This window comes from Flammeovirga sp. MY04 (assembly GCF_001682195.2).
GTDB lineage: Bacteria > Bacteroidota > Bacteroidia > Cytophagales > Flammeovirgaceae > Flammeovirga > Flammeovirga yaeyamensis.
On sequence record NZ_CP003560.2, the window covers coordinates 4,993,530 to 5,051,200 of the forward strand.

Genomic DNA, 57,671 nt, shown 5'->3' on the forward strand with positions numbered 1-57,671 from the left:
TAAAACAATAATTAAGTTGAATAAAAAATATAGAATATAAGATGAATTTATCTCCTTTTTTTGTCCGATATAGTACACTTGTAATATTTTTCCGATTAAAATAAATTAAAGGAATTTTGTTTTAAATGTTTTGTATTTATCTGATAATCAGTTTAAATATTGTACTTTTTGGGTGAAAATGAATTTTTATTCAATATTAATGAATGTAAATTTTTGAATCATAAATATTATACTTACTTTTATGTAAACAATTGTAAATATAAATTCATTTTCACGATATTTTTCATCGCTCATGGTTCATCAAATTAAAAAATTTATCAACGCAAACAGTTCATTTGGATTAGGCCTTTTAGTAGGGGTTTTATTCGGATACTTTTTGGCATTTTTAATTGTAAGTTACTTTCTAGTGTAGTTCTAAAATAATTCTAGTTGTTGAAAATCATCACTCGAATCATTATCATCATTACTATCGAAATCTTGAAGATTACTTATACTTATACCCAAAAGTCTGACATTAAAAGTTTGCGGTTCTAATTCATCTAAAAGAAGTAAAGCTTCTGATACTAATTTACTCTTTTGCGTAACAAGCTGTTCAAAAGTTTTACTTTTTGTATGACTCTCAAAATTGTGAAGTTTAATTTTTACAGTTAGCGTTTTTCCTCGTTTATTTCCTTTGATTATTCTTTCCCAAAGAATATCACCTATTCTAATGAGGTGTTCTTTCATCTTCTCTACGTTGGCAATGTCCTTAGAAAAAGTACGTTCTGCACCAATAGATTTTCTTTCTCGGTGAGGTTTTACTTTCCTGTTGTCTATTCCTCTTACGATGTAATAATAGAATTTTCCCGTTTTTCCGAAATTATCATTCAAATGGGATAATGGCCATTCTTTAAGATCTTTGCCTTTGTAGATACCTAGCTTTTTCATTTTTTCTGCCGTAACAGATCCAATACCATAGAATTTCTCTATAGAAAGTTGTTCTAAAAATTCCTCAGCTTGTTCGGGCAAGATGACTGACAGTCCATCGGGTTTATCAAGGTCTGATGCTGTTTTGGCTAAAAATTTATTATAAGAAACACCCGCACTAGCCGTTAGGTTTAATGTATTATTAATTTTTTCACGAATCTCTTTCGCAATTTGTATTGCTGATCGAATTCCTTTTTTATTTTCTGTGACATCCAAATACGCCTCATCAAGTGATAAAGGTTCTACAAGATCAGTATATTCAAAGAAGATTTTACGAATTTGGTAAGAGACATCTCTATAAACATTAAATCTCGACTTTGTAAAAATAATCTGAGGGCATTTTCTATAAGCCAAAGCTGAGGGCATAGCCGATCGAACCCCAAATTTACGAGCTTCATAACTTGCAGCAGCAACAACACCTCTTTCGCGGCTACCACCAACAGCTACAGGCTTACCTCGTAAATGTGGGAAATCTCTTTGTTCAATGGAAGCAAAAAAAGCATCCATATCTATATGTATTATTTTTCTATGACTCTCCAATAATTAAACTAAAGTGTAATTTATGAGATAGATGTGTTAATCAAAGAAACGAACATCATAGCTTTTAGAAACAAACTCAATGGTTTCTATGTTTTCCATTTTGTTTGCCCAAACAGACATCACAAAGAAAATGTCGGCCATAGTGTTTAATAAATCGGTGACTAATTTATCGACTTTAACATCCTCGAACTTTGCTATTTTATAAGCCCAGCGAGTGGAATTTTTACTTTTTGATCGACATAAATTTAAAATTCCAGCTAATTCACAGCCAATAGGTAGACTAAACATTTTTGTTTCTTCCTTAACAAGTAGCTGATATTTATCGTGAATATCAATAGCTTTTGAGATATCCTCTTCAGTTACGGCCACTTTACCACGAATTGAACCATTCACGTGATAGGCCATTTCACAAAGCCAAGTTAATTCTTCCTGCATTTCTTTATAGGCAGTCGCTTTAGAATAAGCATAGCCAATATGACTTGCCAGTGAATCGGTTTCTACTTCGTAGTCGCATTTAAAACTGGTTTCCTTTAAATAAGGATAACACATTCTAACTTTCTTCATGATTTGATATAATGGTTTTTTCAAATGTAACACCTAGAAAGAAAAGTTAAAACAATATGATCAGCAGAAATAAATGATTTTCATAATTGGTAACAGTGTATTTATTTTGTTAACATGTTTAATGTTAAACTATATTTTTTAGCTAAAGATTAAAAAAAAGTATTCTTTTGCAGAAACTAATTTAGACCATGAAAAAAATAGCCTTATTGTTATTGCCATTATCATTACTATTCTCATGCAATGATACACCTGTAGCTCCAGGTAAAAACTTTGATACAGTATTACAAACCACTACAGGTGATACTTTGGTAAAATATCATAGTGGAGGTTTCTTTGAAGCCTACATCATTTCATCGAATTCTTATTTGAATTCTAAATGGACTTTATCCAACGAAACGGATAAAGTGATACCTCAAGTAGCTAGAGGAAGAATTTGGGAAGATTGTTCTAGAATAACCAATGGTTTTGATCAGTTTCCTGCTTTTGAAATTGAAGAGATGAAAACTTCTCCTTTAGAAATTTATGATTGTGATTTTTAAATTATCTCACAATCGCAAATTTACCAACATATTTCTCCGCTCCTTCTTGATCTGTGCTAAACACAAAATAGACTCCCGTTGAGGGTTTAGAACCGTTATTTAATCGAAGATTCCAAGAGGTGCTACCGCCATAAGACGCTCCATTCCATACAATTTGTCCTGCAGTGTCGGTAATTCGAACATCAGCATTAACGGCTAAACCAGAGATAGTAAGTACTCCTTGGTATTCCGGTCGAACAGGGCTTGGGAAGATTTTAACGTTCTCAAATTTTGTGCTGCCTTGTGTAGCATCACTACGATAGGAAACAATTCCATCCGAAGTGTTGATAAAGACCTCTCCACTTGTCGGTTGAATAGCAATATCCCTAATATCATTAGAGAGTAAAGAAGAGTTCTCAGTAGTAAATTGTTGGAACAAACGGCCACCGTCGCTACTAAATAACCAGAGTCCTCTAACCGTACCTAACCACTTTCGATTTCCTCCATCGACAGCAATTGATTGTACTCTTTCACCCTTTAAAAGAGGGAAACCATCGTACCTTGGTAAAGAGACACTAAATTCTCCAGCTTCTGTTGGTGCGGTTCCAAAATATTCTGCAGTGCCGTCGTCTGTTCCCATCCACATGCTCCCTGCATTATCAATTTGTAAGCTTAACACCGTATTACTTGGCAAGCCACCGTTAGTTTGATCTGTAGATAAATATCTAGAGTTACCATCTTTAAATACCAAAAGTCTATCACCGCTCACCAAAAGCCAAGCATCTCCTTGAAAGGAATTTTGAGTTTCTGTAGCTGCTCCCGTTATTTTTCTGTCTAAGAAATGTTGCCATTCGCCTGCAGGATTTCTAAAGTGAAGGTAACTATCAGTAGTCGTCCAAAGATTTCCGAATTGATCGAAACTTAAACTTTCTATACTCGCCTCTGTTCTACCATTTACTAAGAAAGGGTCTTTGATGATTTCAAATGTTTTCTCATAAATGTGGAATGCGAATAAACCTTCTCCTTCAGTACCAAAATACACTTTCTGTTCTTGAGGCATAAATGCCATTCCTTTAAACCTTGGTAAATTAGGAATTGTAGTGACATCAGATCTTACAAGCGAACTATAATTTTCCCATATTCCATTATTGAAAACAGCAAACGAACCCACATTAATGCCTGATTCATCGGATGGCGTCATAAAAATGAAATTCTCAGCATTGATCATGTCATGTGCAGTAGAAAATAATGGTCCTGAAGGAGCAAATGTTTCAATACTACTACTCACCTTCACCATTCCATTGGTAGCATCGGCAATCCAAGCATTTCCATCGGTATCATCAATTACTTGTTTAGGAGTAGGGACTTTTTCGTTTTGATATTCGGATAATTGATCATTGGTATCAATCAAATAGATTTTATTGGTGGCAGGTAAACTGATATCATCACCCCAAAAATCAAGTAAAAAGCTTTCTTCATCTGTATAATTACCAATTGATGATATCCCGTTAGGACGATATGCATTAATCTCTTTTGGTGATGCCACAGTGTAATACACTTTATCATCAGAGAATAAAACAGTATTGATTTCATTAGCTGTTGAAGCCACTACATTTTTCCAGTTATTGTAATCTTGTTTGTTGGTGTTTGCATCATCACCCACACTTTTTATCCCTTCGGCACAGGCAATATATAGGGAATCATTAGAGAAGGTAATATCGTACACATTCATTTCTGAACCACCTTGACCAATAAAATCATAGGTCTCTTCGATGATATAATTTGTAGTATTGACCTTCACTACACCAAAGCTTGCACAGATATACATAAACTGTTTATCCATTCTAAAACCAAAAAATGATTTATTGGGGTAGTCACTGTTTAAAACAGTTCTCATATTAACGATATCAGTATCGCTAATAAAATCAATATTACCATTGGCGTATAGTACAATAACCTGATCACTAATGTCTGAGTAACCAATACTTAAGATATTGGCATCACTTAATCCATCTTCTTTTGTGATGGTAGTGATTATCCCATCAGTTCTATCTAATGAAAATAAAGCATTTTGAGAACCGCATATCGCTTCATTATCAGTTAAAGTTATAGAGTTGGTTTGTGTATAGTTAAGGTGGGATCGCCAAGTATTCACAGGGATATCTTGTGCAATTAGGTTTACAGTACTTCCTAAAGTCAGAATGCAGAGTAGTTTAATTAAAAAGTGGCGGTTCATATTATCATCGATGTTTAAAATACCAAGATACTCAACGAGTACTATTTATCGAAAAAAGTCAGAAAAAAAGAAAAAAAATACAACTGCAAACGGTTGAAATTTTAAATGATTTTCAAATAAAGATTAATAACAGTATGTTTGTTTGTAATGAAAAAAGTATAATACTAATAAAATATGAAATCTTTTAGAAACTACGTCATTACTCTTATGACGGTTTTTTTAGCATCGTTCTCGGTTCTTGCCTCGGATGCTACAACAACTAACTCAGCAAACAACAAAAGTAAGGCACCAGTAATCAATCAAGTCGAACCAGCTTTTTGGTGGGCAGGCATGAAAACTCCATCAGTGATGTTGATGGTTCATGGTGTGGATTTAGCTTCTACGGAAGTGACTATTGATGCAAAAGACATTAAAATCAATGAGGTAAAATCATTGGATAATGCTAACTATGTATTTATCGATCTTGATATTTCTAAAGCAAAAGCGGGTACTTACCCTATCACTTTTACTAGAGGAAAAAAGAAAACAGTAATTAACTACGAGCTTAAAGAAAGAAACAAAGAAACAAAGGCTCAGGGTCTTGATCAGTCGGACGTGATGTATTTAATTATGCCTGACCGTTTTGTAAACGGTAACCCTGATAACGACTCAAGCGACAAATTAGTGCAAAAAGCAGATCGTTCTGATAGAGGTGGACGTCACGGTGGTGATATCGCAGGTGTTACTTCAAAATTAGATTACATCAACGATTTGGGTGCCACTACAGTTTGGTTAACTCCATTCTTAGAAAACAATCAACCGGGTTGGTCTTACCACGGTTATGCTATCACAGATTTTTATCAAGCAGATGCACGTCATGGTGATAATGCTGAGTATAAAAACATGGTATCAGAAGCACATAAAAGAGATATGAAAGTGGTGATGGACTTGGTATTCAACCACATTGGTAATGGTCACTTATGGATGAAAGATCTTCCATCTCAAGATTGGATTCACCAATGGAAAGAGTTTACTAAAACAAACTACAAAGGAGAAACAATCTCAGATCCTAATGCTTCTGAGTATGACAGAAAAATTATGCAAGAAGGTTGGTTTGATGGTCATATGCCTGACTTAAACCAGGATAATCCTTACTTAGCAAAATATTTAATGCAAGCTTCTTTATGGTGGATTGAGTATGCTGGTATCGATGGTATTAGAATGGATACTTATCCTTACAACAAAAAAGAAATGATGTCAGAGTGGGTATCTTATGTAATAAACGAGTATCCTGATTTCTACATTGTAGGCGAAACTTGGTTGCCAGGTGCTACTTGGGAATCGTATTGGAAAACTGGCGGTAAGAACAGAGACGGTTTCAATACCACTTTAAAATCAATTTCTGATTTCCCTGTATGGGACGCATTAAACAAAACTTGGAGAGATCACTGGAGTATTACTGAAGTTTATAAAACACTTACAGAAGACTTCTTATATGACAATGCAGGTCAGAATAAAATCTTTATGGATAACCACGATGTGGACAGAGCATTTGGTTCATTCAAAAAAGATCTTCCAAATATGAAATTGGCGACTACTTTCTTATTAACAACAAGAGGTATTCCTCAAATTTTCTATGGTACTGAAATCTTGATGGCTAAAGGTGGTGATCATGGTGATTTAAGAGAAGACTTCCCTGGTGGATGGGCAGGCGACAAGCGCGATGCTTTCACTAAAGAAGGAAGAACTGATGATGAAAACGAATACTTTGATTATATCAGAACAATTCTTCAATGGAGAAAAAATTCTGAAGCAATCACTGGTAAATTAAAGCATTGGGTACCTTTTAACGAGGTATATGCTTACCAAAGATATACGGATAACTCATTTGTTTTTGTAGTGATCAATAACAATTTAGATGAGCAAACTTTCGATACTGCTCGTTTCGAAGAAGCATTAAAAGGAAAAACTTCCGGTAAAGATATTCTTACTGGTAAAACAATCTCTTTTGATGGTAAGATGACGATTCCTGCAAAGACAGCTTACATCATTGAGTTGAAATAATAAAAATTAGATAGAAACAATAAAGGCTGTCCTCTTTCGGGGACAGCCTTTTGTTTTTATTAGTTTTTGATTTCGGTAACATTACTTGGTACCCACTTTCTATCGTGCCACTCTTGTAATGGACCATATAATCTTAAAATCACAAACATACTCTTACCTGGGATGGTTTGTAACCAATTGCTCTCATATCCTTTTGGAGCTTTTGGTCCGAAATAGATATCGTAAGAACCATCTTCATTTTTTCTCAAACCTTCCGTTTGCGAACCTACCGTTGGATACGCTTGATCTGTTTGTAACATCGATCTTGTTTGAGGATCATATACTGTTACTGCCCAGAAGTTTTTCGCAGGAGGGTTAGGAGGAATATGAAGCTTATAGTTTTTACTGCCATCGAATGGGACTTTTTTATCGTCAACATAAGCCATAGCATAATCCGACCCAATGCCTAATCTAGGTACTGCCATTGCTGGAGTAACCGCTGTGTAAGGATAATGGAACATTACTCGAGCATCCGAGTTCATAGTATGCCCATCTTTACCATTAAAGAACACATTACGATCTACCCATGCCATTATCCAATGACTATCTTTTTTAGTTGGGAAGACCTTAATTCCTTTCATATTGCTTACACTACCTTCACTTCTTGGGTACCATACAATAGATCTAGCAGTGGCATTACCTATCGCTACAGCATCTGTTAGTATTCTTTTCATACGAGCATCTGGAGCAAACTCTTTTCCTTTTTCAATACCAATAGAAGCAATTAGACCACGTGTTTCCGCATCTAACATTTCATACGGTTCCTCTTGAATCACTTCATTTAAGTGTTCATAGAAATGGAAATCGTTGGTGTGGATGGTATTGAATTCTTTCCCTGTACCACTAATAAATTCCATTGGTTTAGGATTATTCTTTTCTGATAAAGGATAGATTTTCAAGTTGTTTTTGATGTTGGCTACAGCAGCATCAATACCATTTTCAATAAATGCTCTCATGAAAATCCAAACTCTATACGTTTTCGATTTTACCACATAATATCCACTTGGAATCTCTCCTTCGTAGTCAGGAGGAATCACCAAATATTTACCACCTTGTGCTTTGTCTGGACCGAAAGGACCAATGTCTTCCATGTATCTAAACCAAGCATCGTTAAATGCACCTAACATACCTTTTGGTACTTCAATCACCATAGGACCTGTATTTTTCATATTCAAACTAGGAATACTGTACAGCGTAGAAGTATTCGCAGTTAAATACAAAGGTTTTGAATCCATCAGTTTATCAAATAATAAGACTTTATTGTAATCGTCGACCCCAATTTCCGCTGGGCCAACCATCAATTGTCTTACTGAAACGGCAGGCATACATTTTAAGAAAACATCTACACCACGCATACGATCTAAGTTTTCGTATACTTTTTCTGCTGTTTCTGGAAGAGGTGCCCCATCAATAAATTCCAAATCTCCAATGGATGTGCTTACTTTATCCGGAGTAAGAATTCCTTCAGGTATATTCGTTGTTTGATGATATTTCTCTATTGTTTTTGAGTGATTATCTTCTTGAGTTTGACAGGAAAAACCGACCATCATTAAGGCCAGTGCTATTGAAGAGTTTTTTATAAATCTGAGTTTCATAGTGATTAAAAGTTTTGTTATATCTAATCAAACGGCCATTATTTGATGTAAATTGATAAATTTTAATCGCTGTCTGTTAGATTCTAATTGTTGTCGTCCTGACTGTTTTTAAAGTCTTTAGGGCTGATGCCATACGATTTTTTAAAGACCATAGAAAAATGACTGGCATTGGAGAATCCTAGATCCATGGCGATCATAGACATAGATTTTTTATTTTCTTTGAGTAAGCGTTTGGCTTCCTCCAAACGTACTTGTTGCTGAAATTTATAGATAGGTTGTTTAAAGAAAGTCTTGAATAATAAACGCAGACGACTTACACTCATACCACATTCCATCGCCAATTTATTAATGTCGATATTGGCTCCGTTCTGATCAATTATTAATTGACGTGCAGTAAACAGGTTCTTCATGTTAAGGTTCATGTCCTCTTTCTCTTCTGCATGAAGCGAAAAGCGTTGTAGAGAAAGTGTGATCAGGTAATCTAAGCAGTTTTTGATGAGTTCCTGACGGAAGAAGTCCTTTTTGTCAATATCAAATGCTCTAACCAAGGTACCAAGCATCATATTGTTTAGTCGATCATAAATTAAAAAGTTTCCTAGTTCATCGAGTTTCTCTTTCAAAGGAGGTGACAAACTGATCATTCTTTCAAATTCATCATCCGCTATTTTTACAATAACGGCTTTAATAGGCACTTTTGCTGGCTGAAACCATGCGATATTCTTTTTGGAATCGTTGGTTAAAATCACCCCTTCCAATTCGATATTTTTATCGGTATTTAAAGCAACAAATTTATCTTGATGGGAGTGAGGTAAACCAAATAAGAAGTTGACAAATCCATCATCATCTTTGAGATCATCGCCTTCTAAAGGAGCATGCAAAAGGTAATCGAACTGTAAAGCAAAATGTTCATCACTGAAAAGAAAGCTGTTCAAAACCCCTTTTCCGATATGATTATCAAAGGATAATTGATTTTTTGTTCTTTTGGCTTTTAGTTTTTCTTGCCAATACTCTAAAAGAATATCAAGTTGTTTTTCTGCTTTCGACATGCTCAATAAAGGTGTTAGTAATGTCTATTTTTCATTGATGAACTTACCAACAATTTTGTTTTATTGCAAACATTTATCCCTCAACATCATTTATTATAATAGGTAGATGTGCAAACATATTTGATATTGCGTTTACTTTTTTCTCATTTTATCGTAAATTAAATATGTGCTTTGTGTGAAGTAGGCATTTTATGTGCACTATCACTTTTTACTATATCCATTACAATTACATCATATATGAAATATACTCAAGGAATCATTCACGATTGGGAAAATAAACTAAAAGACTTACTGGATTCTGAATTACCTGGAAGATTCGCACACGATTTAATGTCGTCTCAACATCGTCAAGATGTAACGCCAATAAAAATACCTACTACTGCTAGAAAGGCAGCTGTTCTTATTTTATTGAAAGAATCGGGGGATACATGGATGTTTCCTTTAATTAAACGTCCATCTTATGATGGAGTACATAGCGGTCAGATGGCTTTTCCTGGAGGAAAAATGGATGATACTGACGAAGATATTATATACACAGCCTTAAGAGAATGTGAGGAAGAGGTAGGAATAAAAGTCGATCGATCTCAAGTGATTGGGAGATTATCTGATTTATATATTCCACCATCGAATATGCACGTGGTTCCTGTAGTGGCGACTTATCACGAAAAATTTGATTATACAATAGATGAGTATGAAGTAGATCAAGTAGTTGAGGCAACCATAGATCAGCTACAAGATCCAGACAATCATACGGAGTATAAGTTCAAAACACCTAAAGGGCAGATTTACAAAACCCCTTCTTTTGAAGTGGATGGTCATACCGTTTGGGGTGCTACAGCAATGATGTTAAGCGAGTTATTGATGATTATCGAGAAGCTCGATTAAACTAGAATCATTTCAAAAAAAATAAATTAGAAAGTCCAAATTCGCCATTTGGACTTTTTTTACAACTCTTTGATCTTTTTCACCAATTAAACCCAATGACTATCCGCCACCTTTGTAATGTTCATTAAGTAAAACAAAAACAAAACTCTTATACTACTATGAAAACATTACAATCACAATCGGTATTCATCACAGGTGCAAATGGAGGAATGGGTAAGAAAACAACTAAGATCCTTACAAAACGAGGCTATAAGCGAATAGCAATGGCTTGTAGAACTGTTGAGAAAGCAGACATCGCAAAAATTGAAATCTCAAACGAACTAGGAAATATAAAATTTGATGCTTTAGAAACCTATGGCGGTTTTGATATGAACAATCCTAAAGCTATTGAAGAGGCGGTGAATCATTTACCCTCAGACCAACCTTTTGATGTGGTATTCTTACAATCGGGAGGAGTGGTGTTTACCAAAGATTTCCAATTTATAGAACATCAAGGTAGAAAGTTTGAAAAGACGATTTTCCAGAATACCATTGGAGGTTATATCACATTGTATCATTTAAAGAGAAGAGGATTATTGAAACCAAATGCCAAAGTGATCTTTGCAGGAGGAGAAGGAGCAAGAGGTATTCCTGGCATGATAGAAAAGCCAACATTTTCATCGCCTAAACAACTATCTGATTATGTTTACGGACAGTCTGATATAAAATACAAAGACATGAACGCTATGGGAGTTTCTAAATATTCTAGTGCTATCCTCACTCAAAAATTAGCAGAGTTATATAAAGATGAATTAGAGGTAATTTGGTTTACTCCTGGCTTGACGTATGGTACAAATGGGTTAGCTGCCAAACCTGCTATAGAACGTTTCTTCTTAGAGAAAATCGGTTTTGGAATGATGGCATTGTTTGGCATCGCTCAAAGTCCAAAAGCTGCAGCACAAAAATATGTGGATGCCATTGAAGGAAGGTACGGAAAGAATGGAGATGTTCTAGGTGCTCCTGATAAAAAGATGTTGGGTAAAATTACCGATCAAAAACCGATGAACGAAGCATTAACAGATGCCGCTTTAATTGATGAGTTCTGGCACATTATCAAAGAGAATTTTGGAGAGTTACCCAAGTCTACATTGGCGAATGTGGGGTAATTATCAATCATAAAGAGTAAGTAACGATTAGATAGTTAAGAGTAGAGAGTGATGAAGTTTTTTGACTTCTCACTCTTTTTTTATCTCATTTTATTAAATCATACAAAATAAAGTTTGTTTATCACTTTTTATGAAATAGATTTGTGGTACTTAACAAACTAATTTTTTTATCATGCAAACTCTTATTAAAAAGCTAAGCTTACTAATTGTGACTAATTTTTTACTCTTCGGATGTGCTTCTTCTTATCATCCGATTGCCCCTCAAAGTCTAAGTTATAATTCCACATATAAGCTGGATGACTTCAAACTAAGGTATGAGTATAATGTACTTAGAAATAATAAGTACAAGAAAAAAGAATCGAAAAGAGGAATTCACTTAGTAGCAGTTGAATTTACTAATAACTCTGATCATGACGTGGTTTTTGGTAAAGATGTACTTTTGGTATCAACAAGTGGTGCTTACTTGGATCCTATAAGCACTCAAGATGCGTTCGTTGGATTGAAACAATCTGTAGAATCCTATTTGTTGTACCTTCTATTAAGTTTTACCACTTTTGATCGTACTACTACAGATTCTAATGGAAGAACTGAATCAAGTTCATTTCCTATTGGATTGATCATCGGTCCAGGTATCGCAGGTGGTAATATGATTACAGCTGGTAATGCCAATGCTAAGTTTAAAAGTGAATTGGAAATGTATGATATCATGAATAAGACTATCCATGCAGGAGAGACTAAGCATGGTATTGTTGCTCTACGAACTAATTCATATCCATCTTTGACTTTAAAACTAGCTGGAGATCAATAGTAATAATAAAAAGGAGTTAGATGCAGCTTTAGATGCTCCTAACTCCTTTTTTATTTTCTGAAAAGGCGTTTAATTAAACGTCTTTTTTTATTTCTATTATATCGTCGACGAGAAAATTCTAGCTTGCGGCTTAGCGACCAACATTCTAGCATCCAATGTCATACAAATATTTCTAACGAAAGGTCTACCTTTTTCTGTTACTTCTAATGATCTATCGTTCACGATCACTAAGCCGTCTTTTTGCATTTCTTCTAGCTTTTCGTCTAGATTAGCAAATAGAGGTAGTTGCGCCGTCTCATCGTCCCATTCTGTTTCGAAATGACACATCACATTTAAGATATGCTTACGCACCAATAAATCTTCTTCTGATAGGACATGACCTCTGAAAACAGGAAGTTTACCTTCGGCAACTGCTGCTTTGTAATCCTCTACTTTCTTTAAGTTTTGAGCAAATGATGTCCAAGAATCAGAAATTGATGAGCAACCTAAACCTACCATCAATTGAGTGTAAGTTGGAGCATAACCCATAAAGTTTCTATGTAATGACTTATTATCTGCCGCAATAGCTAAAGCATCTGTTGGAAGTGCAAAGTGGTCCATGCCAATTTCTACATAACCTGCTTCTTCGAACATTTCTTTACCTACCTCATACAAAGCTCTTTTTTCTTCGTTAGATGGAAGGTCTTCATCAGAGAATCCACGTTGACCTGGAGCAGTCCAAGGCACGTGTGCATAAGAATAGTAAGCAATACGATCTGGTCTAAGTGCATTTGATTTTGCAATCGTGTCCTTCACACATTCTAACTTTTGGAATGGTAAACCGAATACTAAATCAAAATTGACAGAGGTGTAACCAATCTCTCTTGCTTTATTGGTAACGAATTCGACTTGCTCATAAGACTGTACTCTATTGATTGCCTTTTGTACAACAGGATCAAAATCCTGAATACCTAAACTCAATCTTCTAAAGCCTACAGCGTAAAGTGCTTCTAGGTGTTCTACAGTTGTATTTACAGGGTTGGCTTCAAAACCCAATTCCATTTCCTCATGAGCAACAGCATCTTCGAAAATACCATTAATTAGTTTCTGAAGATTTTCTGGAGAGAAGAAAGTAGGCGTACCACCACCCAAGTGTATTTCTTTAATTTTAGCTTTTTCTTCACCAAAAATCTGAACATACATTTTCCACTCTTTTAAAAGTGTATCGATGTACGATTCTTCTACACCATGGTTAACAGTAATACGTTTATTACACCCACAGAAAGTACACAACTTCTCGCAATAAGGAAGGTGTATATATACACTAATACCATCTTTGTCGTTACTTGCTTGGAAAGCATCAGCAACATGGTCAGCCCATTGTTGTAAAGTAGGATCATTGTCCCAAAAAGGTACCGTAGGATAACTTGTGTATCTAGGACCCGGAACATTATATTTTCTTATGAGTGTCTTGTTTTCCATGCCGCAAATATAATCATATCGATCATGATATTAAGGAGAAAGTTATCCTTATTGAGTTTTGTTAAAACTTACCTTAACTAAATGAAGATTTCTCCCTTTAAATATGTTTGTGCTTTTCCAGAAATCAACACCCTTTCTCCTTGGTCTTCACATAGTAATATGCCCCCTCTTTTTGATAACTGATGAGCAACAAGTGAGTTTTTACCCAATATTTCCGACCAATGTGGTATCAATACGGTATGTGCAGAACCAGTCACAGGATCTTCGTTGATACCAATGCCAGGGTGAAAAAATCGTGAAACGAAATCTGCTTCATTTGTTCCTTTTGCCGTAACGATTATTCCTAAATCAGGACTTTGATCGTTGATCATATTAAAATTGGGAGTGAGTTCTTTTACTGTTTTCTCATTTTCCACATGTGCTACCAAGAACATTCCAGATTCGAAACATTCATCGACTTTACAACCTAATGCTTTCTCTAAAAAACTAGGAGTATTTACTTTACTTGGTTTTTGACTTGGAAAATTAAGTGTCAATCCGTTTTGATCTTTAGTCACAGATAGTTTTCCACTTAAATGGGAAACAAACTGTATTTTATCACTTTGTATATTTTGATGATGAAACAAATAATGAGCTGCGGCCAATGTCGCATGACCACATAATCTGATCTCAGTTTCTGGCGTAAACCATCGTATTTGATATTCATTTTCAGCAGGAACAAAAAAGACAGTTTCCGCTAAATTATTCTCCATTGCAATGTTTTGCATGCTGTTTTCAGGAATCCATTCTGTAAGAGGAACAACTGCTGCAGGATTCCCTTCAAAAATATTTTCACAAAAAGCATCAATTTGATAAATTGGAAGTGTCATGTTTTATTCTTTTTAGCGACTAACAAAATATGATTAGAATAGTTTATTACTTATTGGATAAATATTCTATGAAATTTTTCAATCTAATAATTATATCAAACTTACAATTTATCTACATTTTACTATGAAAAAATTACTTTATTTTATCTTTCTAGCTTTTACACTTACCATGATTTCTTGTAATGATAACGAGAAACCTGATGCTCTTTCTGAAGATGATGTTTTAGCTTCACAAGAAGAAAGTGATTCAACAGCAGTAGTGGCCGATGAAAATATGGATGGTTTCCTTTCTGGAACTTTTGAAGGGTCAAGTGCTCATCCAAGTACTACAGGTATGGTAACATTAGATGGTAGACAGTTAAGTTTTAATGATGAATTTTATTCAGATTCAGGTCCAGATTTATTTATTTACTTAGCACAAGATTTAGAAGGAAATGGATTTGTCAACCTAGGTACATTAAAAAGTACAAGAGGTGTACAAACCTATGAGGTACCAGAAGATATAGATTTTACAAAAAATAAATATGTGCTTGTTTGGTGTCAGCAGTTTGCGGTACTATTTGGTAGTGCAGAATTGCAATAGATACTCTTATAGGTAACAAAAATGGTCATTTGAGGATATCAAATGACCATTTTTTTATGTATACTGACTAGGTATTTTTCCAAATTGTTTTTTAAAGCATTTTGTAAAATACTTTGGATCATTAAATCCAACGAGATAGGCTACTTCAGAGACTCTATAATTCTTACTTTTTAGAAGTTTACAAGCCTCATCCATCCTAAAATCTTGAATCACATTTTTTGCGGTTTTCCCAGTTAATAGTTTAAGCTTTCTGTAAAAGTTAGCATGACTCATTCCCATTTTTTTCTCTAGAAGTTCCACAGAAAAATCGGGGTCGCTTAAACCTTCTGTAATTAACAAATAGAGTTTTTCAAGAAAGACCTCATCTTCATCCGTCAGAGAAACTTCTTTTTTAATAGTTATGTCCTTGTTGGATTTACTTTTTATTGCTAAAGCTGAATTTCTATTTTTTATTATCACAAAACCTATCAATAACATAGATATAAAGCTGATCAAGATGTTCATAGCACTATATGTGCTTGATGTTTTAATATTCACTTTTACTTCTTGCCACTGACTATCGTCAAAAATACCGTCTAGGTTGGAAATTCTATATTTAAAAGTGTATGTGCCATCATTTAAAGATTGATATTGAATACTTTTTTGGGTAGAGTTGGCAAACTTAATACAACTATCTATATCAACTAATTGATATTGGAAATTACATTTTTTTGTAGCAGTAACTGATTTAGCTCTTAGTTTAAGATGAAGTTCATTTTTGGATATGGTAACTTTATCCCCAACGATCTCTTCACTTTTATCATCTTGAAGTAAACATAGTACAGCTTCTTGCAAGGAAGAGTCTGATTGGATAGTGGATGGAGAAAAACTTATCACTCCATTTACAGTACCAAAAAATAGTTTATTATCAGAGGTTTTATGGACGGTATGTTCAGAAAATTCGTTTGATGCTAATCCCCTTTTGTTATTATACCTTACTAACTGTTTTAAATCTACAGAGGAATATTTTATTAAACCTTTATTGATGCCAATCCATAAGTTCTTATCATCATCTTCTGTGATACTCTGAATAACATGTTTCGATAAGCGTTTATCTTTTTCTGAGATAGTTAACCCCTCATTTTTTCTGTGAATGAGATGCAATCCATTATATGTTCCTATAAAATAAGTACTGTCGTTTTGTTTGTAAATAGATCGAACAAAGTCATTAGAAAGTGCAATAGTATCTTTTGATGTAAACGATGTCACATTCGTAATTTTATCTTCTGCATCTAGTTTTAGTACATTTACTCCTCCTCCTTGCATGCCTAACCATAATTCTCGATAGACCGAATCGAAAACCACTACTCTACAATTGTTATGGTTAATGCTTGGAGATGTATTTTGATTATAAACGGATTGTAACCATTGATTTTCCTTTCTTTCTAGTCGCACCAATCCTTTTCTAGAAGTAATCCAAAAAACGTTTTGACTACTTTTTGCCAATGAGGTAAGATACGAATTCAGGTGTATGCTATTTGATTTTTTCCAAGAAGACTGACTACGTTTAAAAATACTCAGTGTATCAGAACCACATACATACATTTCATCTTTATCTAATTTGATATCATATACTAATTGATGTCCTAGTCCATAATTTTGAATGTTCTTATTCTTCAAATCATACGACCATAAACCTCCATTATGGATGCCAATAAACATCTTATTGGACTTTTCATCGATAGATAATGCACGAATAAAATTCTGTTTGATATCATGATTATCTGTGATTTCTTGAAATGCATAATGAATGAAATTTTGATGGAATTGATCAATATAATTGACACCAGCACCAGAAGTAGCCAACCATAATCCATTGTTTTTATCTTTATATATTTTTTGAATGATATTGGAAGACAGATTCTCTACTTTAGAACAAGATTGGTCAGATAAGGGATTTGTAATTTCTATTACTCCATTGATGCTTGACCCTAAGTAAACTTTTCCTTTGTTATAACTACAGATACTTTGTACACCTTGGTAAGCACCTAATTTGTTGATATTATCGGATCCATATTTAAAATAATAAACACCATATTTTTCCCCATAAACACTGCAAAATAAGCCTTCAGCATCGGAAGAAATGGATTGAATTTTACTATCGGCAAGAAAAGAAGGAATAACTCTTTGATATGTTTTTATTCCGGTTTCTTTTATTGAGAGAGAAATTAATCCATCATTAGAAGCCACCCATACAGATTGATGGTCAGGGTGATTAATTAGTTCATGAACATTATTGATTGGAAAGAAATAGGTGTTCTTAATATTTGAAATTGAAGCCAAGTTTTTTGAAATATTTATGGCATATACACCTTTAATTGAGCCTACCCATAGATAATCATCAATAATAATTAAGGAGTTGATTCTCTCGTGAATATCAAATAGTTCGAATTGGAGAGAAGTGAATTTTTTTTCTAATGGATGATAAATATGGATGCCTTTATCAGTTCCTAACCAAATTCTATGATAACGATCTTCCACCATAGAGCGGATGGTGTTGTTTGGTAATCCATCTTCAGTATTATAAACCGTTATTTGATCACCATCATACTTATTAAGCCCATCGATAGTACCAATCCATAGATTTCCAAAATCATCTTCTAAGAATGAATAGACCTCGCCATGCGATAAACCATTGTTGAAATTGAGTTTATTTACAGGGTATTTAATACCAAAAACATTATTGGATAGGAATAGAAGTATGTTGAAAAATAGTAACGTTTTTAGCGACTGAGTTGGATAGTTAATGTTAATTGTATTCATTCATTTCTAGCATTTATATAATGTAATCATCAAACTTTTTTGATACAATATCTTATATGTATATCAAAGAAATTGATCGGTCGGATGATTTCAAAAATTAGGACAACTAATGCTGCTAGAAATGAACTGAGGCAGTAATAATATGTATTATCAGATACAAAAAGCACCAATCACTTTTACATGATCGGTGCTGAATTATCATTTTCTACGGATGATTAATTTAGTAACCTGGGTTTTGTTTTAGGTTGTATGAAATGACTTCACCTGCTGGTATAGGTAATACTGGAATGCTACCATTAATGCTATGCGATTGCATTCTTGTAGATACTGTTTGAGGATCTGTATTAGGGCGATATCCAATATTTGGTTTGCTTAATGCAGCAGCATAGTTATTTGTTCTAATCAAATCCCATGTTCTTGTACATTCTGCGGCTAATTCTACTCTTCTTTCGTGAAGAATAGCTTGAAGTAATTCATCGCCTGTAGCATTAACGTCTGGCAATACTCCCGAATTATCTCTTGGTGCATATCCATTTGGTTCATCGGCAGTCCAACCCATAGGGTAAGTCATTTTTCTTGCTCTCGCTCTCACTTCATTAAGTTTACTTTGAGCCATACCAACATTGCCAGTATGATATGCGGCTTCTGCATGCATCAAAAGTACATCAGCATAACGCATTTTTCTCTGATTTTGAGGATGGTCGGTATTATTGTTACCTCTTAAGGCAGGGTCCATAATTACCTTTCTCATGAAATAACCGGATTGTGCCTCAAATTCTGGAAGCCCTTGAGGAATACCATAAGCAAGATCGTTTTCTTTACCAACTGTCCATTCTAGACGAGGATCACCCGCTTCAAACTCATCTACTAAATCTTGAGAAGGGCATAGTTGACCCCAACCCCAACCTTTGTTTACACTGTTACCTCTTGGGTTTACTGCTCTTGGACTATTAGTACCTGTATTGGCTCTTGTTGCACCGGTATTCGATGTTTCATGTTGCAATTCAAAAATAGAACCTGGACCATTTTCGCCTTCAGCTTCCCAAATAGTTGCTAAGTTATCAGCCAACCAATATTCACCGGAGTTGATTACTTTGTTTGTGTAAGTCATTACATCGTTCCATTGACCGATACCTGTTTTATAAATTCCAATATCGTACATAATCAAACGAGCAAGGTAAGCGTTGGCTGCTCCAGAAGTTGCTAGTCCCATTTCCATTTCCTTCTTTGTTCCTAGAAGATTTGCAGCAAGCTCGAAATCACTTTTTATCTGGGCAGTCATTTCTTCTAATGTAGCTCTAGGAGTAACTCCAATCTGATCTACACTTACAGGTTTTGTAAATAATGGTACTCCACCGAATAATCTCAATAGGTAGAAGTAAGCATATCCTCTAATAAAATATCCCTCTCCTAAGAGTCTATCTTTTTGCTCTCCATCGTAAGCACTAGATTGTTCAATTCCATTTAATGCTGTATTCGTACGGTGAATTGTTTGGAATAATCCATCGTAAGGATTAAATGAGATTTGACTTGTGTTGATACCGTTCCATTCTTTAAGATCCTGAAGGTCTAGTCCGTCGGAGAAGAACTTATCTCCCTTCCATGCATTATCGCTCATTACTTCTCCGTAGTTCCATTCTTGATAAACTCCGGATTTACCAGGCTTTTCAGCAACCAAGGCATTGTAACAAGCGTTCATCGCCATACGGGCATTCTCATATTCGTTATAATACGATACGGAATCAACGGCTTTACCTAAAGGTTCTCTATCTAAGAAACTACACGCTGATAGTACTAGAGAAAATAGTAAGAAGTATGATATATATCTTATTGATTTCATATTCATCAAATTTAAAGGGGGATGGAATTAGAATTTCATATTTAGACCTGTAGAGAATATTCTCGAAGTAGGGTAGGTACCCATATCAACACCTTGTCCTAGTGGATCTCCTTTTAAATCGCCAATATTGGCAGGGTCATAACCTCTGTATCCTGTAATTGTAAATGCATTATCAACAGATACAAAAAGTCTAAATTTCTTGATCCCTAATTTTTGGTTGACATTGTTAGAAAATGTATAGCCTAATTGAATGTTTTGTAATCTTAAGTAGCTACCATCCTCAACATATTGATCGGAGAATCGCATATTATTATTCGGATCATCAGGAGAAGAACGGTGCATTGTTCCATTCGGATTATTTTCAGGATGGAAACGGTTATCGTAATAATGTTTCGTTTGATTTAAAGCTACTTTTGATGTTTCTATGTAGAACATTTGTGCGTTAACAATGCTTGCACCATAAGTTCCTGTGAAGAAGATATTCAAATCAAAACCTTTGTATTCTGCTCCGATATTTAATGATCCTGTAAACGTTGGAATAAAGCTTCCAAGGTTTGTTCTATCATCGTCGTTTAATTCGCCATCATTATTCAAGTCTAAGAATTTGATATCGCCAATTTTAGCATCAGGTTGTAGTAAGTCTCCATTAGGTCCAACATGATTATCAATTTCTGATTGACTTCTAAAGATTCCATCTGTTCTATAGCCATAGTAATAAGCCATTTCATGTCCAACTTCTGTTCTGGTTAATGTACCTAGACCACCTAGTGCTCCTGCATCGATAAATCCAATTCCACCAAGTTCAACCACTGAGTTTTTGATGGTCGTAAGGTTCATTCCTACATTCCATTTAAAGTCGTGATCAATATTTCTATAATTGGCAGTGAATTCGAAACCTCTATTTCTCATCGATCCAACATTGGCAGCAGGAGGATTAGCACCTACATAAACTGGAACAGGCATTGGGACGATCATATCGATGGTGTTCTTCACAAAATATTCAGCAGAAAGAGTAACTGCATCATCAAATAAACCAACATCTAAACCAATGTTCGTCATTTCAGACGTTTCCCATTTTAGGTTTCTGTTACTCATGCTTGTTGGAATTCTTCCTTCTACAATCTCACCGGCGATCACATATCTTTGATTATTGGTCATTGCTGCCAAGTAATCATTTTCGCCAGCAGACGATTGGTTACCTACTTGTCCCCAACCTGCTCTAAGTTTTAGTTCAGAAATTTTATCAACAGATTGTAAAAGTGCTTCTTCTTTCATGTTCCATCCTGCAGAGAAAGAAGGGAAAACACCCCAACGATTACCTTCGGCAAATCTCGAAGAACCATCGGCTCTTAATGTTGCAGTAAGTAGGTATTTTGAATCGAAGTTGTAGTTTACTCTAGCAAATGCTGAAGCGATTGTACTAATGTTTTGACTAGAACCAGCATTATAATAAGAACCTTGTGCAGCTGAAAGGTATCTTAAGCTTTCACTGTGTGGGATATCAAATCCCATGGCATCTAGATTATTGTATTCCCAATATTGCATCTCACCACCAACCATGGCACCAAAATTATGCTTGTTGATCTGTTTGCTATAGTTGAAATAGTTTGACCATACCCAGTTGGTTCTTTGGTTTCTTACCTCTTCTAATTCTGAAATCGGTCGGTTTTCATCTGGGTCGATAAAAAATGCTGGAGCATATTTCTTTTGGGAGTTAATCTGATAATCCACTCCGAAATTAGAAGTGAAAACTAAGTCCTTTGCCACATTGGCATCCATTTTTAAAGATGCTACAAAACGGTTAATAAGTGATCTTTTGTATTGCTCTTCATCAACGATTCTTCGTGGGTTGTTTTTATTTGACCATTCTGTTCTAGCGTAATTTCCTTCTTCATCGTAAACAGGAGAAATAGGATCCGCCCACAAAGCAACAATAAATGGAGATCCGTTATCAAAAGTTTTATTAAGTAGGGAACGGTCTGTTCTTGTGTAGGCAATGTTTTGCCCAAAAGTCAACCAATCTGTAATCTTACTATTATGATTAAATTTCACAAAGAACCTTTCTAAATCATTATAATCGATGATACCCTCATTTTTTACATAAGAAGTAGAGAAGTTGTATTGATTTTTATCTGATCCTCCAGTTATACCAAAATTGTAATTTTGGAACGATCCATTTTTAAGAATTTCTTCTTGCCAATCTGTGCCTACAACACCATTTTCATACGTTTCTTGTAAGAATTTATATTCGTCAGATCCTTCTAAGAAACCACCACCTTCTGATCTTAGTTGAGCATATTGAGCAGCATTGGCCATCTCAATAGTATTGGTAGGACTAGAAACACCTGCTTGAGCATTAAATGTAAATACAGGCTTTTGTTGTGCCGATCCTTTTTTTGTAGAGATTAAAATTACACCGTTTGCACCTCTTGAACCATAAATTGCAGTAGCTGAAGCATCTTTTAATACTTCCATAGATTCAATATCAGCAGGAGCAATGTGGGTAATGTCGTTCATTGGAAATCCATCGACTACATATAAAGGATCTGAGTTATTAATTGTACCGATACCTCTGACTCTAACTTTGGCAGTTCCTCCTGGATCTGCAGCTGAAGTAACTTGTACACCTGCAACTCTACCTTGTAATGCTTTTTCTACATTTTCTGTAGCTACTACAGTTAATTCTTCTGCATCCACAGAAGCTACTGCGCCTGTTATGTCACTTTTCTTGGCAACACCATAGCCGACAACTACCACTTCTTCTAACTGTTCTACATCTTCTTCAAGAAGGATATTGAAGTTTATTTGTGTACCAATTGCAATTTCTTTGGTATTGTAACCGATAAATGAGATGACTAATGTCTCAGCGTTTTCTGGAACCGATAATTTAAAGTTTCCCTCAAAGTCAGTGATAGTACCTAAGCTTGTTCCTTGAATAGAAATATTTACACCTGGTATAGCGTCGTTGTTGTTCTTGTCAACAACATTTCCAGTGATGATTCTTTCTTGTGCTGCCACTTGAATGCCGTACAGCAAAAGTAGAATAAGAGTGAGTAATTTAGTTCTTTTCATACTTGCACATTTTTAATAATTCTTGAAATGTTTGTTCAAAATGCTTTGTGCAAATGTAGATTAGACACATAAAGTTGATGTGTGATTTTTAGTTCAATAAAGAGGTAGTTTAGTTCATGTGTGATTTATTTATGAATCGAGAAATTGAAATAATTAGTGGGTTTAATCTGTTGATATTTAGTGATGTGACAAAAAATACACCTAAATAATCTACTTTAAATCAGAAGGGGAATTCTATACTTCTTTATCAAAATATCTATTTGATATGGATTTTTAGAAGTTCATTTTACAATAGAGTTCATCAAAAAAATGATCAATAAAAAAAGCATAGAGTTGTTGTTCTCTATGCTCTTTCATTCTTAGAATCGATGATCCTTAGAAAATATGGTAAGTAAATAATGCTCCAAAATAAGCGAGTAAACTCATATATGTAAACTGTATTAATGGCCACTTCCAGCTTTTGGTTTCTCTTTTTACTACTGCTAATGTCGACATACATTGCATGGCAAATACATAAAATACCATTAATGAGAATGCTGTTGCAACTGTAAATTCATGTTTTCCAGTACTTGGATCTACTGCTCCAGTAAGTTTTTCTTTTAAAGGAGCAATATCTTCTCCTGCAGAACCGATGCTATATATGGTAGCCATTGTACCAACAAACACCTCTCTTGCGGCAAATGAAGTCACCAAAGCAATAGAGATTTTCCAATCGTATCCTAAAGGAGCAAAAACAGGTTCAATAGCTTTACCCATAATACCTACATAAGAAGCTTCGAGTTGTTTTGCTGCAATATAATCCTCCGTTTGTGCATCAGTTAACCCTTTTTCTACTGATTCTTGTTTTGCAATAGTTTCTGCATTTTCAATGCTATCACCTGGTCCATAAGATGCCAAAGCCCAAAGTACAATAGAAACCATCATAATCACTTTACCAGCTTCAATGATGAATGTCTTCACTTTTTCGGTTACGGTAAGACCCACGTTTTTCCAATGCGGCATTTTATAAGATGGCAATTCCATCGCAAGGAAAGTAGGAGCATCAGCTTTTAAAATCAATTTAAAAACAATACCTGCTAGAAGTGTTGCGACAATACCAAGTAAGTAGAGTCCCATAAAGGCTACTCCTTGTAGATTTAGTAAACCACCCAAAATAGGAGTATTTGGTACTGCAAAAGCAACTAAAATTGCATAAACAGGAATCCTGGCAGAACAAGAGATGAGTGGAGTAACCATAATAGTAATCATACGCTCTTTCCAATTGCCTATTGTTCTAGCCGCCATAACAGCAGGAATCGCACAAGCACCACCAGAAATAAGGGATACGATACTACGACCGCTCATACCAAATTTAGCCATAATTCTATCGAACATATACACTGCTCTAGCCATGTACCCAGATTCTTCCATTAAAGAAATTAGGAAGAATAAAATGGCAATCTGAGGGACGAATATAATAACACCACCAAGGCCAGAAAGAATACCATCTGTGATAAGGTCGGTGTACCATGCTTCGGGCATAACATTTTTTACTGCTTCGTTAAGCGTTGCCATGCCTTCATCAATTAAATCCATGGGAACGGAAGCCCACGAGAAAATGGATTGGAAAACCAACATTAATAGAGAAATGAAAATGATAGGTCCCCATATTTTGTTGGTGACGATTTTATCAATTTTATCAGAAAGTGAATCTCCTTCTAAAGATTGAATCGTAATAGAATTGTTTACTATTGGACTTAAGGTATTGTATCTAGATAACGTTTCATCAATCTGATACTTCATGTACTTAAAGTCATCTTCGATAGTGGTTTTTTCTATGAAAGTTTTCTGGCTATCATCTAAGAATGGCAATTCATTGTAATGATGTGCCCAAAGTAGCGCTTGATAATTAGATAACTTCTGAGGAGCAAATTCTTTGATTTTATCAATTGTTTTTTTCTCTTCTGAAGTGGCCGTATAAATATGTGAAGTATTATCACCCTTACCGTCGATAAGATCAATAATACTTTTGTTTAAATCGGAAATGCCATCACCTGATCTACCATTAACTTCTATAGCCTTTATTTTTAACTTCTCAGATAGACGATCAATATCTATTGAAATACCCTGTTTTATGGCTAAGTCTGCCATATTAATGGCCAAAACCACAGGAATATGCAAATCTTTAACTTGAGATAATAATAATAGGTGTCTTTCTAAGTTTGTAGCATCTGCAACATATACCACATAATCAGGATAATCTTCTGATGATGGATTAGAGAAACTGTTCAGAACAACTCTTTCATCTGAAGAAGTTGGATATAAGCTATAAGTACCAGGAAAGTCAATAATTTGTGCTTCAATATCTTTTGTAATATGACATGAACCAATTTTCTTATCGACAGTTACGCCAGGAAAGTTACCTACTTTTTGTCTTAATCCGGTTAATTGATTGAATATAGATGATTTACCTACGTTAGGGTTACCAAGTAAGGCTATTTTTATTCGTTTGGAAGTCATAGTGCTTAGTCTGTTGTTGTGAATACACTCTTTGCTTCGGTAAGACCAATAGCAAAAGCATTTTTATCCGATTTTACATAGAGTCCGCCATTAAATGGAGCTTTGCGTATTACTTTGATTCTCTTGCCCGGATATAAACCCAGCTCAATTAATCTACTTCCCACTACTTTATCAGAATATTCTGATATGATTCCTACTACACCAATAGGCAAGGTATCTAAGCTAATCATATTTGAAGTATTATTCACAAATTTAATTTAGACTGATTATAATTAGCAAATGTACAATTATCGACGAATTTTTTATAATTTAAAGGGATCATTTGATTTAAAATTGAATAATTTAAGAGATTATCCAATCTATTATCTGATAATAGATTAAGAAAATAAACAACACATGACTAACGACATCAACACCTCTGAAACTTTTGTAAAAGTAGGGACCGATCAATTATTTGTAAAACATTATGCTCCTTCTGCTGTAAACACTTCAAAAGCCATCTTAATGATACATGGTAGTATTGAAAGTGGAAGAATATTCTACTCTTTAAAAGATAAAGGATTAGGTCCTTGGTTAGCTTCTAAAGGGTATCAGGTATTTATTCCGGATTTTAGAGGAAGAGGGAGAAGTATGCCGAAAGTATCATCAAATAGTAAGAACAACCAATATGATGCTATTGAAGAAGAAATACCAGCGTTAATCAATTATATACATACTAATGTAGAAGATGCAGAATTAAACTTTGTAACACATTCTTGGGGTGGAGTATGGTTGATGGCACATATCGCAAGGCACCCTGAGTTAAAAGTAAACAGGATCATCAATATTGCTGTAAAAAGAAGTATTAGTGTCAGTTCTTTTAAAAAATGGTTTGAAGTGGATATCGTATGGAAGCATGTAGGAAAGCTGATGACTAATCTATTTGGTTATTTTCCTGCTGTAGAAATGAAGATAGGACAGGAGAATGAATCAAGAGGAGTGTATGAGGATTGTAAGCGATGGGTATATGCCAAAGACAAATGGGTAGATACTGAAGACGGGTTTGATTACATCAATGAATTTGACCATAGGAAGAACATTCCACCAACTTTATACATTACTGGGTTAAGGGAATTTTATTTGGGGCATCAAACTGATGTAAAACGTTTGATGAAAGAAGTGAATGGAGATCATGATCAATTCATATTATTATCAAAAGAAACTGGATTTGCTCACGATTATGATCATATCAATATCTGTACTTCAAAAAGTGGAGGTGATGATCATTTTCCTTTAATAGAGGCTTGGTTAAAATCTGAGGATATAGCTCCTTGGGTAAAATAAAATTAATAAAAAAAGGCTTATCATTACTGATAAGCCTTTGTGCTTTTTAGTAGGGCGGATGATGGGATTCGAACCCACGGCCCCCGGAACCACAAACCGGTGCTCTAACCAACTGAGCTACAACCGCCGTGTTTAGCGATGCAAATATAACAGTATAAAAATAAAAAATGCAACAGTTATCTGAGATAAAAGTTGCATTTTTTTATAAATGACTTGAAGTCAGCGGGAAAAATGCCCTCATGATTCCAAAGAACCATGAGGTGTATAAACATCCCACATTATATTATAGCCTTAATTACTTAAGGAATAACATTTCTGAGTATTTAGGTAGAGGCCATTCAGCGTCATCTACGAACAACTCAAGACGATCTACTGCTTCACGGATAGTGTCGAAGTATTTGTGCTTGATGCTGTCACAGAACTCAACAGCTTGAGCATTTGTGTCCTCGATTTCAAGAACTCTATCACGCTCAGTTACCATTGCAGCAACACCTTCTTTAGCTTGTGCCATAAATCCAGTTACTTCCTTAAGCGTAGTAGTGATAGCAGAAGCATCAAGACCAAGAGCAGAAAGTTTAGTAGCTGAATCAGCTAATTTAGATACATAGCTAGCAGAAGCAGGAATTACTTTGTTCAATACGATCTCTTCCATTGCTTTCGATTCGATATCGATCTTAGTAGAGTAGATCTCTGACCATACATCGTGACGAGCTTCGATTTCTCTTTCAGTAAACACGTTGTGCTTAGCGAAGATCTCTTTAGCTTCAGCTGAGATGAAGAAGTCTAAAGCACGTGGAGTATCTTTTACGTTAGATAAACCTCTTGATTCAGCCTCATCAACCCACTCTTGAGAGTAACCATCACCTTCGAAACGGATAGCCTCAGACTCTTTGATGTATTGTACTAAGATTTCTCTGATAGCAGCTTCTTTGTCTTTACCTGCAGCGATAGCAGCGTCAACTGAAGCTTTGAATTGAGTCAATTGCTCAGCAACGATCAAGTTCAACACTGTCATTGGAGTTGCAGTGTTTTGCGTTGAACCTACTGCACGGAATTCAAATTTGTTACCAGTAAATGCAAATGGAGAAGTACGGTTACGGTCAGTGTTGTCTAATTTAAGACCAGGGATCTTTTCAACACCTAATTCAATATACTCGTCACCACCTTCAGCGTAAACTAATTTACCTGATTCAGAAACTTCATTTAAGAAGTTAGTAAGTGTTGAACCTAAGAATACTGACATGATTGCAGGAGGTGCTTCGTTAGCACCTAAACGGTGATCGTTACCTGCAGAAGCGATTGAAGCTCTCATCAAGTCACCATACACGTGAACTGCTTTGATAGTGTTCACTAGAAAAGTAAGGAAGTATAAAGAACCTTCAGGTTGGAATAAGTTACGGCCTTTGTTAGTGATTAATGACCAGTTGTTGTGCTTACCAGAACCGTTCAAGTTAGCGAATGGCTTCTCGTGAAGTAAAACAGCTAAGTTATGCTCACTAGCAACTTTTTCCATAACGTCCATCATCAACAAGTTGTGATCTACAGCTGTGTTGATTTCTTCATATAATGGAGCTGCTTCGAATTGACCTGGAGCTACCTCATTGTGACGAGTAGTTACAGGAATACCTAATTTGTGGCATTGTAATTCGAAATCTTTCATGAATGCAGCAACACGTGGAGCGATAGAACCGAAATAGTGATCGTCTAATTGCTGACCATGTGGAGGCTTAGCACCAAATAAAGTACGACCTGCGATGTATAAGTCAGGACGTGCAGCGTAGAAAGCTTTATCTACTAGGAAGTACTCTTGCTCACAACCTAATGAAGCAGAAATACTAGTAACACCTTCTTCGAAATAGTTACAAACATCGATAGTCGCTTTGTTAATAGCTTCTTGTGCTTTTAACAAAGGAGTTTTGTAATCCAATGTATCTCCAGTGTAAGAAACGAAGATCGTAGGGATACAAAGCGTTTTGTTTGTAATGAAGATAGGTGATGATGGATCCCAACCAGTATAACCACGTGCTTGGTTTGTTGCACGAATACCACCGTTAGGGAATGAAGAAGCATCTGGCTCTTGTTGAGTAAGTGTTGAACCTTTGAAAGTTTCAATACCTTTTGTGTAATCAAAGAAAGAATCGTGCTTCTCTGCAGAAGATCCAGTTAGTGGTTGGAACCAGTGAGTGTGGTGAGTAACACCTTTAGAAACGGCCCAAGTCATTACTGCAGATGCAACAGCGTCAGCAGTAGCCTCGTCGATTTTAGTACCGTACTTCACTGCAGATTCTACTTTTTTGTAGATAGCTGGAGCAAGTGCAGCTTTCATTTGAGTAAGACCGAAACAGTCCTCGCCAAAATAATCTGAGATTTTGTTAGACGGAGCTTCAACTTCTTTTGCTGTTCTAGCTGAAGCTGTCTCAAGGGCGTTAAAACGAAGATTTGTCATTGTAATGTGAGATTAAAAAAACTATAGCCTAGCACACATTCAAAACGATAAACACATTTCTGTTTGTTAGTACTTAGGCGAAGTTGAAATTTTGTTTACGTTTCAAATATGACTCAGATTTTTAAAAAAATCAAGAAAATTTGGTACTTATGGGTGTAATTTTGTCTTAATAGACTTAAAATGATGAAAATTTCATAATCAAGGGTATTTTTTTATACTCTATTCGATTTTTTAGTCTCTTTAAGTGTGTAAATAACACATTTAGAGCTGTTTTTTGAGGGTTTTCTTTGTGATTAAGGGAGGTAGTTGAAAAATTATTTGTCTTTAGTAATGTTCCTGAAGTTTCTTCCTTAATATATAGAGAAGGTAGAGGAGGATTGGTGTGAATGTATAGTTATATTCAATAAAGTTTCAAGCTTTTGGTTTCGTTCTTTTATCACTCATAATTTATAGTGATAGTTCAGAAATTTATTGATCAATAAAAAAGCCAACCTTATTAATAAGGTTGGCTTCATATATATTATAGTATTGTTAGTCTTTCTTAGAAAGCATATACAACTGCTAAAGTAGCTTGAGTAGCTGATTTTGAATCAAAATCAGATGCAGCTTCTTTTTCTTTAGAACCGAAGAAGATTTCAGTGTCAGCAGCGTCATATCTTAATTCAGGAATTACCATTAGAGGTCCTAAAGCAATGTTACCTGATAAAGTGAATGCGTTGATATTAACAGTTGACTCCTCTAGAGTGTTGTCACCCGATGGCTTGTAAGTATCTGCAAAGTTTTCGTAACGTAAACCTAAAGCAAATGACTCAGATAATGCATATTGTCCATAAAGAGCTACACCAGTGTAAACTTGATCAGCAGTAGCTAAATCGACTGTGTATTGGTCTTTTTTATCAGCCCAAGCAGCGTTTAAACCTAAGTAGAAAGCGTCAGTAACTTGGTAACCTGCAGTGATATCAACAACAGTTCTTGTTGAAGATGTGAAACCGTTCAAGTAAACATCGAAACCTTCAGCAGGAGCAACATATAATTGAGCACCTAAACCACTCATACCTAAGTTAGGAGCAGCACTGTATGAATCCCACTCGTTAGTGAAAACACCAACCATTAAAGCAACTCTATCAGAGAATGCGTAATCAAACTTCAAACCAGCATTTTGGAAAGGACCGTTTGAGAATAAGTAAGAAGTAGAGTAGTTGAAGTTACCTGTTGGAGAGATAATTTCGTAACCAACAAATGTACCCATGAAACCAGCAGTTGCTGATAATTTCTCAGTTAGTTGGTATGAAGCATATAAGTTTTGGATATGGAAGTTACCGTCACCGATAGAACCGTTAGATCTTGGACCAAAAGATAAATCTGCAACAAATGAAGCTTTACCTAAAGTTTGTGATAAGATCACGTTAGCCATACCTAAATTGATCGAGTTTTGATCTCCTTGGAAACTTGTTCCAATATTCATAGCATCTGTACCAGCAAAATCATAGTTGTAGAATAAATCTACTGAACCTGAAATTGAAAGTTTATTTGCTTCTGTTTCTTCTGTTGCTTCTACAGATTCTTCAGCGATAACTTCAGTCTCAGCTGAATCTTGTGCCATAACAATTGAACCCGTAAACAATAGGGATGCGATTAAAGAGAATACCTTAGTTTTCATCTTAAATAGTAAATTTAAATAGAGGTGAATAATAATATTTGTTGGATATACTTACTTCGCACACAATGAAGTAACTATATAATCATAAGTTCGATTAGTTGAGAACGTTAGAACTTACAATGAGATGTTTATAATTTTTGTATAACGATTATATAAACGAAGGAGAGGATTGCCTCTCCTTCTATATAATATCTTAGTTATCGAAAGTGATAGTATAACCACGGATACCGTGCTCATGGCTATCAAGACCTTCGTTTTCGTGCTCTTCAGAAACTCTTACACCGATAGTGAATTTCAATGCATAGAAGATTGCAAGTGATGAGAAGAATGCTACTGCACCGTAAGCTGCTACACCTGTCAATTGAGTAATGAATTGAGACATACCAGCTTTTTGGCCTAAAACACCAAGTGCTAAAGTACCGATGATACCACAAGTTAAGTGAACAGATACTGCACCAACACAATCATCCAATTTCAACTTATCCATGCCAATTGCAGAGAATACTACAACTACACCACATACGATACCAATAAGGATTGCTTCGTTTGGTGACATTTGGTCAGCACCAGCAGTAATACCTACTAAACCAGCAAGAATACCGTTCAATACCATACCTAAGTCGAAACGTTTGAAGGCGATATAACCACCTAACCATCCACCGATAGCACCTGCAGCTGCAGCTAAAGTAGTAGTTACTAATACTAATGAGATTGACTCAGGATCTGCAGAAAGAACTGATCCACCGTTAAATCCGAACCATCCGAACCATAATAAGAATACACCAATTACAGCTAAAGGAACTGAAGAACCTGGCTTGTCGATTACTTTACCGTTAACATACTTACCTTTACGAGCACCAATTGCAATGATACCTGCTAGAGCAGCCCATCCACCAACTGAGTGTACTACTGTAGAACCAGCGAAGTCATAGAAGCCCATTTCAGACAACCATCCGCCACCCCAGTGCCATGAACCTAGTACAGGGTAGATGAAACCTACAAGGAAGAAAGTGAAAATAAAGTAAGCTGAGATTTTGATACGTTCTGCAACAGCACCTGATACAATAGTTGCACAAGTTGCTGCGAACATTGCTTGGAATAAGAAGTCAGTCCAATAAGTATAAGCTCCACCTGCGTAACCTAAAGAAGTGTATCCTTCTGGTAAGCTAAGACCCCATCCTGCGAAACCAAAGATTCCGTTGAATTCTCCTGGGTACATTAAGTTGAAACCGAACCAAGCGTAAGAAATGATACCAACACTTAAATCAACAGTGTTTTTGAAAAGAATGTTTACAGTGTTTTTAGCTTGAGTAAAACCCGCTTCAACACATGCAAAACCTAGTGCCATTATAAATACTAGCATTGTTGAAACTAGCATCCAAATGTTGCTTGCTGTTAAGCCTACATTTTGTAATTGCTCTGCTGTTACAGCCTGAGCTACCGATTCTGTTGCCAACGTTGCGTCGGCAATTAGGTGAATAGATGAGAACATTGCAGTCGAAAATTTTAAAAATTATTAGATAGTGTCATAACCGAATTGATGTGATACTCCGTTTAGTGAGATTCGAATGAATCCCATTAAACGGATCACTCACATCTATTTAGAGAAAAAGGACATATACAAGAAAATCTTGTACTCTTTTCCTCTGATTTCATATACAATTGTAGAAGTATCGCTTAAGAATTGCAAATAGGAGGGTAAAAAAAGACCCTGTTTGTTTGAATTTTTTAAATATTTTCAAAAAACAGGGTTTATTTTAAAGATATATCAACGAAATTGTTGTTCTTTTAAATTTATTAAGTTTAAAAATGTACCTAATACTTTTAAATATCTAAAGAAATTGAGAAGTCAGGGTTTAATTTTAACCTGCCTTCTCTATTTTTTTCGTTTTCGAAGGTAAATCCCTTCATTTTGGGTGTGATTTTCTTATTTAGGAGTGATTTTAACTGGCTTTTGGTGATTTTTTTATCAAAATTGATGAAAGGTACCTTAAAATCGCACCCATTCTTCCAATTTTCACATCCATAAGCCGTTTTTCCTTCAATTATTTGTCCTTTACCACATTTTGGACACATCAATGGAGCTTCTTCTATCTCATTAAATAGCATTTGATACTGCTGATCTAATGTAATCACTCCATTTTTAGAGGTATTGTTGATCTTAAAGCCTTTTATTTCGGGAGTTCTCCCTTTAATAATGAGTGATTCAATTTGCTTGTCGGTTAATTTTTTACCCCCAAATTCAAATTTTACTACAAAATCACATGATTTGTCCTTATAACCGAGGCAGCCATATGCTGTTTTACCTTTTATCACCTCTTTCTTTTTACATTTTGGGCAAGTAAGGCTCATTTTACCTTTTGCTGCAGGTTTCGAGGTTTGTTTTTTTACATTAAGGCTTTTAGTAGGAGTTTGTATTTTGAAATTGGTTTGAATTTGTTTCACATTAAAAACAACTTCACCTACCATGTTTTTAATTTCGTTCATGAAATTTTCTACCTGATAACTTCCATCTTCAATTTGTCTTAGTTTCTTTTCCCAAATACCTGTTAGTTCTGCAGATTTGAGTAAATCATTTTGAATAGTATTTATTAAGTCTAAGCCTGCTTGAGTAGGTATAATGTTTTTACGTTGTCTTTCTATATACTTTCGTCTAAATAAAGTCTCAATGATATTGGCACGTGTTGAAGGTCTACCGATACCATTCTCTTTCATAGCTTTTCTTAGCTCATCATCATCCACACTCTTACCAGCAGTTTCCATTGCTCTAAGAAGAGTGGCTTCCGTATATAATTTAGGAGGTTTGGTTTCTTTCATTTGAACTTCTGGCTTGTGTTCACCAGTCTCACCTTCTGCAAAGTTTGGTAAGCTTTGCTCTTCATCTTCTCCTTTTTTCTTTTTACGCTTTTTTTCTTCCTCATCCTCTTTTTTAAAGAGAACTCTCCAACCAAGATCAAGAATTTCTTTACCACTTGCTCTAAACTCTGCTTTATCTACTTTACCTCTTACTTCTGTTTTGGCTACCTTACAATCAGGGTAGAAGGCCGCAATAAAACGAAGTGCTACTAAATCATATACAGCAGCTTCGTTCTGATTCATATTTCCTGCTTTTATTTTAGTTGGTATGATTGCGTGGTGATCCGTTACCTTTTGATCGTTAAAGACTTTCTTGGTTTTTCGGAAAGGTTTGCCAAACAATGGAGCAGTTTCTTTTGAAAACTTATGAAGTGCTCGCATGGTCGGTCCAATTTCTCCATACATATTATTAGGCAGATAAGTAGTATCTACACGTGGGTAAGTAAGAAGCTTCTTCTCATACAAGCTTTGTGCAATTTTAAGTGTTTGCTCCGCAGAGAAACTAAATTTTTTGTTACACTCTACCTGCAAGGATGTTAAGTCAAATAAATACTGTGGGGCTTCTGTTCCTTCTTTTCTTTGTGTTGATGTTATTTCAAAAGGTTTACCTGTTACATATTCAATGGCTTTGTCTACTCGTTCTTTCTCTGTAAATCTACCTTTTGCATAAGAGAAAAGAACATTTCTATACTTTGTTTTTAATTCCCAATACTTCTCTTTCTTAAAATTCTGAATTTCTAAAAATCGATCGGTTATTAAGGCTAGTGTAGGAGTTTGTACTCTACCTATTGATAGTAATTGCTTGTATCCACCAAATTTGATGGTATAGAGTCGTGTAGCATTAATTCCTAAAAGCCAATCGCCAATCGCTCGTGCACTACCTGCCTTATATAATAAGTCAAAATCTTTTTCTTCTTGAAGTTTGTCAAACCCTTTCTTGATGGCTTCTTCAGTTAATGAAGAGATCCAAAGACGTTTTACAGGTGCTTTGCATTTGGCATGATGCAAAACCCATCGTTGTATTAATTCTCCTTCTTGGCCTGCATCACCACAGTTAATGACTTCAGTAGCGTTTTGTACTAAAGATTCTATTACCTTAAACTGCTGTTTTGATCCATCGTTTTCAATAAGTTTAATAGCAAATTTTTGAGGTACGATAGGAAGGGTAATTAAATCCCAACGTTTTAATGTAGGATCATAATCATGTGGCTCTTTTAAGGTGCATAAATGACCAAAAGTCCAGGTGATCTGATATCCATTTCCTTCGAAGTAACCATTCTTTTTATTTTTAGCACCTAATACTTTGGCTAAATCTCTGGCTACACTTGGTTTCTCTGCTATACAAACTTTCATAAATAATCTTTTAGGAATGATAAATTTCTAAAAAAAAAGTTTGAATCATAAACCTTAGACAATTTTATTAAGTAGGAGTTATAAATATCTATTTGATAGTCAATATTGGTATTAACAATTGTTTGTATTAAATCGATCGTTTGATTAAACTTTTTATTGTACTCTCCGTTCATCTAATTGTGTTTGAAACTGAAAAAAACAGAGACAGAAAAAAGTACGACAATTTTGTTTGCTTTAAAATTCTTATCACTTAATTTCATGTTGAAAATGCCCAAGAGTTGTATTGAAAATGGAAACATTTAAACAAAAATTGGAAAATACATTCTACTATTAAACAATATCAATCTATCACTATGAAAAATTTAAGATTACTATTTAGCGGCTTATTTATTTTTATTTCTTCAATGCTTTTTGCTCAAAATGGAGAGAAAGAAATAGAAGAAGTCATTAGAAATGTTGTTGAAAGAACAACTTTTAACAATGATAATTTAGATAAAATAAATACTATTTTTGATACATTTAGACCTGATGCCATCATTAATGTTACACAAATGAATGTGGATGGTAGTAGAAAACACCGTGTTTTAAGAAAATCAGAATATAAAGGTATATATGTTTCTCAGTACCAACACAGTTTGGAACGTAATTCTGAATTGAAAATCCATGAAATTAGAGTACAAGGAAACATTGGTGTTGCTTCTTTTTCTTTAAGTTATGAATTGAAGTCAAAAGCCAATGACAAAATAGTTTCAAAAGGTTACGAATCAATGGTCGCAACTTTTGTGAAACAAAAAGAAGGTTGGATGGTCATGGAATTGAATATCTCTGATATTGAATCTGAAAAATATCAAGGGAAATGTTCTTGCGAGCTTTATAAAAATCCCAACACAGGACAAGTTATCGCAAAAGTATCGGCTCCAAAAGGTGACCGTTTCGAAAATGATTTAAACAATATTTATAAGCGTAAGAAAGGTGGAATTACCTACTTTATGGTTCAAGGTATTGTATTTGAATGGGCTGATATGGAAAAAATTTGGACTTTGGATGCCTCTATGAATAGAGTCGACATGCTTGGAAAAGCAAAAAATGATGATGATGCTGTGATGCTGATCTTAGGCTTTGTTTATCAAAATGAATGTACAGAATTAAAATTAAATAAATAAACCTCCCGGAGGAGGTAGAAAAGGAGTATAGTTTGACTATGCTCCTTTTTTGTTTGGATTAGGAACAAATAAATGATCTGATAATATATAATTAATCTCTAGTCTTTGTAATTGATTGGTTATATCAAAATAGGTTTTATTAAAATCTTGGTAGCTTTTTGCAAAGAATTCTATTTCATAGTGTGGTCTGTAATCAATTACTCTAAAGTTATACTTCTCAATAATATGATACACTTGTTTTTTATTTTCTATAAGTAGCTTAAAAGTTAACATAAAAGTACGGGTAGTAATGGGTTGATAAATAAGATCGTTCTGTAAGAATAATAAAGTTTTTCCAAAATGTGTTCATTCATCTAAGAAGAGTAAAATAACTTAATCGTATTGTACAGTAAACTATTGATCGCATAGTTCAATTCTGAACATTAAATGAATGTTATAAAAACCTGTAACTCACTGTGTTTGTTGAAGTGTTAATAATTTGAATGATTGTTGTTAGTAACAGTAGGAATAAATTTTTTTTATGAATACACCGTTAATTCAAATAAATAACATCAATAAGGCCTATAAAAATGAGGACAATGATACATTGGCTCTTCATCATGTTACTCTTAATATTCAAGAAGGAGAGTTCGTGTGTATTATGGGGCCTTCAGGATGTGGAAAATCAACATTACTCAACATTGCAGGACTATTGGATTTGCCTACAGAAGGTGAAATGATTTTTAAAGGTCAAAATGTAGTTCACCTTTCATCTAAAAAGAGGGCACAATTAAGACGAGAATATATAGGTTTTGTTTTTCAAAGCTTTAACCTTATTGATGATCTAACTGTGTTCGAAAATATTGAATTACCTCTTATCTATCAGCAAGTACCGCCCAATGAACGTAAATTGAGGGTGGAAAAAATGATGGATCAATTACAGATTTCTCATAAAAAAAGAGTATTCCCAAATCAAATATCAGGAGGTTTACAGCAAAGAGTTGCGGTGGCAAGAGCATTGGTTTCCAATCCTCAATTAATTTTAGCTGATGAACCAACAGGTAATTTAGATTCAGAAAGAGGTAGAGAGGTAATGGAATTACTTCAGACATTAAACGAAATGGGTACTACTATTTTAATGGTAACTCATTCCACAGCAGCCTCAGATTATGCAAGTAGAGTAATACATCTATTTGATGGGCAAATTGTAACCGAGAATTTACACAAAGGACGTTAAAGTGCTAAGAAACTATATACTCATAGGTATTCGTAATCTTCAAAAACATGGAGTTTACTCAGGTATTAACATTGTCGGGATGTCAATGGGAATAGCTTTCTTTACCCTATTGGTTCTTTTGGTAAACTATGAGTTATCCTATGATTCTTTTCATAAGAATGCAGATAAAACCTACAGAGTAGTAGAAATTATCGACACTCAAGATATAGGAGAAAGGTCTGCAAGTGTCCCTATAGCTTTAGGTCCAACGATAAAAACATTATACCCTAATTACATAGATCACTCTGTCCGTTTCTTTAATCATCAGGCATATTCTCATGTGATTTCAGTTGCAGGACAAAAATTTAACGAAAACCATTTATACTTTACTGACGATGATTTTTTTAAGGTTTTCGACTTTCCTGTAGTGGAAGGAGATAAAAATTCAGCCTTATCTGAAGAAGGTAGCGTGGTGATTACAAAAGAAATTGCAAAAAAATATTTTGGAGATCAAAGTGCAATTGGTAAAAAAATTCTTTATGAGAAAAAGCATTACCTCAAGGTAACAGCAGTAGTTGATAAACAAAATTACCCTTCTCATCTCGATTTTGAGATTTTGGTTTCCTTCTCCACTTTGAATGTGACCAATCGAGAACTATTTTTTAAAGAAGATTGGGTTTGGAACCCATGTTGGACCTATATCACTTTAAAAGATGGTGTGAAACCAGAAGAACTAGAAGCTGACTTTGAAATTTTACTTCAGGATCCATCAAAATTTCCATCTTACTTAAGAGATTACGTAGAATTATACCTACAGCCTATACAAGAAATTCATTTGTATTCTGATTTGGATTTCGAAATGTCTCAGAATGGAGACTATATGTACATATATATTTTTAGTGCAATTGCCATCATGGTATTGGTTATTGCGGCTATTAATTTTATGAACTTATCTTCTGTTCGCTACTCTACAAGAATTCGAGAAGTGGGTATTCGAAAAGCAATAGGTGCCGATCAAACAGAATTAATCAATCAATTTGTTGTTGAAGCGGCAATTCTAAGTGTACTCTCCATGTTTGGTGCTATTGTATTCTTGGAATTACTCTTTTCTTTTGTAAATGATTTATTGAGTGATTCAGGATTTATATTAGAAAATGCTGATCCTCAAAACATTGTTTTGCTTGTAGGAAGTAGTGGCTTATTTGTTGGGGCGTTATCAAGTTTTTATCCTTTGTTTTATTTATCTGGTTTTAAACCTTTGGAAGGACTACATGATACTTCACCGAAAGGATATCAACAAAAGAAATTTAGAAAATGGAGTGTGATTACACAGTTTATCATTTCCATGTTTCTACTTTTTAGTACCTATGTATCGAAAAGACAGTTGGATTTTATGAAAAATTCTGATATAGGGTTTAACCAAGAGAATATTGTGATTGTTCCAATGGGTGAAGTCAGATATCAGAAAAGTAATTTCCATCTTATTAGAGAAAAGTTCTTACAATTAAAAGATGTTGAAGCGGTAACTGCTATCGATGAACTGCTAGGAGTTTGGGTACAGAACTATCCTTTTACATTTAAGAAAGGGAATAAAAAACTACCCTCAGCATTTTATGCAAGTGTAGTTACCTATCCTGATGTATTTAAAGTCTTTGATTTTAAAATACTCGCTAAAAATCCTACTGGTCCACTCCGCGAAAGAGAGATCTACGTTAATGAAAAGTTGATAGAATTTGCTGGTTATTCCTCTCCTCAAGAAGCTTTAGGAATGAAATTTTATACTTCAAGGGGATATCAGAAAATAGCGGGTGTCATCAAAGATTTTCATTATGAACCAATTCATAAGCCAATAGAACCTTTCGTTATTGATGTGAATAACGGTAATAGAGCAACCTCAAGGTTTTCTAACAAATTTTTGGCATTAAAAATAAGAGATGGTGTTAATTGGAATATATTGGAAAAACAACTCAATTTTAAATGGTCTCAAGTAGTAGAATACAGGATATTAGATACATTTTTCCTAAAATCGAAAATAGAACAAGCCTTTAAAAAAGAGGAACAATTAGCAAAAGTGTCTCTTATATTTTCAATCATTGGTGTAATAATTGCGAATTTGGGTTTATTCGGGCTTTCTTCTTTTATTACTGTTAGAAAAAACAAGGAAATAGCGATTCGTAAGGCCTTAGGTATGGAAGATACTCAAGCCATGCTTTTTGTATCAAAAGAGTTTTTCGTACTTGTTATTACCGCTTGTGTTGTGGCTTGGCCTACAGCTTATTTGGCCATGAAACTTTGGTTGGATAACTTTCCAAAAGCGGTGAATATTGATATTGGTGCTTATTTATTTTCGGGTGGATTAACTTTACTGATGACCATGATTACAGTAAGTTATCATGTAATAAAGACAGGGTTAAAGAATCCTGTAGAAGATTTAAAAGCTGGAGTATAATTTCAAGATCACTCAAATAATTGATTATCAAAATATTGTGATCTTGTTATTTTTTGTTGAATTACTATATCTAAGGTTAATTATCTGTAGTTGTAATTGTATTATAAGATTACTTAAAGTTATATCTTCGAGATATTTATTACATTTGCTACGTTACCTAATTACAATTTGCATCAGTGAAAAATAAATTCGATACATCCTTTTTATTAAGTGAAAATGATTTCCTTAATCAATCGGATTATACTGCCAATAAATCTTGCCTTGTTAATTCACTAGAATCGGTAGAAAATATCAACGATCAATCCAATGGTTTGATGCGCCTGTTGCTACATTCTATTCGATACGAACAATCTACTGAAGTATCAAATTCAATTTATAAATACATTACTCTGTTTGGGTATGATATACCTCAATCAGGTAATCAATTACACAGAGATCTTTCCTTACAACATCTTAGGTTATTGGAAAACATAGGAGAAGATTCTATAGATCTAGCTTTTCAGTCCAGAAAACAAGAACCTTTAGATGAAACTTCTTATTATTTAAGAATCCTTGCTCCCTTTATGCTTTGTGATGAAATAAAAGATTGGGAGTTCTATAAGTGGTGTGCACTTGAAATAATAAACTATTCTTTAGAAAATGGTTTAAACGAAATCACTCCTTATGGGTGTTTAGGCTTATCTAGGTACATGATAACAAAGTATGAGGATATGCATTTGGCTAAAGATTATGCTCAAGTTGCTTTGTCAGAAATTGAAAAGTCTAATAATAAAAGAATTATTAATAACTTTTATTCTGATTATGCTTTTATCATTCTTCCTTGGTTAGAAGAGTTATCAGTTTGTTTAGAGATGATCAACGAGAAGTTTTCACTCATTCTAAAATCAAATGATAATTACTTAAAAGGGAAAAATGTAAAAAGGTATTATCAAATGCTTCTTTTTTCTGGAGTGAACAAGAGTGAAGCTTTAAGAAAGTCGCATCATGATTTAGAAAACGTAGCCTTTGATGAAAAACCGATTGTCACAGAGATCTTACAACTTTATCAGTTATCAAAAATGACAGAAAGGGTAAATCTTGAAAAGGTAATCATGCTAATTGATAAAAGCCCAGAAATCTATGAAGGAACACTTTTACATCCTTCATTATTGGTCATGAAAGCCGTTTACATCAATAACCAAAAAGAAAGTCGAGAAGGGGAGCTAAGAAAGATTTACGATAGATTTAAATATTGGGCGGGTTATTCTCCTAAATTATTCAATACGTGGAAACATTTTGTAGAAGCTGAGTGGAGAATCAATAGAGATGAAGTTGAACTGGCTAAAGAGTTATATAGTAAAGCTTTAAAAGAAAGTTCATCCAATAAAATAGATTTGAAATGCTTAGTGGCACTAAGGAGATTAGCTGTTTTTTCTGAAATAAAGAAAGAAGATTCAGACCTACCACAGTTCTACACCGAAGCAAAGGATGTATATAAAGATTTTGGTGATGAAAAAGCTTTTGAAGCTTTGATTAATCGTTTTAAATCAGCTTAATCTTAGAAATTATGTATAGCAAAAAGGCCGAATCATTTTAGTGATTCGGCCTTTTTATTGTGGATAGAATATATTAATTGAAATAAATCTTATCCCCAGTTTTTACATCCTCTTCCTTTCTTACATCATTCAATTTTTTAAGCGCTTTAAGCGATATACCATACTTAACGGCAATAAATGTTAAAGTCTCATTGTCTTTCATAATATGATAAGATTCAGGAATAGTTAGAGGAAGCGGAGCTATATAATAATGTGAGTCTTTGATGAGCACATCATCTTTACCTTCGTAGTTGTATTTTCTAATCTTTCCTTTAGAAATACCCACAGCTTCTGATAATTCTTTTTGTGTCATGTCCTCATGAAGAATGACAGCTTTTACTCCATTCACTAAGGCCAATTCAAATTTCTCTCCTTGCACACCTTTTTCTATAGGTAAAACAAATGGATAGTTTTCCTGAATAGAATCAGCATAAAATTTAAATATATCTTTTCTAGCTCTAGTTTTTCGAGGTTTAGCATAAGGCGATAAGCTTGCAACAATCTGATTGATTTCATCAGGCTTACTTTCGATCATTACAGAATAAACTTTATCTTCTGGGATGTAACTTCCATACAACCAAGTGTTATTTTTAGCTAATATGTCTAGAGATTGACCCGTAAATTTAGAAACCTCTTTTAAAGTATATCCGTTTGTAGGGAATTCAATCATTACGAAATGACCATCATCCAAACCAACTTTGTCTTTAAATGCAAAGTAGTGAGCTAAATAATGAATCAAATATGGATGAGTATTCTCGTTAATTGTTACATGATTGTAATAGTTAAGCTTATGGTTTCTGATATAGCTTCTCGCCCCACCTAAACCATCATGATAAGAAATCATAGCATAGAACCAGTTCCCCAAATAATAATAATTCTTTGATAAGTAATCAGCAGCACCAATACTGGCGGATACTACATTCTTTCTTTCATCCAAAGAACGGTTGATCTTCATACCTCTTTCTTCTGCAGTAAAATCTTTAAACTGCCAGAAACCAACTGCAGGAGGTTTTGCATTGGAAATTGCATTTCCATCCAATAAAGATTCTTGTAAAGCAAGATATTTAAATTCCCCTGGTACTCCTCTTGCTAATAATTCTCTTTCAATATATGGGAAGTAAGAATTACATCTTTCGAGCAATTCATTGTAATGTTTTTCTGATCGAGTTAAACTATTGTACTTGACCATTATCTTTTGCATTCCTCCTTTTGTAATGACCACTTTTGATCCCATTAATTCAAACTGAGAAGGAATAGGCGCATTAATGTTTTCTAAAGAGGCAAAGGATAGTAAAGGAAAAAATAAGAGAAGTATAGAAATAATTCTTGAATTCATATATCTAGAAGATAGGTTAATTTGTGTATTTCTAATGTATCGATTATTTGATATTAGAAATTGTCAACAGCAAAAATATAGATAATCGATCATCAATTACTAATATAATCAATAATATCGATTTAAGAACATAAAAAAATAGCCAAATTCTTCGATAGAACTTGGCTATTTTTATTGGTTATTGGGGCTTATTGAGCATCTCTTGGCTCATTGTCAAAACCGAAGATATCGTTTAGAGATAGCTCTTTTAATTCGCCATAGCTCTTTAACGTTTCCATATCTAGTTTTTCTTCATCACCCACTACACAGATATTGTAATGCTTTCCTTTGATAAAATCATCATGGAATTTCATCACATCATCTATCGTTAATGTTTGTACTGCTTCATAAATATCTTTTCTGATATCATGATCATTTCCTTTTTTCAAGGCTGCTTCATAATTAAATAATACGCTTGATTTAGTAATTCTTTCACTTTCAAGCTTACTTAATACAGCTTTCTTAGCAGCATCAAATGATTGTTCGTTTTTCGGAGGATTTTCAAGTAATTTCATCATACCTGCCATTGCCTCTTTAAGTTTATCCGACTGAGTTCCGATGTATGCTAAAGTGTAATCGTGTTTGTTCTTTTCAGAAGCAACACCATATTTACTGAAAACAGAGTAAGCTAAGCCTTGTGCTTCACGCATCTCTTGGAATACAATAGCGTTCATACTACCTCCAAAATACTCATTGAAAAGCGTTGCTGCAGCAATTCTTTGAGGGTCATAAACATCGCCTTTAGCTAAGAATAGAACTTCTGCTTGTACCATATCGTAATGTGCCCAATATACTTTTGGCTTGTCGATATCGTTAATCATAAATTCTTTCTCAGCAGGAACAGCTTGTAATTTCTTAGGAACTACATGTTCTTTATTTAAAGTTGCTACTACAGATTTTAATGATTCAGGACCATAGTATAAAATGTGATGCTCCATTTTTGTTAACTGATGAATCTTGTTTACCAATTTTTCAGGAGTTAGAAGATCCAACTCTTTATTTGATAAACCGTTCGTTACAGGGTTGTCAGCACCATATAAGCCATAATTCATTAAACCTGTAAATAGAATTGCACCTTTGTTCTTTTGTGTATCTTCTCTACTTTTCTTTTCGTTGGCAATCATATTTTTCAATGCAGCTTCATCTGCTTTTGCATTGTTTAATAAATCCTCGAAAAGACGGATAGAAGCAACCATGTTTTCTGTCAATCCACTCAAAGAAACATACACCTGATCAGCAGAAGAGTTTACGCTAAAGCTTGCCCCCAATTTGTAGAATTCTTGTTTGATTTCAGGAGATGACATTTTATCAGTTCCTAAGAATTCTAAGTATTGTACTGCCTGACTTAAAGTAGGATCAGTATCTTTACCAACAGGAATAATGTAGTATAAGTTAAATAAATCGTTCTCTACATTTTGTTTGTAACGAACAACTACTTTTCTCTTTAGTTTACCCTCTTGAATATCCTTTTCGTAATCCAAGAACATAGGAGTTAATTTCGCAGGCTTTTGAGAAGCAATATTGTCAAAGAATTTCGACGTTTTACCTCTGTTCAATTCTACTTTTGTTATTGATGGCTTATCTACCTGAATTTTGTTCGGGTCTTCACCAACTCTTTTGTAAACAACTACATAATTGTCTTTGTATCTTTCGTTAGCAAACTTCACGATTTCTTCTTTAGTGATTGTCTTCATTACCTCGATGTCATCAATGTAGTTTTCCCATTTGATATCTCTTGTAAATGCTTGTACAAATGCATCAGCACGAGCAGAATTACTTTCTAATTTCTTGATTTCCGATTTCTTGAAATCATTGACAATTGCTTCCAATAACCAATCTTCGAATTCACCTTTTTTCAGCTTATCCATTTCAGCTAAAAGTAAATCTTTCGCTTGTTCTAGCGTTTGATCTTGTCTAGGGATAGCATACAAACAATGTACAGTATAGTCGTTAAACGGATAAACGAAGCTTGATGCATTCACTACTTTTTGTGTTTGATTCAAGTCCAAATCGATTAAACCTGCAGCACTATTGGCCAAAATCATATCACATAGTTGTTCTTTAAGAAGATCTCTAGAATCTGATGCTAAACCAGGCATTCTATATCCTAGGAATACCATTCCTGTTTGAGGACCAAATACTTCTTTTTCAATTGGAGCAGTAATTGGCTTTTCTTCATTGTAAGTAAACTCAGGAATATCACCCGGCTTCCAATCACCAAAATACTTTTGGATCAAAGCGATTGTTTTATCAGGATCCAAATCACCACTCAAACAAATAGCAACATTGTTTGGACGGTAATATGTATTGAAATATTTCTTGATTTCTGTGATCGATGGATTCTTCAAGTGATCGATCGTACCAATTACTGTTTGTGTTCCATAAGGGTGATTAGGGAACATTGACTCAAACATGGCAGTGAAAACTTTTCTTTGGTCATTATCCAAAGATCTGTTTTTCTCTTCGTAAACCGCCTCTAACTCTGTGTGGAATAAGCGAGGTACGATTTCTCTAAAACGATCACCTTCAATTTCCAACCATCTTTCTAATTCGTTGGCAGGGATGTCGTTTACATAAACAGTTCTATCGTTGGAAGTGTAAGCGTTTGTACCTTTAGCACCGATCATACCGATCATTCTATCGTATTCGTTTGCAATTGAATACTTAGAAGCATCGTTTGATACTTGGTCAATTTTCTTATAGTAGGCAGTTCTTTCTTCAGGATCTGTAAGTGTTCTGTAGTGCTCGAACATGTTTTCGATACTGTCTAAATACACTTTTTCTGTATCCCAATCTAATGTACCAAAATGTGAAGTGCCTTTGAACATAATATGTTCCAAGTAGTGAGCAAGTCCTGTAGCGTTAGCCGGATCGTTTTTACCGCCAGCTTTTACAGCAATATACGTTTGGATTCTTGGGGCATCTTTGTATTCCGATAGATACACTTTTAAACCATTATCAAGAGTATAAATTCTAGTTTTTAGAGGGTCGTTGGGAACCGTTTTATACTCGAGTTCTGATTTTTCTTGTGCTTGGGTAGAATTACCACCAAGCAACAAAGCACCTGACATCAAGACAGAAGCTAAAATTGATTTGTAAGTCATAATGAATGATTAGTATAAATTATAATGTTATAATCAGAGTGGTTCACTAGTAAATTTGACACTTTGTTTTTGGTAATTAGTGAACTAATAATCTAATAATAAAGCAAATTAGTAAAATTATTTGTTGAAAAAAGCATATAACAGAATCTGCGGCTTTGATAGGGTATTCAATTGTGTTTTTTAGAGAAATTAACGTTTGATTGATTTTTTCTCTTATTGATTGTAAAGTAACTGTAAGATAGTTGAATGTATATTGTATTATTGTTGATAAGTCAAAACACGACCTTACCTGATTACAGAACCAATGATATACTTAGAATTATTTTTCAGCTTTTTCAAAGTAGGAATGTTCACCTTTGGAGGTGGATACGCTATGGTTCCTCTTTTAGAGAAAGAACTAATTGATAAAAAGAAATGGCTCACCAATGACGAATTATTGGAAATCATGTCCATTGCTCAAATGACTCCAGGAACCATTGCTATTAATGCGGCCACTTTTGTGGGCTATAGAGAGAAAGGTTTACTAGGAGGGATCATGACCACCATAGGTGTAATGGCACCTTCTTACTTAGTGATTACCATAATCTATCACCTTTTTAATACTTCTTTCGAACATCCTATCGCTCAGAAAGCTTTCTTAGGTGCAAGAGCTTGTATTGTGGCATTAATTGGTCATTCAGTTTGGAAAATGTTTAAAGGTAGTATTACTGAAAAGTTTGGTTTATCCATCTTTTTAGGAGCTAGTATATTGTTATTCGTCTTCAATATCCACCCCATTTTATTAATCATACTTGGAGCAGTCACAGGCATTTTGATGCTAGTAACAATGCCTAATCAAATTAAAAAACTACTGAAATAATGATGGAAGCATTCTCAATAGAAGCCTTAAAGGTATATATCGATTTATACTTCACATTTCTAAAGATTGGATTCTTTAGTTTCGGTGGAGGTTTGGCCATGGTCCCCTTATTTGTGGTAGAATTCCAAAAGAATGGATGGATGGAGCCAGAACAGTTTTATAATGTATTATCCTTGGCACAAATGACTCCAGGTGCTATAGCTGTTAACTCGGCTACATTTGTAGGAAACGAAGCAGGAATGGTTGTAGGAGGGAGATTAGGAGCATTAATAGGAGGTCTATTTGCCACTGCCGGTTTAGCCACACCTTCCGTTGTATGTATTGTTGCCTTATCTGAAATTCTAAGAAAAATGAAACAGAATAAATGGAAGCAAGCATTTTTCTTCGGAATTAAACCGGTAACCATCGCGCTGATTTTCTTTGCAGGATGGAAAATTGCAGAAAGCACCTTCTTTGGTGATTCATTCACGGACATTCATTATGCCTCAATCGTTCTGTTTGTGATTGTAGGTATTGTCCTCAAATTCTTTGATAAAAAAGTACATCCTATTGCATTAATTGCATTGAGTGCCCTCGTAGGAATCGTAATATTTTAGGAATAAGGTGATGTGAAATTATATTTACATCACCTTTTTTCATCTATATTTGTTTGTGTTTATCGTTAAACTATCTGACTTAAATCTCTAATTTTTAAACTAATCTATCGACTTATGCTAAATTTTATTACCTGGAATCCTGATCCAGAAATTTTTAACCTATTTGGACTTTCATTAAGATATTATGGCCTCTTATTTATGCTCGGAATTTATTTCAGCTCATTGGTATTAGGGAAAATTTTTGAAAAGGAAAATCTGCCAAAAGAGAACTATGAAAAGTTAGTTACTTATAGTGTAATAGGAATATTTGTGGGTGCACGTTTAGGACACTGTTTGTTCTATGAACCTTCCTATTTTTTGGATCATCCAATAGAAATGATCTTACCTATTAAATTTCTTCCTGAAGGAGGATTTGAAGTGACAGGTTACCGTGGTTTAGCAAGTCATGGTGGTGCCTTGGGATTAATTATTGCACTGTTTGTGTATTCTAAAAAGGCAAAACACCAATTTTTGGATATACTTGATTTGTTAGCCGTAGTATGTGGGTTAGGTTGTGGATTTATCCGATTGGCCAACTTGATGAACTCAGAAATTATAGGTATTCCAACCGATCTTCCTTGGGCCTTTATTTTTCAGAGAATAGATGCATTGCCTAGGCATCCGGCACAATTATACGAAGCAATTACATTATTTATCATTTTTGGAATAATGATGTTCCTCTACAAAAATTACCGATCGAAATTAAAGAATGGCTTCTTTTGTGGCTTAGTACTCTCTCTAATATTTACCGCCCGATTCTTTATAGAATTTATCAAGGAGAATCAAGTAGGCTTTGAAGATGGACTTACATTCAACATGGGACAATTATTAAGTATTCCTTATGTACTTGTAGGTATTGCTTTAATGACTTATGGATGGAAAACCACTAAATCAAAAAATGCAGTATTAACTCCTGCATTATAATTTTTACCAAACTAATTATTATGATTAAATCAACAACTGCAGAAATCAAAGAACGATTTGATAAGGATGTCGAGCGTTTTTCCAATTTAGATACGGGGCAAGTATCTACAATTGACGCCAAAGTTTCCTTAGAACTGATCACAGAGGCCTCTAAACGCATAGTACCTCATGCTAAACATGTATTAGATATTGGCTGTGGTGCGGGGAATTATACATTAATGATGCTTTCGAAAGTTTCCGATCTAAACTGTACACTTGTTGATTTAAGTCTACCGATGTTGAAAAAAGCAGTGGAGAGAGTAAGAGAACATACCACCGGAACAATCGATATGAAGCAAGGAGATATTCGTGAGGTAGATCTACCAAAGAAACAATTCGATATCATTTTAGCTGGAGCTGTATTACATCACTTGAGGGATGATAAAGATTGGGAAACAACTTTTGCTAAAATATATTCTTTACTTAAACCTGGTGGAGTCTTTATGATTTCCGATTTGATTACTCAAGATGACCCTAGGTTAGATGAATATACATGGGCTTTATACAAAGAATATCTAACTGAAGTAGGAGGTGAGGAATATGCTCAAAATGTCTTGGACTATATCGAAAAAGAAGATTCTCCTAGATCAATGACCTATCAATTAGAATTGATGAAAAAAATAGGTTTTTCTAAGGTCGAAATCCTGCATAAAAACATGTGTTTTGGTGCATTTGGAGGGATAAAATAAAAAGATTCCTTGGAGAGATTTTTAAAACAAAATAATGTGTAGAAAAGTTAGGTAATTCGGTACCGATTGGTAATTTTGTGAATAATATTTAACAATCCCGAATTTTAAGTTACACCTAATGCAAGCTAATAAGTTATTAATGCTACTCTTCGGAGTATTTTTTACTACTATGGGAGTTACACTACACCAAGTAGGAATGTCTGTTGTTTTATCAATAGCCCTATGTACGGTGGGTGTTGCAATAAAAGCATATTGTTTTATTCCGTTTTTTGGAAAAAATTAGTTCCCTCTTTTCATCTAAAATACAGAAAGCATTGATCAATAAACAGATCAATGCTTTTTACTTTTATAAAGGATAAAATGAGATATACTATCTCAAATTATCCTAGAACTATATGTGGTTTTTTGAATTCTAATTACCAGATGAAATAACCAAAGCTTACTAAATATTGATTACTCTCAATACTTGGACCATGAGCTGCTATGTTGGCTCCTTTCTGATATTTCAGATCCAAAGTAAACTTTTTGAAATCGGCACCAACACCTGCTTGCCATCCCCATCCGAAATCGTTTAATTCGACTTCATTACTAAATTCAGATAGGTTATCACGTACTGTTTTTTGAGCGATAATACCACCAAATGCACGAGCTCTAACATCACCTAAACCAATCTTAGCACCTAATATTATAGGAACTTCCACTCTGTTAGTTACCAATTCTTGTGGTGCTTGATTTCCCACCGTAAATGTATTTCCAACATTAGTATAAAGTGCTTCAACTTGCGCATAAATTGGTAGCACAGGAATATTTGCTCTTAACATTAGGCCACCTTCCCAAGATTGTCTCGTGTCGGTATCAATACCAGATGTTCCAAAAGAAAAATTAGACATACCAATACTTCCTTTTACACCAAAATTTAATAATTGATCTTGAGCTTGAGCAGTAAACTGAAAGGCTAAAAATGCTAGGATAATAAAAAGCTTTTTCATTGTGTTTGTTACTTTTTTGATTGAAAATTTTGCATAAGAAGTCACAGGCCACTTTTCAGAGGCGAATTTCTATGCGGATAAATTGATGTGATTAAGGAGTTGTTTTATTGATCAAGCCACTCCTTAAAGGCTTTTACACGGTCTCTACTGACAATAATTTCATCGTCGGCTCCAATATCAATTTGAAGCCTAGAGTTAAACCATGTATTTATCTTTGATATACTATTGATATGAATAATATATTTTCTATTCACTCTAAAGAAAGAGGATGGATCCAATTCATCTTCCAAAGTAGATATACTCTTATCCACCGGAAATCTTGATGTTGAATCAAATAGATGAAGGAAAGAAAGCCCCTCTTCATATTTTATATACGAAACTTCCTCTGTTTTTATACTCTTAAACTGGTCTCCGATAGAAATCATAAACCTCGATTTATAATTTTGGGAGCTGGGAGAAGCTACTTTTTTAAGCCCTTCTTGTTCTGTGGTGAAGAATAGATTTTTATACTTCAAGAACTTCTCTAAAACCCTTTTAATGTCTTTTTTATCATAGGGTTTTAAAACATAATCTATACTATTTAATTGAAACGATTTTAATGCATATTCACTGTAAGCAGTTGTAAAAATGATGGGTACATCCACTTTTACATGATCATAAATTTCGAAACAGTTGCCATCAGACAACTCAATATCTTGGAAGATTAAATCGGGAGCCTTGTTACTTTCGAACCATTCGATACTGCTTTCGACAGAGTCAACCTGACCAATAATATTCAGTTCAGGATCAAACTCTTTGATTAACCCCGCCAATCGATCTGAAGTGAGTGTCTCGTCCTCAATGATTAGAATGTTCATATTCAGATTGGTTTATTATTGGTAAATAGACGGTGAAGAATTCCTTTGTTTCCTCTACTTTTACGGTTTTCTGAGCTACTAACTGATAACGTTGTTTGATGTTATTCAAGCCCAAACCAGTAGAGTTTTCTACATGTTCTTTTTTGTTCAATGTGTTACTCACAATAATTTCACCATCTTTATTTTCCATTTTAATAACTAACGGATGTTTTTTAGAAAGCTTATTATGTTTAACAGCATTCTCTATTAAAGATTGTACACTTGTTGGAGGAACCATTGTACTTTTTAATATCTCGGTAACTATTTGATTATCCAATTGTATGGCATCGTTGAATCTTGTTTTTAACAGGAAGAAGTAATCTTCAACAATGTCCAGCTCGGTTTTCAAATCGATTAATGTCCTCTGATTTTGAGAGATAATGTACCTCAATGTATTGGATAATTTGATAATGAATTGGGAAGCTAAATCTGCATCAGAATGTACCAAATTAGAAAGAACACTTAAACTATTAAAGAGAAAATGAGGTTCAATTTGTGCCTTTAATGCCTGGAACTGAGAAATAGCATTTTCCTTCTCCAATTCCTTATTGATAATCTCCTGTTCCTTCAATTTGAGGTTTCTTATCAAATATAAGTTAGTGATATAAATGATGGAATAAAACATTGTTATTCCAAAAGAAAACTCTGGGTTGATGAAAGAAATATCAGCCCATAAATGCCCATTATCGTAGATATAAGTATCTCCTAAACGATAAATAGTATTGGCAAAAACACCAATCGCAAACCCAATCAAAATATTGATCAGTAATTGATAAATCGTTTGTAAACCTTTCAAAGGTTTATTGATCCATTCTGCTACATACCAACCCAACAAAAAGATAGTCGTTAAGACAACAGTAAATGCCGCCGCTCTTTCAGTGAAAGGAAAAAAGCCATCGAAACTCTGGTCAAAACCTTTGTAGATCAATTGTATTATGAATACAATACTGAATCGGATAGCAAATTTATTTAGTTGAGAATTTTTCATATATCTTTTATGGATGATATGCAGAAGGCCTGCATTTGCATTGTTCTCTTAATGAATCAACTATGCAAAAGTAGGCCTACTAAAGTATATAATGAATATATTTCTACTGAATCGTCGTATTTTCTCTTAAACTGTAACAATTGATGAGTGAATTGTTGACATCAAAAAGTACTTCTATCCTAGAAACTCCATTTTAAACGCCAATTGATCTGAGATCCGCCTTGTCCATATAAGGAATCCTCGTCCCCAAAGAAAAACATTCCAAATACCAATAGCTCAAAGTTATCACTAAATGAGGTGGTCACATTACCACCGATATAGTACGATAAATCATTACTATTTATAATACTGTTTACCCCTAACCGTGTTAAAGGAGTGATTTGATATTGTGCCTCATTAAAGAAAGCGAACTTTGATAAACTCAAGGTTTTAGGTGTTAATTCTAGGTTAGGATCTAAGGCTCCAATTTTACTTGTGGCACCATTACTATTATAAATAGTTTCTGTATGTAGATATAAAGAGTTCTTGAAGGTGTAATCAAGAGATATATCGGCAACTACAGAAGCGTCTTCACCTGCATAATCAGGAATAAAATAGGTAGCTTCTCCTTTAAATCCTGCTCCACCAATCTGACCTTCCCAACCAGCACCAGCATGATAGTTTTCTCTTACATAACCACCCAACACTTGAAAGTCGTACTGCCAAACATTGAATTTATATAAACCAGCGATGTTGTAATAGTCAAATTGATTGGACGGAGAGAATACCACCTCAATAGAACTTGTTGCACCTATATAATTTCTAATCAAGATAGCATCGGCACCGGGACGTTCTTCATAATCAAAATCAAAGAATGAGTAGGTGTTGAAAAGGTCGTTAGGATTCCATACCATAGAAACACCCCAGTTTATTCTTTGTCGACCTACTCTAAATTGCCAATTTCCGGTGGAATAATCCGCATAAGCTCTATCAATTTCAGAGTTTAAGACAAAAGATTTCCCCGTAATCCAATCATAAGACATATTGAATGCATATTGATCTTGATTGCCAAACTGTTTAGCATATTCAGGGATCATCTTAGGGGAAGCACCGTAGATAAGACGGTTTCTACCACTTAATCCAAAAGTCCATTTATCTCCCGCATAATATTTAAAATTAAGACGATTGTGGATAAGGTTATCAATAAACCATTCTTCTGTATAGTCTTTTTGAACAGCAATGGTCTGCATGTATTTTAAATATCCATCGGCCACAAAGTTCTCTTTAAACTTTGATGTTTTCTCTTCCTCCTCCTCTTGAGCAATTGAAGTAAACGAAATGAACAGAAAGAAGAGGAAGATATAATAATATTGATGTTGTCGCATTTTTATTTCATGTCGATAATCTTACCATCCTCAAAGGTGATCACTCTTTTCGCTCTATCCATCACACGTTGATCATGAGTGGCAATAACAAAAGTGATGTTCTCCTTCTCATTTAAAGATCGCATGATGTCTAGTAGATCGGCGGTGGATTTAGAATCCAAATTGGCAGTAGGTTCATCGGCAAGAATAAGATTAGGTTTTGATGCTAAAGCTCTAGCTACTGCTACTCTTTGCTGCTGCCCACCGGATAATTTCGTTGGGAATTGATCGCCTTTATCTCCTATCCCAACAGCATCCAATAATTCTTTAGAACGTGCAGCTCTTTCCTCTTTTGGTCGTCCCTGAAGTTCCATAATGAACTCTACATTTTCTTTTGCAGTAAGGACCGGCATCAAGGAATAATCTTGGAAAACAAAACCAATATGATCTCTTCTATAGGTAATCATATCTGCAGAGGAGCGATCGTGCAAGTTGGTGCCATCAATTAATATATCACCTGATGTGGGAGCATCCAATCCTCCAAGAATATTTAAGAAAGTGGTTTTCCCACATCCGGAAGGTCCAACTACAGCTGTAAATTCACCTTCTTCAATTCTTAGGTTGACATGATTTAATGCGTGAACCGGAACTGTATTTTCGTTATATGTTTTAACTATATCTTTAATTTCAATCATTTTTCTAAAATTTAATGGTGATGGGTTTCATTTAACCTTTGTAGCGAACTGCTTCGGCTGGGTTCAGTCTAATTGCTCTAAATGCAGGCGGTAATGCAGAAACAATTGCGGTAAGCAATACCATAAAGAATAAAGGAATAAATGATTCTAGGGGCAGGTTAGGGTAGAGGATGTTACTGAAACCACCCATACTACTTTCGGCATATTTTAATCCGTGTTCTCCAAAGTAATTGATTAATACAGTGACTAAAACACCTCCGATAGCTGCACCAATCATGGATAGGTAAATCGTTTCCAGTACAATCATAAGAAAGACTTTTGAACGGTTTAAACCTACGGCCATTAATACACCTAGTTCTCTCGATCTTTCAAAAATGGCCATGGTCATCGAGTTAAGAATACCAAAACCTAAAGCAAAAAGGATAATGCCAAGGATAATATAACTCTGGGTGTTTCCAGACTCAGCAATGGTCGCCAACTCAGGAGCAATTTGTTTCCAAGTTTGAACGTTTAATCCATCCTCGTTGATCGTTGATTGAATTTTATCGGTAATTTTTTCAGGGAAAGTACCTCCGTTTTCTGAGGCAAAAGCGATCTCATGAATAAATTCTTCACCTGTATTTCTCCAAATGTCTTTGTTTCTCACGAATGCGACAGATTTATCAAATTCTGGGGAAGAGGTAGAGAAAATACCCACCACTCTATAAGCGGTGTTGATCATTTCTTTGTTTGGACCCATATAGGCAATCACAATCTTCGATCTGATTTTCACCTTTAGTTTTTTCGCCAAAGAAGCACCAATCACAATCTGATTTTTTCTTTTGCCTTCGAAATAATCACCTTCTTTAAAGAACTTTTCGATGTCCGTTACCTTACGTTCTTTATCAGGATCAATGCCAATAATTTTAAGACCTTGACTATCGTTTGCAGAACTTCCCATTCCGTTAATCACCACTCTTGGAGAGTTGATTTTAAGTATGCTATCACTATCTAGTTTGTTTAAGATAGTTTTAAACTGAGGGATTGAATCTGAAAAGTTATTGGTCACCTCAAATCCCTTTTTATGAATTTGAGCATTTGCCAGCTCTGTTATCAAAGTTTCTTCTACTTTGGACTCCATCATTCCATTGATTGCTGCCATAGTAAAGATTCCCCCTAAAAGGCCTATCGCAATGGATGCAATCAGTATACCGCTTCGGAGTTTGTTTCTCCAAACGTTTCTCCAGGATATTTTTGTTATCATCATAATCATTAAACCTTAAGAGTGGATAGCTTCTACAGTTTTAAGCTTAGAAACATGGTAAATAGGGTACAGTGTACACAATATCATGATAACAAACATGTTTATTGCTTGAGGTAAAATGATATCAATGTTTGCTGTAAATTGAAGGACTGCTTCCATACCCATATCTTCCATTGCTTTAGCTTGTGCTCCAGAAAGATAAATTGGGTGACTTTCCATGTACAATAAAATTGGATAACCTATCAGATAGGAGACGGCAATACCAATACCCCCAATCATTAATGCTTCGGTGACTAGCATTTTATATATCTTGAATCTTTCCATTCCTACTGCAGTAAGAATACCAAATTCTCTCACTCTCTCAATAGTCATCATGAGTATGGTACTAAAGATCCCAAAGGCAATAACGACGTAAAGTATACCAATCATTAATTTTCCACCTGCTCTATCTGTTTCTATCAGGTTGACCATTTCGGGAGAGAGTTCCGACCAGCTCATCACTTCGTAATCCTCTTTTGATATTGTATTTCTGATATCCACTACCGTTTGATCAATGTCATTATTAATATTCAGTATATAGGTATTGATCATATTATCAGCAGATACAAAATGCTGAACCGTAGGCAGAGTCATATAAATTACCTGATTATTCATTTGAGGATTGGGGTGTTTGATAATCCCTCCAATATGAAACAACTCGGCAGCACTTGCTCCATGGTATCCTTGACCTAATAAAGCGATAGTGTCATTTACATGAAGCTGTAAATATTTAGCTAACCCTTCTCCAATAAGAATCGCCTTTGAATCATCAGATAAGTACTTACCTTCAATTACTTTGGACGATAAATTACAAAGCTGATTTTCCCCTTTAGGTTCAGTTCCAACTACCATTACACCTTTGGTCATAGAATCTGTCGCTGCCATTGCATAGGTCTCTAATCTACCAAAAACCTCAGTGACATTAGGGTTTTCAAGAACAGTTTTTCTAATATCTGCTTTGTCTTCAATTAGGTTATTAATCGATTTATCTTCCCAGTACCCTTTCATATGGATTTGTCCATAGCCCATGTAAAATCGGGCAGCGGTATCAATCATTTGCTGATAAGAACCCTCTTGAAGAGATCTCATCAGGATGGCTAATATCACAGCGAAGAAGATAGAAGAGATACTGGTAATTGTTCTTCTTTTATTTCGCCATAGATTTCGCCATGCAATTTTAGTTATAAGCATAGGAGAGATTATCTAACTTTTTTCATATTCTGTTGTGTAAAGAAGCTTTCTGATATCTTCTGATTAAATTTTGCATCATGATAGATCATAATGGTCTTTTTACCGTCCTCATCAGCAGGAATCATCTCCATACGAGTAGGCATGTAACGTCCACCTATTTCTTTTAATTCAGAATTATTCATAGTATTAACCAAGTACATATCTTCATCATAATTCTCAACTTTCATTTGATTATAATGTCCATCTGTAGATACCCAAGTCACTACTTTTCCCCACACTACTGCTGCATCTTCATGAGGTATTAATTCAATTTTATAGCATTCTACACCATTGACGGTTTCTTTGCTTAAAAGCTTCTGAGAGTAATCATTAACTACTGATGAACCTTTCATTAAATCGTCGTTAGTAAAATCAGAACCCATCCAAGACTGACTCATCATTGAAGGAGATATTTTGATAGTTCTTTCAATGCTAGGTGTCCAACTCCACATTTCTTTTTGCCTTTTTAAAGAAGCAGAACCTTTGTCTTTTGCTGGTGAGGTAATCAAAATTAAAAAGTACTTATCTGTGTCTTTAGACCATGATTTCATTTCCATCGATCTAGTCCAAGTAGGCCTGACCACTTTCATTGTCATATTTACGTAGCTACTTTTTCCTCTTTGTTGGTCTAACATTTTTGTTATTATCTCTTTCGCATCTTGTGCAAATGTCGTAGAGATACACGCTAATAAAGCGAAGCTTAGTGCAATGTATTTTTTCATTTTACTTTTTAATTGAATTATAAATCTGATGGTAAATTTTTTCGATTACAGGAATAGGATCATCATAGATCTTTGAAAAGGCCATTAAGGCAAAACCTTCTGAAGCTATAGATACATGTTGTGCGGTTGTTTGAATATCCACGTCCTCTTTGATAATTCCTTTTTTCTGATCTTCTAATAAGCAGTGGGAAAGGATTTGATTGTATTGAGTAAAATACCCCTTACTCATATCTAATAGCTTATTATCGTTTTTGATGTAGAAGAGAATATTCATATAGAATTCAAATGCATTCTCTCCGTTGGTTTCCATGGAATTCAATATCATATGATATTGTTGTAGCAATAAATCAAGCAATTCTCTAAAGGATAAT

At 34.6% G+C, this 57,671-nt stretch carries 43 protein-coding genes and 1 tRNA gene (1 of these 44 only partly in view); 15 read left to right on the forward strand and 29 right to left on the reverse strand.

Annotated elements, in window-relative coordinates; translation table 11 throughout:
- Nucleotides 1-414: 414 nt before the first annotated feature.
- Together dinB and MY04_RS20080 are read right to left on the reverse strand one after the other, a co-directional pair.
- A complete protein-coding gene (dinB, locus tag MY04_RS20075; protein WP_084005988.1) occupies nucleotides 415-1,506 on the reverse strand; it encodes a DNA polymerase IV in 1,092 nt (363 codons plus the stop codon).
- A 36-nt stretch (nucleotides 1,507-1,542) separates the two neighbouring features.
- Nucleotides 1,543-2,070, reverse strand: a complete 528-nt coding sequence (locus MY04_RS20080; RefSeq protein ID WP_066212761.1) for a hypothetical protein — start codon at nucleotides 2,068-2,070, stop codon at nucleotides 1,543-1,545.
- 188 nt (nucleotides 2,071-2,258) lie between these two features.
- Here MY04_RS20080 and MY04_RS20085 point away from each other — a divergent pair, with 188 nt between their 5' ends.
- Nucleotides 2,259-2,609: a hypothetical protein gene (locus MY04_RS20085; RefSeq protein ID WP_066212770.1), complete on the forward strand. Its 351-nt coding sequence runs from the start codon at nucleotides 2,259-2,261 to the stop codon at nucleotides 2,607-2,609.
- A 1-nt stretch (nucleotide 2,610) separates the two neighbouring features.
- Here the strand turns inward: MY04_RS20085 and porZ are convergent, their stop codons facing one another.
- Nucleotides 2,611-4,824 (reverse strand): type IX secretion system anionic LPS delivery protein PorZ, encoded by a 2,214-nt coding sequence (gene porZ / locus MY04_RS20090; protein WP_066212773.1) that lies wholly within the window; start codon nucleotides 4,822-4,824, stop codon nucleotides 2,611-2,613.
- A gap of 174 nt (nucleotides 4,825-4,998) precedes the next feature.
- Here porZ and MY04_RS20095 point away from each other — a divergent pair, with 174 nt between their 5' ends.
- Entirely contained in the window at nucleotides 4,999-6,867 is a 1,869-nt protein-coding gene (locus MY04_RS20095) for a glycoside hydrolase family 13 protein (RefSeq protein WP_084005989.1), read from the forward strand.
- Nucleotides 6,868-6,926: 59 nt separating this feature from the next.
- Here MY04_RS20095 and MY04_RS20100 read toward each other — a convergent pair whose 3' ends face one another.
- Complete coding sequence (locus MY04_RS20100; RefSeq protein WP_066212775.1) at nucleotides 6,927-8,501, reverse strand: DUF1254 domain-containing protein; 1,575 nt, start codon at nucleotides 8,499-8,501, stop codon at nucleotides 6,927-6,929.
- An 83-nt stretch (nucleotides 8,502-8,584) separates the two neighbouring features.
- Nucleotides 8,585-9,547 (reverse strand): helix-turn-helix domain-containing protein, encoded by a 963-nt coding sequence (locus MY04_RS20105; RefSeq protein WP_066212779.1) that lies wholly within the window; start codon nucleotides 9,545-9,547, stop codon nucleotides 8,585-8,587.
- Nucleotides 9,548-9,784: 237 nt separating this feature from the next.
- On the opposite strand from MY04_RS20105, the gene MY04_RS20110 reads away from it, so the two are divergent.
- From MY04_RS20110 to MY04_RS20120, 3 genes are all read left to right on the forward strand, one after another.
- Nucleotides 9,785-10,432: an NUDIX hydrolase gene (locus MY04_RS20110; RefSeq protein WP_084005990.1), complete on the forward strand. Its 648-nt coding sequence runs from the start codon at nucleotides 9,785-9,787 to the stop codon at nucleotides 10,430-10,432.
- Between the two features lie 158 nt (nucleotides 10,433-10,590).
- Nucleotides 10,591-11,577 (forward strand): SDR family NAD(P)-dependent oxidoreductase, encoded by a 987-nt coding sequence (locus MY04_RS20115; protein WP_066212781.1) that lies wholly within the window; start codon nucleotides 10,591-10,593, stop codon nucleotides 11,575-11,577.
- 172 nt (nucleotides 11,578-11,749) lie between these two features.
- Nucleotides 11,750-12,385: a hypothetical protein gene (locus MY04_RS20120; RefSeq protein WP_066212784.1), complete on the forward strand. Its 636-nt coding sequence runs from the start codon at nucleotides 11,750-11,752 to the stop codon at nucleotides 12,383-12,385.
- A gap of 96 nt (nucleotides 12,386-12,481) precedes the next feature.
- Here the strand turns inward: MY04_RS20120 and hemN are convergent, their stop codons facing one another.
- Nucleotides 12,482-13,846, reverse strand: coding sequence for an oxygen-independent coproporphyrinogen III oxidase (gene hemN / locus MY04_RS20125; RefSeq protein ID WP_066212787.1), 1,365 nt, complete (start codon nucleotides 13,844-13,846; stop codon nucleotides 12,482-12,484).
- A gap of 77 nt (nucleotides 13,847-13,923) precedes the next feature.
- Nucleotides 13,924-14,715 (reverse strand): PhzF family phenazine biosynthesis protein, encoded by a 792-nt coding sequence (locus MY04_RS20130; protein WP_066212789.1) that lies wholly within the window; start codon nucleotides 14,713-14,715, stop codon nucleotides 13,924-13,926.
- A gap of 124 nt (nucleotides 14,716-14,839) precedes the next feature.
- Between MY04_RS20130 and MY04_RS20135 the strand changes: the two genes are divergently transcribed.
- On the forward strand, nucleotides 14,840-15,298 hold the full coding sequence (locus MY04_RS20135) for a DM13 domain-containing protein (protein ID WP_084005991.1): 459 nt from the start codon (nucleotides 14,840-14,842) through the stop codon (nucleotides 15,296-15,298).
- A gap of 54 nt (nucleotides 15,299-15,352) precedes the next feature.
- Here MY04_RS20135 and MY04_RS20140 read toward each other — a convergent pair whose 3' ends face one another.
- The 5 genes from MY04_RS20140 to MY04_RS20160 all read right to left on the reverse strand — a co-directional run bounded on the left by MY04_RS20140 (nucleotide 15,353) and on the right by MY04_RS20160 (nucleotide 25,741).
- Nucleotides 15,353-18,100: a two-component regulator propeller domain-containing protein gene (locus MY04_RS20140; RefSeq protein WP_066212792.1), complete on the reverse strand. Its 2,748-nt coding sequence runs from the start codon at nucleotides 18,098-18,100 to the stop codon at nucleotides 15,353-15,355.
- Nucleotides 18,101-18,320: 220 nt separating this feature from the next.
- Nucleotides 18,321-19,940 carry a RagB/SusD family nutrient uptake outer membrane protein gene (locus tag MY04_RS20145; protein WP_158297798.1) on the reverse strand — a complete coding sequence of 540 codons (1,620 nt, stop codon included), beginning with the start codon at nucleotides 19,938-19,940 and terminating at the stop codon, nucleotides 18,321-18,323.
- A gap of 27 nt (nucleotides 19,941-19,967) precedes the next feature.
- Nucleotides 19,968-23,012 carry a SusC/RagA family TonB-linked outer membrane protein gene (locus tag MY04_RS20150; protein ID WP_066212799.1) on the reverse strand — a complete coding sequence of 1,015 codons (3,045 nt, stop codon included), beginning with the start codon at nucleotides 23,010-23,012 and terminating at the stop codon, nucleotides 19,968-19,970.
- 375 nt (nucleotides 23,013-23,387) lie between these two features.
- On the reverse strand, nucleotides 23,388-25,511 hold the full coding sequence (gene feoB, locus MY04_RS20155) for a ferrous iron transport protein B (RefSeq protein WP_066212803.1): 2,124 nt from the start codon (nucleotides 25,509-25,511) through the stop codon (nucleotides 23,388-23,390).
- Between the two features lie 5 nt (nucleotides 25,512-25,516).
- Nucleotides 25,517-25,741, reverse strand: coding sequence for a FeoA family protein (locus MY04_RS20160; RefSeq protein ID WP_066212806.1), 225 nt, complete (start codon nucleotides 25,739-25,741; stop codon nucleotides 25,517-25,519).
- Between the two features lie 166 nt (nucleotides 25,742-25,907).
- Between MY04_RS20160 and MY04_RS20165 the strand changes: the two genes are divergently transcribed.
- A complete protein-coding gene (locus MY04_RS20165) occupies nucleotides 25,908-26,834 on the forward strand; it encodes an alpha/beta fold hydrolase (RefSeq protein WP_066212812.1) in 927 nt (308 codons plus the stop codon).
- Nucleotides 26,835-26,887: 53 nt separating this feature from the next.
- Here MY04_RS20165 and MY04_RS20170 read toward each other — a convergent pair.
- The 5 genes from MY04_RS20170 to MY04_RS20190 all read right to left on the reverse strand — a co-directional run bounded on the left by MY04_RS20170 (nucleotide 26,888) and on the right by MY04_RS20190 (nucleotide 35,149).
- Nucleotides 26,888-26,961 (reverse strand) — tRNA-His (locus tag MY04_RS20170).
- A gap of 168 nt (nucleotides 26,962-27,129) precedes the next feature.
- A complete protein-coding gene (locus MY04_RS20175; RefSeq protein WP_066212815.1) occupies nucleotides 27,130-29,280 on the reverse strand; it encodes a glutamine synthetase III family protein in 2,151 nt (716 codons plus the stop codon).
- 541 nt (nucleotides 29,281-29,821) lie between these two features.
- Complete coding sequence (locus MY04_RS20180; RefSeq protein WP_084005992.1) at nucleotides 29,822-30,940, reverse strand: outer membrane beta-barrel protein; 1,119 nt, start codon at nucleotides 30,938-30,940, stop codon at nucleotides 29,822-29,824.
- A gap of 193 nt (nucleotides 30,941-31,133) precedes the next feature.
- Entirely contained in the window at nucleotides 31,134-32,432 is a 1,299-nt protein-coding gene (locus tag MY04_RS20185) for an ammonium transporter (protein WP_066212818.1), read from the reverse strand.
- A gap of 332 nt (nucleotides 32,433-32,764) precedes the next feature.
- Nucleotides 32,765-35,149 (reverse strand): type IA DNA topoisomerase, encoded by a 2,385-nt coding sequence (locus MY04_RS20190; protein WP_066212820.1) that lies wholly within the window; start codon nucleotides 35,147-35,149, stop codon nucleotides 32,765-32,767.
- Nucleotides 35,150-35,502: 353 nt separating this feature from the next.
- On the opposite strand from MY04_RS20190, the gene MY04_RS20195 reads away from it, so the two are divergent.
- The gene (locus tag MY04_RS20195; protein WP_066212823.1) at nucleotides 35,503-36,312 is read left to right on the forward strand and encodes a hypothetical protein; all 810 of its coding nucleotides are present in this window, start codon (nucleotides 35,503-35,505) and stop codon (nucleotides 36,310-36,312) included.
- Between the two features lie 36 nt (nucleotides 36,313-36,348).
- Here the strand turns inward: MY04_RS20195 and MY04_RS20200 are convergent, their stop codons facing one another.
- Nucleotides 36,349-36,585, reverse strand: coding sequence for a hypothetical protein (locus tag MY04_RS20200; protein ID WP_066212826.1), 237 nt, complete (start codon nucleotides 36,583-36,585; stop codon nucleotides 36,349-36,351).
- 247 nt (nucleotides 36,586-36,832) lie between these two features.
- Here MY04_RS20200 and MY04_RS20205 point away from each other — a divergent pair, with 247 nt between their 5' ends.
- The 3 genes from MY04_RS20205 (at nucleotide 36,833) to MY04_RS20215 (ending at nucleotide 41,491) form a co-directional block, all read left to right on the forward strand.
- Nucleotides 36,833-37,528: an ABC transporter ATP-binding protein gene (locus MY04_RS20205; RefSeq protein WP_066212830.1), complete on the forward strand. Its 696-nt coding sequence runs from the start codon at nucleotides 36,833-36,835 to the stop codon at nucleotides 37,526-37,528.
- Between the two features lies 1 nt (nucleotide 37,529).
- The gene (locus tag MY04_RS20210; protein ID WP_158297799.1) at nucleotides 37,530-39,956 is read left to right on the forward strand and encodes an ABC transporter permease; all 2,427 of its coding nucleotides are present in this window, start codon (nucleotides 37,530-37,532) and stop codon (nucleotides 39,954-39,956) included.
- A gap of 176 nt (nucleotides 39,957-40,132) precedes the next feature.
- Nucleotides 40,133-41,491, forward strand: coding sequence for a hypothetical protein (locus MY04_RS20215; RefSeq protein ID WP_066212835.1), 1,359 nt, complete (start codon nucleotides 40,133-40,135; stop codon nucleotides 41,489-41,491).
- A gap of 73 nt (nucleotides 41,492-41,564) precedes the next feature.
- Here the strand turns inward: MY04_RS20215 and MY04_RS20220 are convergent, their stop codons facing one another.
- The gene (locus tag MY04_RS20220) at nucleotides 41,565-42,866 is read right to left on the reverse strand and encodes a transglycosylase SLT domain-containing protein (protein ID WP_066212837.1); all 1,302 of its coding nucleotides are present in this window, start codon (nucleotides 42,864-42,866) and stop codon (nucleotides 41,565-41,567) included.
- A 188-nt stretch (nucleotides 42,867-43,054) separates the two neighbouring features.
- A complete protein-coding gene (locus MY04_RS20225) occupies nucleotides 43,055-46,009 on the reverse strand; it encodes a M16 family metallopeptidase (protein ID WP_066212844.1) in 2,955 nt (984 codons plus the stop codon).
- 304 nt (nucleotides 46,010-46,313) lie between these two features.
- On the opposite strand from MY04_RS20225, the gene MY04_RS20230 reads away from it, so the two are divergent.
- From MY04_RS20230 to MY04_RS20245, 4 genes are all read left to right on the forward strand, one after another.
- The gene (locus tag MY04_RS20230) at nucleotides 46,314-46,868 is read left to right on the forward strand and encodes a chromate transporter (RefSeq protein WP_066212847.1); all 555 of its coding nucleotides are present in this window, start codon (nucleotides 46,314-46,316) and stop codon (nucleotides 46,866-46,868) included.
- Nucleotides 46,868-47,464 (forward strand): chromate transporter, encoded by a 597-nt coding sequence (locus tag MY04_RS20235; protein ID WP_066212850.1) that lies wholly within the window; start codon nucleotides 46,868-46,870, stop codon nucleotides 47,462-47,464. The genes MY04_RS20230 and MY04_RS20235 overlap by 1 nt, the downstream gene beginning before the upstream one ends.
- Before the next feature lie 114 nt (nucleotides 47,465-47,578).
- Nucleotides 47,579-48,427 carry a prolipoprotein diacylglyceryl transferase gene (gene lgt / locus MY04_RS20240; RefSeq protein ID WP_066212853.1) on the forward strand — a complete coding sequence of 283 codons (849 nt, stop codon included), beginning with the start codon at nucleotides 47,579-47,581 and terminating at the stop codon, nucleotides 48,425-48,427.
- 20 nt (nucleotides 48,428-48,447) lie between these two features.
- Entirely contained in the window at nucleotides 48,448-49,155 is a 708-nt protein-coding gene (locus MY04_RS20245) for a class I SAM-dependent methyltransferase (RefSeq protein ID WP_066212856.1), read from the forward strand.
- A gap of 416 nt (nucleotides 49,156-49,571) precedes the next feature.
- On the opposite strand, the gene MY04_RS20250 is transcribed toward MY04_RS20245, so the two are convergent.
- From MY04_RS20250 to MY04_RS20290, 9 genes are all read right to left on the reverse strand, one after another.
- The gene (locus MY04_RS20250) at nucleotides 49,572-50,144 is read right to left on the reverse strand and encodes an outer membrane beta-barrel protein (protein WP_158297800.1); all 573 of its coding nucleotides are present in this window, start codon (nucleotides 50,142-50,144) and stop codon (nucleotides 49,572-49,574) included.
- Nucleotides 50,145-50,248: 104 nt separating this feature from the next.
- Nucleotides 50,249-51,001: a LytR/AlgR family response regulator transcription factor gene (locus tag MY04_RS20255; protein ID WP_066212862.1), complete on the reverse strand. Its 753-nt coding sequence runs from the start codon at nucleotides 50,999-51,001 to the stop codon at nucleotides 50,249-50,251.
- A complete protein-coding gene (locus MY04_RS20260; RefSeq protein ID WP_066212864.1) occupies nucleotides 50,982-52,028 on the reverse strand; it encodes a sensor histidine kinase in 1,047 nt (348 codons plus the stop codon). Before MY04_RS20260 ends, MY04_RS20255 begins: the two co-directional genes overlap by 20 nt.
- Nucleotides 52,029-52,207: 179 nt before the next feature.
- Nucleotides 52,208-53,392 (reverse strand): hypothetical protein, encoded by a 1,185-nt coding sequence (locus MY04_RS20265; RefSeq protein WP_066212867.1) that lies wholly within the window; start codon nucleotides 53,390-53,392, stop codon nucleotides 52,208-52,210.
- A gap of 2 nt (nucleotides 53,393-53,394) precedes the next feature.
- Nucleotides 53,395-54,066 carry an ABC transporter ATP-binding protein gene (locus MY04_RS20270; RefSeq protein WP_066212869.1) on the reverse strand — a complete coding sequence of 224 codons (672 nt, stop codon included), beginning with the start codon at nucleotides 54,064-54,066 and terminating at the stop codon, nucleotides 53,395-53,397.
- Between the two features lie 31 nt (nucleotides 54,067-54,097).
- Nucleotides 54,098-55,312: an ABC transporter permease gene (locus MY04_RS20275; RefSeq protein WP_158297801.1), complete on the reverse strand. Its 1,215-nt coding sequence runs from the start codon at nucleotides 55,310-55,312 to the stop codon at nucleotides 54,098-54,100.
- A gap of 12 nt (nucleotides 55,313-55,324) precedes the next feature.
- On the reverse strand, nucleotides 55,325-56,539 hold the full coding sequence (locus tag MY04_RS20280) for an ABC transporter permease (protein ID WP_066212875.1): 1,215 nt from the start codon (nucleotides 56,537-56,539) through the stop codon (nucleotides 55,325-55,327).
- Between the two features lie 8 nt (nucleotides 56,540-56,547).
- Nucleotides 56,548-57,300: an outer membrane lipoprotein-sorting protein gene (locus tag MY04_RS20285; RefSeq protein ID WP_066212884.1), complete on the reverse strand. Its 753-nt coding sequence runs from the start codon at nucleotides 57,298-57,300 to the stop codon at nucleotides 56,548-56,550.
- 1 nt (nucleotide 57,301) lies between these two features.
- Nucleotides 57,302-57,671: the 3' portion of a TetR/AcrR family transcriptional regulator gene (locus tag MY04_RS20290; RefSeq protein ID WP_066212887.1), read on the reverse strand. 221 nt of this gene lie beyond the right edge of the window; only the last 370 of its 591 coding nucleotides appear in the window; its start codon lies beyond the right edge, outside the window — the gene reads right to left on this strand; it ends in the stop codon at nucleotides 57,302-57,304.

Coding starts and splice junctions, on each gene's coding strand:
- MY04_RS20080 (WP_066212761.1), bottom strand. CDS start 2,070: ATGAAGAAAGTTAGAATGTGTTATCCTTATTTAAAGGAAACCAGTTTT.
- MY04_RS20085 (WP_066212770.1), top strand. CDS start 2,259: ATGAAAAAAATAGCCTTATTGTTATTGCCATTATCATTACTATTCTCA.
- porZ (WP_066212773.1), bottom strand. CDS start 4,824: ATGAACCGCCACTTTTTAATTAAACTACTCTGCATTCTGACTTTAGGA.
- MY04_RS20095 (WP_084005989.1), top strand. CDS start 4,999: ATGAAATCTTTTAGAAACTACGTCATTACTCTTATGACGGTTTTTTTA.
- MY04_RS20100 (WP_066212775.1), bottom strand. CDS start 8,501: ATGAAACTCAGATTTATAAAAAACTCTTCAATAGCACTGGCCTTAATG.
- MY04_RS20105 (WP_066212779.1), bottom strand. CDS start 9,547: ATGTCGAAAGCAGAAAAACAACTTGATATTCTTTTAGAGTATTGGCAA.
- MY04_RS20110 (WP_084005990.1), top strand. CDS start 9,785: ATGAAATATACTCAAGGAATCATTCACGATTGGGAAAATAAACTAAAA.
- MY04_RS20115 (WP_066212781.1), top strand. CDS start 10,591: ATGAAAACATTACAATCACAATCGGTATTCATCACAGGTGCAAATGGA.
- MY04_RS20120 (WP_066212784.1), top strand. CDS start 11,750: ATGCAAACTCTTATTAAAAAGCTAAGCTTACTAATTGTGACTAATTTT.
- hemN (WP_066212787.1), bottom strand. CDS start 13,846: ATGGAAAACAAGACACTCATAAGAAAATATAATGTTCCGGGTCCTAGA.
- MY04_RS20130 (WP_066212789.1), bottom strand. CDS start 14,715: ATGACACTTCCAATTTATCAAATTGATGCTTTTTGTGAAAATATTTTT.
- MY04_RS20135 (WP_084005991.1), top strand. CDS start 14,840: ATGAAAAAATTACTTTATTTTATCTTTCTAGCTTTTACACTTACCATG.
- MY04_RS20140 (WP_066212792.1), bottom strand. CDS start 18,100: ATGAATACAATTAACATTAACTATCCAACTCAGTCGCTAAAAACGTTA.
- MY04_RS20145 (WP_158297798.1), bottom strand. CDS start 19,940: ATGAAATCAATAAGATATATATCATACTTCTTACTATTTTCTCTAGTA.
- MY04_RS20150 (WP_066212799.1), bottom strand. CDS start 23,012: ATGAAAAGAACTAAATTACTCACTCTTATTCTACTTTTGCTGTACGGC.
- feoB (WP_066212803.1), bottom strand. CDS start 25,511: ATGACTTCCAAACGAATAAAAATAGCCTTACTTGGTAACCCTAACGTA.
- MY04_RS20160 (WP_066212806.1), bottom strand. CDS start 25,741: ATGATTAGCTTAGATACCTTGCCTATTGGTGTAGTAGGAATCATATCA.
- MY04_RS20165 (WP_066212812.1), top strand. CDS start 25,908: ATGACTAACGACATCAACACCTCTGAAACTTTTGTAAAAGTAGGGACC.
- MY04_RS20175 (WP_066212815.1), bottom strand. CDS start 29,280: ATGACAAATCTTCGTTTTAACGCCCTTGAGACAGCTTCAGCTAGAACA.
- MY04_RS20180 (WP_084005992.1), bottom strand. CDS start 30,940: ATGAAAACTAAGGTATTCTCTTTAATCGCATCCCTATTGTTTACGGGT.
- MY04_RS20185 (WP_066212818.1), bottom strand. CDS start 32,432: ATGTTCTCATCTATTCACCTAATTGCCGACGCAACGTTGGCAACAGAA.
- MY04_RS20190 (WP_066212820.1), bottom strand. CDS start 35,149: ATGAAAGTTTGTATAGCAGAGAAACCAAGTGTAGCCAGAGATTTAGCC.
- MY04_RS20195 (WP_066212823.1), top strand. CDS start 35,503: ATGAAAAATTTAAGATTACTATTTAGCGGCTTATTTATTTTTATTTCT.
- MY04_RS20200 (WP_066212826.1), bottom strand. CDS start 36,585: ATGTTAACTTTTAAGCTACTTATAGAAAATAAAAAACAAGTGTATCAT.
- MY04_RS20205 (WP_066212830.1), top strand. CDS start 36,833: ATGAATACACCGTTAATTCAAATAAATAACATCAATAAGGCCTATAAA.
- MY04_RS20220 (WP_066212837.1), bottom strand. CDS start 42,866: ATGAATTCAAGAATTATTTCTATACTTCTCTTATTTTTTCCTTTACTA.
- MY04_RS20225 (WP_066212844.1), bottom strand. CDS start 46,009: ATGACTTACAAATCAATTTTAGCTTCTGTCTTGATGTCAGGTGCTTTG.
- MY04_RS20230 (WP_066212847.1), top strand. CDS start 46,314: ATGATATACTTAGAATTATTTTTCAGCTTTTTCAAAGTAGGAATGTTC.
- MY04_RS20235 (WP_066212850.1), top strand. CDS start 46,868: ATGATGGAAGCATTCTCAATAGAAGCCTTAAAGGTATATATCGATTTA.
- lgt (WP_066212853.1), top strand. CDS start 47,579: ATGCTAAATTTTATTACCTGGAATCCTGATCCAGAAATTTTTAACCTA.
- MY04_RS20245 (WP_066212856.1), top strand. CDS start 48,448: ATGATTAAATCAACAACTGCAGAAATCAAAGAACGATTTGATAAGGAT.
- MY04_RS20250 (WP_158297800.1), bottom strand. CDS start 50,144: ATGAAAAAGCTTTTTATTATCCTAGCATTTTTAGCCTTTCAGTTTACT.
- MY04_RS20255 (WP_066212862.1), bottom strand. CDS start 51,001: ATGAACATTCTAATCATTGAGGACGAGACACTCACTTCAGATCGATTG.
- MY04_RS20260 (WP_066212864.1), bottom strand. CDS start 52,028: ATGAAAAATTCTCAACTAAATAAATTTGCTATCCGATTCAGTATTGTA.
- MY04_RS20265 (WP_066212867.1), bottom strand. CDS start 53,392: ATGCGACAACATCAATATTATTATATCTTCCTCTTCTTTCTGTTCATT.
- MY04_RS20270 (WP_066212869.1), bottom strand. CDS start 54,066: ATGATTGAAATTAAAGATATAGTTAAAACATATAACGAAAATACAGTT.
- MY04_RS20275 (WP_158297801.1), bottom strand. CDS start 55,312: ATGATGATAACAAAAATATCCTGGAGAAACGTTTGGAGAAACAAACTC.
- MY04_RS20280 (WP_066212875.1), bottom strand. CDS start 56,539: ATGCTTATAACTAAAATTGCATGGCGAAATCTATGGCGAAATAAAAGA.
- MY04_RS20285 (WP_066212884.1), bottom strand. CDS start 57,300: ATGAAAAAATACATTGCACTAAGCTTCGCTTTATTAGCGTGTATCTCT.